Source organism: Lacticaseibacillus sp. 30, from assembly GCF_053819265.1.
On the sequence record NZ_JBSOQX010000001.1, the window covers coordinates 57,672 to 115,342 of the forward strand.

Consider the following 57,671-nt stretch of genomic DNA (forward strand, 5'->3'; position numbering starts at 1 on the left):
ACTTTTTGCTAGTAAGCATGCGATTAAGTTGCTGGAAAATGCCATTCCAATGGAAGAACCTTATTTTTCAGATTATTTTTGATCGTCATGTTCAATCACAGAAAAAGCGCTGCACCTACCAGAAGAAAACTGGCGGTACAGCGCTTTTTGATCGGTTTAAATACTGCGATCAATCCAAAATTTTTGTTTGGCCATTGAGAAGTCGATTTCAAACGGCCGTGTTCCCATTTCCTCGCCATCCATCTGACCAAACTCGAGCGAACTGGTCTCAACTGTTAACTTGTCTGCGTGGAAAATGTGAGTAGCCCGACTTGTCGGTTTTTTACCACGCATGAGTTGAATCATCGCCAACGCCCATGAGACGATATTAAACCATTCAACAATCACGAGATCAAGTTTCCCGTCGGTTGGGTTAGCCGGTTTGTAAAGACGAATGCCACCGCCAAAATAAGGAATGTTGGTGGTGGTGCAGATATAGGCGCGATGAAAAAAATGGCGAACGCCTTTTTCATAGACGGCAACCGGGAAGGGACGGCGAGTCATCAGCATACCGACAACATGAAATAAGTAGGTGAGTTTACCAAGATGCAGCCTATTGAGCAATTGCTTACTATCACTGCGGTTAGCAGCATTAACAACGGCAGCGTCAAAGCCAATACCGATATTATTCACGAAATAGCCACTTTCGCCGCGGGTGCGTTCATGAAATCGCCCGATATCAATCGTGACCGCTTCTGTAGCCTGTAATACTTGTTCCAGCGCATGCATCGGATCTTCAGACATACCGATACCGCGAGCGAAATCATTACCCGATCCGGCTGGTACGTAAGCAACAGGAATCTCTGACTGGCGTGTGCCAGCTAACCCATTGATCGCTTGATTCAAGGTGCCATCCCCGCCAATGACTAACAAAACCGGATGCTCACGTCGATTGAAATCACCAATTTGCTTTGTGATCACGTTGGTATGTCCGGGATAGCGGGAAGTTTTGATGGCATAAGCCAAATGACGCTGATCCAAAACGGCCTTCACTTGTTTATAAATTGGAATCGACGAACCACCGCCAGCCGCCGGATTATAGATAATATAATAAAAAACAGCCGTCATCAGCTTTCCTCCTAATAGACACGCACTCAATTATACCGAAAATAAGGCGAAAAACAATGGAACAGTGACGACCTTATTGTCATCAAACGAACATTTTTTGAAGAGGCAGATGACTACGAACCAGCAAAGTGTCGGTCCAGCACCTAGCAAGGCGGCAACAGGATTTTAATCATGATTTTTGGTAATAGATGCCAATAAAAAAGCCACGCGACAAGCACCTAAGTGGTTGTCGCGTGACTGTTAATCATTTTCAGTTAATGAGTGACGTTGCCAGCTATCTGACCGGAATTTAGAGCAAAATCAGCATCGGTAAAATAACCGGGTGTCGTTCTGTTTTGTCGAACAAAAATTCTTGCAAGTTGCTGGTGATTGCATCTTTTAAGCTAGCTTCCGTCACCTTTTCACTGCTTGAGAAGGTTGACTTAATGGTGCGATAGACGCGCCGCTGAGCCTGATTAATCAACTCGCCGGATTCACGCATATAGATGAAGCCGCGAGAAAGCAGATCAGGACCAGCTAAGACCGCTTGTTTTTGCATATTGATCGTGGCAACGACCACAACCAAGCCTTCCTCAGACAACATGCGCCGATCGTGAATGACAGCATTACCGATGTCGCCGACACCATTACCATCAATGTAAACATCGCCAGCAGGGAAGTGACCGGCAATTCGAGCACTATCTTGCGTAAGAGCTAATACATCGCCATTTTCCATAATGTAGCAATTCTTTTCAGGGACGCCGCATTGTTGGGCAAGTTCGCAATGAATCTTTTGCATCCGGTATTCACCATGGCAAGCCATAAAGAATTTTGGCTTGATTAGCCGCAACATAAGCTTCTGGTCTTCTTGACCGCCATGACCGGAAGTGTGGACGTTGTTGACCTTGCCATGGATGACCTCGGCACCAGCTTCACTTAGCTGATTGATCACGTGATTAACACTGACAGTATTGCCGGGAATCGGATTACTGGAGAAGATGACGGTATCCCCAGGTTGAATACTGATTTGTCGATGCGTGCCATTAGCAATTCGGCTCAGCGCTGCCATTGGTTCGCCTTGTGAACCGGTACAGAGGATCATCACTTTATCAGCTGGCATCGAATTAAGTTGATGGGCATCAATCAAGACGTCATCAGGGATGTTAAGGTAGCCAAGTTCGCGGCCATTGACCATCGCAGTTTCCATTGAACGGCCAAAAACAGCAATTTTACGACCGTGTGCCATTGCCGCATCAGCTGCTTGGGCGATCCGTGAAATGTTTGACGCAAAGGTGGCAAATATGATGCGACCATCAATTCGATCAAAAATGTGGCGAATTGACTTGCCAACAAATCGTTCTGACTTAGTAAATGTCGGTACTTCCGCGTTGGTCGAATCCGACATCAGTACCAGCACGCCTTCTTCGGCGAACCGGCACATTTTTTGGAAGTTAGGGGATGGCTGATCGCCAACTGGCGTGAGATCAAACTTGAAGTCCCCGGTTTGAATGACGATGCCTTGCGGTGTATGAACCGCGATCCCCAGCGTATCCGGAATACTGTGGGTCGTGCGGAAGAACTCAACACTAAGTTTTTTGAACTTCAACACGGTGTCTTCGTTAATTTCAGTTAATTTGGTAGTGCGTAACAAACCGTGTTCTTCAAGTTTGCCACGAATCAAAGCTGCTGCTAACGGACCAGCGTAAATTGGCACATTCGGTACCTGCTGTAAGAAGTAGGGAATACCACCAATATGATCTTCATGTCCGTGAGTAATAACCAGTGCTTTGATCTTGTCTTTGTTTTGAACCAAGTAGGAATAATCGGAAATGACATAATCAATCCCAAGCAGATCATCTTCAGGGAACTTGATCCCTGCATCAATCACGATGATTTCATCTTGGAATTGAACCCCGTACATGTTCTTCCCAATTTCACCTAAACCGCCGACAGCAAAGACGGCGGTTTCGTTATTCTTAATATTTAATTTCATATAATTAGAAAGTTGTCAGCTTAAAGTTGGCTGACTTTTCCTCGTATTCCAGGAAGTTTCCGGATAATTCCTGGATGAATTCAATATTATAAGGCGTGTTCTTTTCAACAAGCGCACGCGCTTCAACCGCAGATGGCGCCTCGAGGTAAAGCGTCTGGGTTGTTTCCCGTCGTGGATTTTGAATCTTGTCTTTCTGATATAAGACTTTGTAGATCATGATGGACTCCTTCCGTGGTACAAAAAGAAAGGAAGTGCAACAAAACGGCTTCCGAAAAAAAGGACATACCATCAAGATGGAAAACCACAACAGACATGGTCTATCTTATTGGGATGGCCGATATTTCTCGTCGTTCGAACCCGAAAACAGGCATACCTGCGCTATTTCGTCGTTCTATTTCTGTCACAACTCCTAAATACTTTATGACCGATCGATTTGTTGTGAAAACAACAGCTAGCAACAGTCTATCATATTTGAAACGGTGTGAACAGACCAGAGCGTGAACCAGCCCGGTTAGAAAAACCGGAGTGTAAGTGCTACTCAACGTGATGTCCGGAGTGAGGCTATTGCGTTCAAGGTTGTTATACGTAGGTTTCTGAACTGGCGACCGCGGTTATGCGGCAATTGTAAGGTCTATCCTTGTGGTGCTAATGCGGCTGGCACACTGATCCTAGTACTCTCTTAGGAATCAAACCAGATGATGCCCACGAGTTTATGACCAGCTATTATTGTCAAGCTAACCTCCGATTGCAAGAATCACATTGGCGATAGCATGGTTGTTCTGGGTATAATAAAGGTAAGAATCAATAACATATTGGCTTTTGAAGGGAGTGGACGTTGTGGTCTGGCTTATCGTTGTTCTAGTTCTGATCGTGCTCATCGTTTTGTGGGTGCTCAGGAAGCGCTGGCGGCGTAATAAAGCAATCCAAATTCTGCTTCATCATAGCCAGCGACTAAGTGATCAGGTCATGGATGCTGCTTTAACATCACTTAAAATCCCTGTCCAAGAACCTTTGACTTCAAAACCAATTACGGACATTTGGGGTCATGGTGTGATGGCGTTCTCCTATATTTTCCCCAAGAGCTTTTCCACCATTGATCAGCATCAATTAGCCGACGCTTTGCAAAAAGCGGCTGAAGAATTGGATATTGCCAGTTCCGATCCGGCATTACCGCCTTTTGTGATCACGGATTACTTTGAACTAGAGGGGCAGCAACATGTTGATCTCGCTTTTATTGCTAATGAGGCTACCATAGAATATGTCCGCGATGTGAATCGCGTTGCTTAATTTTAGAAAGTGTCGAATGGAGGGGTTCAAGTGAACGATGATCAGGATTTATTGATGCGTCAGATCAAAAGTTTTGCCCAAGGATTAGGCGCTGTGATGAGTAAGAAAGATCGACGCCCAGATGATCCAGTCGTCGTTTTCCACGATGCGGAAGTCAGCTTGGCCAGCTATCAAGCAAAACTGATAACTGAAGTGAAGGAAAATGGCTTTTCGGCAGCTAAAGCACTTTTGACAACATGGCGGGACACCCGCTTATCACGACGACAGTACGAAGACTTAACGGCATGGTTGCAGGGACAACGATTTGTGTATAAAGAATCGTAAGTTGGGTGAAAAATAGTGTCAAAAAAAGAAGGCTTTAAGCCTTCTTTTTAGTACAAACGTATTTTACTTGATAATGACGGCATCCGGGTCGATGGTGAAAGGATGTTCCTTATTAATATGATCGTAAAACAGGACGCCATTTAAGTGATCGATTTCGTGCTGGCAAACGATAGCCGGATAGTTCTTCAGACGAATCTTTTTATGTTCACCGGCTTCATTTTGATAACTGATGGTAATCCGATCAGCCCGGACGACATATCCGGGAACATCCTTATCAACGGACAGGCAACCTTCGCCTTCAGCCAAAGCAGCATGTTGAACGCTGTTGCTGATGATCCGCGGATTAATCAAAACTTCTTTAAAGAGGATTTCATTATCGTCACCGGGAACCAAAACAGCAGCCATCGCCTTGCTTTGCCCAACTTGTGGCGCAGCTAGTCCAACGCCAGGACGCAAATGATACTTTTCGTTTTGTTCTTCATCTTGGCTGATGACCAAGTAAGCCATCATATCATGCGCCAGTTGCTTGTCCTCGTCAGAAAGTGGGAACGTGACTGGCTTTGCCGTTTCACGCAGGACCTTGGCCCCATCGCGCGTGATATCCTTCATCAAATACACAATCTGTACCTCCGTTCATTTCTTCTACTAGATTAGCACAGGACCAGAAGGCTGAAAAGCTTCGCGTGCAAGAGGTTTGCCTTAAATGCTGCAATAGCAGAAACTTTTTCTGTGTCTGGGTGATAAGCAAGAAAAAAACTATTTTTGAAGCTTTGCTCATTTTCAAGAAATTCACGCTATTTCGATTCATAAAGCTACAGAAAAAATAATAGCTCTGTATCACTTAGAAAGACAAATACAAAATGTTTTTTGTCTAATTGATGATTCGCAAGTTTTATGTTCTAACCAACAACCTTTTTGAATCGCCATGATTGTTCAGCTGTGCTCGATTCGGTGAAACATTTGACATTCGGTTTTTTTTACCCTACTATATAGAAGGTTAAACAAATACGGTGCTTTCCGTTAGGTGAGGCTCCTATACGAACAATGCTGCTGCTCAGAAACATCGAGAGATGCCAATTGAGTCAACTGCGTCTGCCCATTAAGGCTTACGCTAATGCAGCTGAAGCTCGCTTCTAGGCGTATAGTGCTAAAACTAAACGATTGGGATGCTTTTTCTGCACGCTCTCAATCGGCGTGCAATTTTTTTGCCTAATGAAAAGCTGAGGAAAAGGTGGTGAGCATAATGGAACAATCTTCAAAGAGTAGCGGTAGTAGTAGCGATTTAGCTGATCCCGGAAGGCCCATTGTGCTGCCGCTACGATCTCTTAAGTGAAATTAATGGATTTGGCAGCATCGCGGTCCTTCTCGGGAAACGGGAAGGAGTTTGTCGATGTTGATGATGGTTTCGAGTGGCCTGTCACGCTACGAAGCGCAAAAGGCCCAACAAACAGTTACACCACGTCCTAATACGATCAACAAGGCAAGTCTCTTCTTACCGTTGTTGATCATGACTGCCGGTGTCAGTGGCTTGATCAGTGTGATCACTCGCAACTGGCTTCTTACAGTTGTTATCGGCGTGTTGCTTAGTATGATGATGGCTGTGATCGTTTATCTGCTCACAGCTGCTACCCGACATCAGGGCGATCCCAAACAGACGGTTTTGGTTGTACGCGAGGGCTTGGTTCGCCAAGTGAGCGCAAATGACCTTGTCGTCGGTGACGTCCTGATGTTGACGACAGGAGAAAAACTGCCTGTTGACGTTGCGTTGGCTCCCGATGCACACGTTTCCTTGCCAAGTGATTTGGCCGGGCTGCTGGCTTTGATTGGTCGGCAGGTACCAGCGGGGGTAGGCATTGCTGGCGCTGTGATGGCGACCGATGCCCAAGCAACCGTCACGGCGGTTTTGCGTGATGGTCTTGTCGACCATGCCTTTGCACAATTGAACGGAAAGACGGAAAATCATGCGCCAGCTTCACTTGTAACGAGTGCGGCAGTTGGTTTTGTCCTTGCGCTAAAACAGATTTTTCGGGTATCCGGCATTGCTGTATCACTCCTGGCAAGTGAATTGTTAAGAAGTAAACAAGTAAATCGTGCACAGCAGGTTCGGTTACATGCCGACCTTGCCCAACACGCCACCTTGGTTGGCGCCATGAAACATCACAGTAAAACAAGTGATTTTCGGCACAACCAAGATCCGGTCTCGTGAAGCACGATGAATGAATCCATTAAAAGAGGCACGCGCTTGTGAAGCGACGTGCTCTTTTTGTGTCTTATTTTTTATAAGGTTCTGTTATAGTCCCATTCGTTAAAAAATGAGGCACAACAAGCTCGGAAAAGGATTCCCGCCAGTGCTGAAATAAAACGCTTGCAAGGATAAAACCGCAATGTTACGCTTGGTTTGTAAAGATTTTCATTAGTACAGTTTTCCTGCGTTAATGACAACAGGAATGGAAAGAGGTTCTGATTATGGCAAAACAGCATGCTGCAGTTGATTTCAAGAAACTGTTGGAAAATCAAGATGCCGATTTTAAGCCGACCATCCAAATTCTGGATGAAGCGGGCAAGGTCGTCAATCCTGATATCATGCCCGATCTGAGTGATGATCAGTTGGTCGACTTGATGTCCAAAATGGTTTGGCAGCGGGTTCTTGATCAACGAGCAACCGCGTTGAATCGGCAAGGACGATTAGGTTTTTATGCGCCAAGCGCTGGTGAAGAGGCCAGCATGATTGGCAGCCATTCGGCCATGAAAACAACGGACTGGTTGTTACCTGCTTACCGTGACTTGCCACAGTTGATTCAACATGGCTTGCCACTGGATAAAGCATTCTTATGGTCTCGTGGTCATGTTGCCGGTAATGAATACCCAGAAGATTTTCACGCGTTACCGCCTCAGATTATTATTGGTGCGCAGTACGTCCAAACAGCCGGCGTTGCACTCGGCTTAAAGAAGAATGGCAGTGATGAAGTGGCCTTCACGTATACCGGTGATGGCGGCACGTCACAAGGTGATTTCTACGAAGGTGTCAACTTTGCTGGTCATTTCAAAGCCCCAGCAATCTTTATTGTGCAAGATAACGGCTTTGCGATTTCTGTACCGCGGGCCAGTCAGACGGCTGCGAAGACTTTAGCGCAAAAAGCAGTTGCTGCTGGTATTCCAGGTGTGCAAGTTGACGGTATGGATGCCCTAGCTGTCTATGAAGTGACAAAAGAAGCGCGCGCATGGACCGCCGCTGGTAATGGCCCTGTCTTGATTGAGACGCTGACCTATCGTTATGGGCCACATACGTTATCTGGCGATGATCCGACGCGTTATCGTTCCAAGGAGACAGATGAGTTATGGCAAAAGCGCGATCCGTTAATTCGAATGCGGAACTACCTGACTGATAAGGGACTTTGGAACAAAGACAAGGAAGACGCCTTAATTGATCAAGTTAAGGATGAAATTAAGGACGCAATTAACAAAGCTGATAAGGCACCACAGCAGACGGTATCCCGCTTCCTAAAGGACACGTACGAGACCGCACCGCAAAATGTTGCTGAACAGCTGGCAGAATTTCAAGGAAAGGAGTCGAAGTAACCATGGCACAAAAAACAATGATCCAAGCCATCACGGATGCGCTTGATGTTGAGTTGGCGAACGACCCTAAGACCTTGGTATTCGGCGAAGATGTCGGGAAAAACGGTGGTGTTTTCCGTGCAACTGATGGTTTGCAAGCAAAATACGGTGAGGATCGGGTTTTCGATACCCCACTAGCGGAATCTGGCATCGGTGGTTTGTCGATTGGGTTGGCATTGACCGGTTGGCGGCCAATTCCTGAAATTCAGTTTTTCGGATTCGTTTTTGAAACGATGGACAGCATTGGTGGTCAGATGTCACGGATGCGTTACCGGATGGGCGGCACTCGCTCAATGCCGATCACGATTCGGGCGCCTTTTGGCGGTGGTGTTCACACCCCAGAAATGCACAGTGACAACTTTGAAGGGTTAATTGCGCAATTTCCTGGTATGCGTGTCGTTATTCCAAGCAATCCATATGATGCCAAAGGTTTGCTGATTAGTTCGATCCGGAGCAATGATCCGGTATTGTTCCTTGAGCATATGAAACTTTATCGTTCCTTCCGGCAAGATGTTCCAGAGGGCACGTACACGGTACCGTTGGACAAAGCGGCGGTGACCCGCGAAGGTTCAGATGTATCGATCATCACGTATGGTGCGATGGTTCGCGAAGCGCTGAAAGCTGCTGATAATTTAGCCAAAGATGGCATTCAGGCTGAAATTGTTGACTTGCGGACGATTGCGCCACTTGATGTCGAAACGATCATCAATTCGGTCAAAAAGACGCATAAGGTTGTTGTGGTGCAAGAAGCACAACGCATGGCCGGTGTTGCATCAACGGTGATCAGTGAGATTTCCGAACGGGCGATTCTGTCGCTTGAGGCACCGATTGGTCGGGTTGCCGCTCCGGATACCCCGTTCCCATTTGGCCAAGCTGAAAACATTTGGCTGCCAAATGCTAAGGATATTGAAGCTAAAGTCCGGGAAACCGTTAATTTCTAGAAAGAAGAGGTGCCAACATGGCTTTTGAATTCAAACTGCCAGAACTTGGCGAAGGCTTGGCAGAAGGCGAAATCGTTAAGTGGGACGTCAAACCTGGTGATGACATCAAGGAAGACGATACCTTACTTGAGGTTCAAAGTGATAAAAGTGTTGAAGAGATTCCATCCCCGGTCTCCGGCAAAATTTTAAAAATTCTTGTTCCAGAAGGGGAAACCGCGTCAGTTGGTGATCTATTGGTTGAAATCGATGATGGCTCCGGACCGGCAGCTGCACCGGCTGCACCTGCGACTGCAACAGCAGCCCCTGCGACACCCGCTCCAGCAACGCCTGCTGTGCAACCTGCACCTGCGCAATCGGTTTATCAGTTTAAGTTACCCGAACTAGGCGAGGGTTTGGCAGAAGGCGAAATTGTTAAATGGTCAGTCAAGCCTGGCGATCAAATCAAAGAGGACGACACGCTGTTAGAAGTTCAAAGCGACAAGAGTGTCGAAGAAATTCCTTCTCCAGTTGCCGGAACGGTTGTTAAGATTCTGGTACCAGAAGGCGAAACCGCGACAGTCGGTGAAGCGCTGGTTGATATTGATGCACCGGGTCATAATGACACATCGGTTGCTACTGAGGCTGGCGCTGCACCGCAGCCGGTTGCTGCAACACCGGCTGCGACGCCAGCTGCACCAGCAGCGGGTGGCGTGCCGGCCATCACCGATCCGAACCGGGAAATTTTAGCAATGCCATCTGTGCGTCAGTATGCACGCGAACAGGGCATTGACATCTCACAAGTGCCAGCAACCGGCAAACATGGCCGAATTACCAAGGCTGATGTCGATGCATTCAAGACGGGCGCATCAGCTGCATCTGCACAGCCAGCAGCCCCTGCTGCTCAGGCACAACCGCAACCAGCCACAGCAAAGCCAGCTGCACCGGCAGCACCAAAGCCACAAGCAGTTGCACCATACGTTTCGAGTGGTAATGAAGCTGAACTTGAAACCCGTGAAAAGATGACCCCAACTCGGAAAGCGATTGCTAAGGCGATGCTTGCTTCTAAGCAACGTAGCCCGCATGTGACGAGTTTTGATGACGTTGAAGTTTCTAAGTTAATGGCTCATCGCAAGAAGTACAAGCAATACGCAGCTGATAAGGGTATCAAGTTAACCTTCCTGCCGTATATCGTCAAAGCACTTGTGACGGTGTTGCGTGAATATCCAGAATTCAATGCGTCCATTGATGATACAACGGATGAAATTGTCTATAAGCATTACTTCAACATTGGGATTGCAACAAATACGGATCACGGCTTGTATGTGCCTGTGATCAAGAATGCCGATGCAAAGAGTATGTTTGAAATTGCTAAGGAAATTAGTGAAAATGCCCAGAAGGCTTATGACAGCAAACTAAAGCCGGATGAAATGCGCGGTGGCTCCATGACCATCAGTAACGTTGGGTCAATTGGCGGCGGCTGGTTCACCCCAGTGATCAATCAACCTGAAGTTGCGATTCTCGGAGTGGGCAAAATTGCTAAGGAGCCTTATGTCAACGAAGACAACGAAATTGTGGTTGGCAACATGTTGAAATTAAGTTTGAGCTATGACCATCGTTTGATTGACGGCGCGTTAGCACAAACCGCCTTGAATCTGATGGATAAATTGTTGGCAGATCCTGATCTGCTGTTGATGGAGGGATAAGCATGGTTGTAGGCGATTTTGCAATCGATTTGGATACCGTCGTCATTGGTTCCGGCCCCGGCGGTTATGTTGCTGCGATTCGCGCAGCTGAAATGGGTCAAAAGGTGACCGTGATTGAGAGCACGTTCATTGGCGGTGTTTGTTTGAATGTCGGCTGCATCCCATCAAAAGCTTTGATCAACGCAGGTCATCGCTATCAAGACGCCTTGGAAGCAAGTACGTTTGGCATTAATGCCAAAGGTGCTGACCTTGATTTCACGAAAACCCAGGAATGGAAGCAAAATAAGGTTGTGCATACGCTGACAAGCGGTGTGTCGATGCTATTCAAGAAACACAAGATTGACACGATTATGGGCACGGCGTTCTTAAAAGATGACCATAGCCTGCGCGTGATGCAAAAAGATTCAGCTCAGACCTATACGTTCAAGAATCTGATCATCGCGACTGGCAGCCGGCCAATCGAAATTAAAGGCTTTAAGTTTGGCAAGCGCATTTTAGATTCAACAGGGGGTCTGAATCTTCCTGAAGTACCAAAAGAATTTGTCGTCATTGGCGGCGGCTATATCGGCTCCGAGTTGGCGAGTGCGTATGCTAATCTTGGCGCGCATGTCACGATTCTTGAAGGCACAAGTTCGATTCTGCCAAACTTTGAGAAGGATATGGTTCAGCTAGTTCTGAATTCCTTCAAAAAACGTGGCGTAACAGTTATTACCAATGCGATGGCTAAAGAAGCTGAAGACACTGGCAAAGGTGTCAAAGTGACGTACACGGCCGATGGTAAGGAACAGACGATTGCAGCTGATTATGTTATGGTGACGGTCGGACGGCGGCCAAATACTGACGATCTTGGTCTCGATATTGTCGGGGTCGAAACAACTGATCGCGGTTTAATCAAGGTCGATTCTCAAGGCCGGACCAACAAACCGAATATCTATGCGATTGGCGACATTGTGCCAGGTGCAGCATTGGCGCATAAGGCTAGCTATGAAGGTAAAGTCGCTGCCGAGGCCATCAGCGGCAAAGCCAGTGCGGTTGACTACAAAGCGATGCCTGCCGTTTGCTTCACGGACCCTGAACTTGCAACAACTGGGATGACAGTTGCCGAGGCGAAGGATAAAGGGATCAAGGCTAAAGCCAGCAAGTTCCCATTTGCTGCCAATGGTCGTGCCCTCAGTCTTGCCCAGACAGAAGGGTTTGTCCGCTTGGTCACTAATGAAAACGGTACGGTTATCGGCGGCCAAGTTGCTGGCGCCGGTGCTAGTGATTTGATTTCCGAACTGACCGTTGTTGTTGAAGGCGGTTTGAACGTTGAGGATCTTGCCTTGACCATTCATCCGCACCCAACACTGAGTGAAGTTATCATGGATGACGCTGAAGTTGCATTGGGACTCCCAATCAATATTTAGTATCTGATAGAGATGTCATGAAGCAGTCTGATCTTCTTGATCAGGCTGTTTTTGTGTCATTTGGTTATCGCTAATGGCGAATGCTGTGAGCATGGCAACAGCTAATTTTTACAAGAAGATGAGAAACGGCTAATATTTCAGTTAGTTAACAATTGCGTCTAAACCCCTTTTTAATTTTGTCTTAAGATTCTGCTTCCGTTAAAATGTAACTAATGGAGTGGAGGGGAAGGGTTTTCATGCAAAGAGTCGTGGTGAGCGGTGCCAGTATCGGGACCCAAGGGCTTTTAGAAACATTAATTGCATCACAGTTGCTGTTGACGGTGGGTTGTTATGAACCAGATGAATCATTGATTGATATGGTTGGGTTGACAGCTTTAAGTCAAATATGTCAAAACACATTTGCAAAAGTCACGCCGAAAGTTTTAAAAGCGGCGGATATTTTAATCTTGACCGATACGGGATCACCTGATGCCGATGATTTTATTGAGACGAATATTGCGGCAATTCGCAAAGTTCTCAATTCAGCGATGGCGGCAGGCTTCACAGGTAGAATCATTGTTGCGATGACACGTGATGAACTTTTCACGTATTTTGCGCAACGTTTTTCCGGAGTGAATAAAAGTCAGGTTGTTGGACTTGGTACGTTTGGTGCAACGTGGCGATTTGAACAATTTCTGGCTGCTAGGTTGGCAGTACCGGCGAAACATGTGACGGCTTATGTGGTAGGTACGCGACAAGCCCCAGTGTTGATTTGGAGCCGAGCTTACGTTGGTGCAACGCCGGTTTTGCGCTTATTAAATGATCAGACGATTTTTACTGATGGCTTGGATGCAGTTCGAAGCTTTTTGAGGAGTCCCTTGACCGTCTTGCTTGGGAGGTTGGTGATTCCGATTATTGCGGCGTATAGTGGCGATAGTTTGATTGGCACGCTGACGCATCTGATGGATGTAGAGGATGACACAGGTCAGGTTTATAGTTCGCCAGTCCTCTTGAATGATAGTGGTGTTGTGACGCTCGCCACAGTTGCTGGTTCGGATGATGAGGAAGCTGCGTTGAGTCAAACGAAACAAACTGTACAGGATCAAATTAAGGCGATAGAACAAGGAGCTAGTAAACATGAAACCTAATTATGCCTATCCACTCGACATTGACTGGACAACTGCCGAAAAAGTAAAAGTCACGACCTTTTATACCTTAGTCGAAGATGCATATGAACACGGTGTTGATCGTGATAATCTGCTTGCAGCGTACCGTGGATTTAAGGAAGTTGTGCCAGATAAAGGAACCGAGCGCAAATTGGATCGGGAGTTTGAAGCACTGTCCGGTTATTCCATGTATACTGTTATACAGATGGCCCGCAAAGGCGTGAGCCAAAAGATTAGGGTAAGGGTGAGTTAACCATGACACAAGATCCAGAAATGTTGCGGCAAACGATTATTAGCTGGTTTGCTGCTAGTCGCAAACAAATTCTAACCGCAATGGCCGCCCCATTAGATGTTGCCACCAAAAGTAATCGCAACGATTTGGTCACCAATGTCGACAAGGCGAATCAACAATTTTTGATTGGCAAAATCAGAGAGGCGTATCCTGAAGCCGGTATCATTGGTGAAGAAGGACATGAGCACGATGACACTGATTTAGCTGGTCTCGTCTTCTTTGTCGATCCAATAGACGGCACCATGAATTTCGTCAAACAACAAGCACATTTTGCCATTATGATTGGTGTTTATCAGGACGGTGAACCTGTTGTCGGCGCGATTATGGACGTCATGCGAAATGAAGTGCTTAGCGGGGGCCCAATGATTCCCGTCACCCATGCTGGACAACAAGTGAAGGTTTTGCCAGACTTGCCGCTTAAGGATGGCTTGTTAGGTGTCAATGGCCCGATGACGATTAAGAATCGGTTGCATCTAGGCGATATCGCGTTGACCAGTTCTGGCGCTAGAATGAGCGGCAGTGCAGGAATGGAGTTCATCGAAATTGCGCTGGGTCGACAGATCGGGTATGTGTCTTACTTACAGCCGTGGGACGTAGCGGCTGGAATGGCGATTACTAAGGGTCTTGGCGTTGTTTTCAGCCGTGAAGATGGCGCACCAATCAACTTGCAGCAACCAGGTGTTGTGGTTGCTGCTACACCAAAGGCACATCAAACGATTTTGACGATGATGGCGGATGGCGGCAAAGAGGCTTAAGCTAAACCAATAGACAAATCATGATTTCTGGCGCAAACTAAGTGGCGCCAGTTTTTTTCTTAATAAAAGGGTCGCGTGATAGCCCGCTTTATAAGAAAATGCAAGGTCTGTGATTGCGTGAAGCACTTCACTTTTCAGAAAATCCAGACAGACTTGTCATTGTGTGTTATAATTTCAAATCGTATAACTGTGTCAGTTGCTGGCACTTTTTTAATGCGGTAGGCGGCCAGTAGTGCCAGCAGAAAGGAAGTATAAATCGTGAAAACACGTGACGATATTCGCAACATTGCGATCATTGCCCACGTTGACCATGGTAAGACCACATTGGTTAACGAAATGCTTAAACAATCAGATACACTTGATCAACACATTCAATTACAGGATCGGGCAATGGATACCAACGCCATTGAAAAAGAACGTGGGATCACCATCCTGAGTAAAAACACGGCAGTTAAGTTCGGCGATACGACCATCAACATCCTCGATACCCCGGGGCATGCTGACTTTGGTGGTGAAGTGGAACGGGTTATGAAGATGGTTGACGGCGTTTTGCTTGTCGTTGACGCTTTTGAAGGCCCAATGCCGCAAACGCGGTTTGTCTTGAAAAAGGCGCTTGAACAGCATTTGACACCGATCGTTGTCATCAACAAGGTCGATCGTCCAGGTGCGCGTCCTGAAGAAGTCGTTGATGAAGTTCTCGAATTGTTCATTGAATTGGGCGCTGATGATGCACAACTGGAATTCCCGGTTGTCTATGCTTCCGCTGTCAATGGCACTTCCAGCATGGATTCCGATTTGTCAACGCAAAAGCACACCATGACCCCGTTGTTTGAGACCATCGTCAAAACCATTCCGGCACCCATCGACAACAGTGACGAACCTTTGCAGTTCCAAGTTGCGATGCTTGATTACAACGATTACGTTGGTCGAATTGGGATTGGTCGGATTTTCCGCGGCAAGATTAAAATCGGCGACAATGTTACCGTTATGAAGCTGGATGGTTCTCAAAAGAACTTCCGCGTGACAAAACTCTTTGGTTTCTTTGGCTTGACCCGAACCGAAATCAACTCTGCTAAAGCCGGCGATTTGATCGCGGTTTCTGGGATGGATGACATCTTCGTTGGTGAAACGGTGACGGCAGCTGATACGCCGGAAGCTTTGCCGATTTTGCGGATTGATGAACCAACTTTGCAGATGATGTTTGTTGCGAATGACAGTCCATTTGCCGGTCGTGAAGGTAAAAATGTGACTGCTCGTAAACTTGAGGAGCGTCTGAAGTCGCAATTGCAGACAGATGTGTCCCTGCGCGTTGACGACACTGATCAGGCAGGTGCCTGGATGGTTTCCGGTCGTGGCGAATTGCATCTTTCAATTTTGGTTGAAGAGATGCGGCGTGAAGGCTTTGAATTGCAATTAGGTCGTCCTGAAGTTATCTATCGTGACATTGATGGTGTCATGATGGAACCGTTCGAAAGCGTCCAAATTGACACTCCTGAACAATATACTGGGACAGTCATTGATGCGATGAGCCAACGTAAAGGCGAAATGCAGAACATGGAGAACGAAGGCAACGGTCAAACCCGTTTGACATTCTTGGCGCCTTCTCGTGGTCTGATCGGGTACTCAACCGAATTTCTCTCTGCTACTGGTGGTTACGGCATCATGAACCATACCTTCGAAAAATACGCTCCGGTTATCAAGAATTGGGAACCAGGCCGTACACAAGGTGCTTTGGTTTCCATCAACGCTGGTTCAGCAACGACGTACAGTCTGCAATCCGTTGAAGACCGTGGCCAGTTGTTCATCAATGCCGGCACCGAGGTTTATGAAGGCATGATTGTTGGTCAAAACTCGCGTGAAAATGACATTGCAGTCAATGTCACCAAAGGCAAGAACTTGACCAACACCCGTGCAGCCGGGAAAGACCACGCAGCAGCCATCAAGACGCCAAAAGATATGACGCTTGAAGAATCCATTGAATTCTTGAATGATGACGAATACTGCGAAGTTACCCCTAAGAACATTCGCTTGCGTAAGAAGATCCTTAACACAGGCGAACGTCAAAAAGCGGCTAAGCGCAAGAAAATTGCCGCATCCAAGTAAATAAGTTGGTCAAAAAGTCGTCTGTAAAAGGCGGCTTTTTTGATGTCTTGATCACAATAATTGTGATTGTTAGACAAGGCTTAACTTGTCGACTGAGCGGTTGTTAAATCAGCATGTGTTGGTGTGAATGACCGCCTGAAAAAACAGTTTTTAGTGATTACCGCAGAACACGGCTTGGAGCGTGAAGGCGATATGCTATAATTAGTCCATTAATTGCTTGAAAGGCCGCGTTTTCATTGATGAATAAATTACGGCACGTGGATTACTTCATATTAGTTCCGTACCTCGTTTTATGTGCGATCGGTATTGTCATGGTGTACTCTGCCAGCGCTTATTGGGTTCAACGGCAATATGGCGTTGCCGAAACGAAATACTTGATTCAACAGGCACTGTTTGTCCTGCTCGGTATCGCGACTGTGTTTTTCTTTTATAATATGTCCTTGAAGGTGGTCCACAATCGTTGGGTTCTGTTGACTTTAATGGCCGGACTAGTTGTGATGCTAATCTATCTCATTGTGCACGGCCGCGCCGTTAACGGGGCTGCTGCATGGATCACGATTGGCGGGTTTCGCTTACAGCCATCAGAATTTGCTAAAATGATTTTGATTTTTTATCTGGCGCACATGCTGACATCGCGCGAGGATCGCTTTCAACAAGAGGACTTTCGGCTAAGGCAGATGTGGCAGCCATTGTTTGTCGCTGGTATGATCATGCTTCTGGTTTTTGTCGAACCAGATACCGGTGGATTTGCCATTCTTTTCTTGATTACATTGGTCGTGGTTATGTCCAGCGGGATACCGATGCGTTACGGTTTTTTGTGGGTCTTGATGTTGATCGCGATCACAGCACTGGGCTACTACATCGTGTCGCATTATCATTTTCCCGGATTGGAGAAGAATTACGGCTATCAACGATTAGTGGCCGCCATTCATCCGTTTGCTAAAGCGAATACGGTTGGCAATCAGGTTGTTAACTCCTTGTATGCGATCAATCACGGTGGGCTGTTTGGTGTTGGACTAGGCATGGGCAGCCAAAAGTTAGGCTATCTGCCTGAGCCTTATACTGACTTTATTTTGGCCGTGATTGCCGAGGAACTTGGCTTGGTTGGGACATTTGTCGTATTGAGTTTGCTTTTTTTCCTGATCATGCGTTTTTATCTGATCGGAATTCGTTCCAAGAACACCTATCACACGCTGATCGCGTACGGCATTGCCACGATGATGCTGGTGCAAACCGTTTTCAACGTTGGTGCTGTGACTGGGGTTTTGCCAGTTACCGGGGTGACGCTGCCGTTTATCAGTTACGGCGGTTCGAGTATGATCGTGCTGTCAATGGCGATCGGCATTATGTTAAATATCAGTTATCATAGTGAACGTACGCAACGAAAGGTAGAGAAGACGCATGCATAAAGTTTTAGTCGCTAATCGTGGCGAAATCGCCATTCGGATTTTTCGTGCCTGTGAAGAGCTTGGTCTTAAAACAGTCGGTATTTTTGCTAAAGAGGACGCTTTGTCAATTCATCGATTCAAAGCGCAGGAAAGTTATCAGGTCGGAGCAGGAAAAGCGCCTATCGCTGCCTATTTGGATATGGACGATATTATCCGAATTGCCAAGCAAAGCGGCGCGGACGCGATTCACCCGGGCTATGGCCTGCTTTCAGAAAATGCTGAGTTTGCCCGGAAAGTTCGGGCAGCCGGCCTCATTTTTGTTGGCCCGCGTTCGGAATTACTCGATATTTTTGGCGATAAAGTTGCGGCCAAGGAAGCTGCTCACAAGGCAGGCTTGGCGACTATTCCCGGCACGCCGGAACCAACGCGCGATTTTAGCGAAATTCAGGATTTCACAGCCACACACGGTTTTCCGGTGATGCTTAAAGCAGCATCAGGCGGCGGCGGGAAAGGCATGCGAATCGTTCACTCTGAAGCTGAACTTGAGGCCGTGTATCAAAATGCGGTGAATGAAGCGAAAGCTAGTTTTGGCGATGATCGGATGTACGTTGAAAAGTACATTGCCTCCGCCAAACATATCGAAGTGCAAGTTCTTGGCGATGAGCATGGCCATTTGTTGCACCTCTTCGAACGTGATTGTTCAGTACAGCGCCGCCAACAAAAAGTGGTTGAAATTGCCCCAGCCGTGGCATTGCCAACAGCCTTGCGGGCGCGAATTTGCCAAAGCGCTGTTGATTTAATGCAAGGTTTGCACTATGAAAATGCCGGTACCGTTGAATTTTTGGTTGATGGCGATCAGTACTACTTCATTGAAGTTAATCCGCGGGTACAAGTGGAACACACGATCACCGAACTGATTACCGATGTGGATATTGTGCAGTCACAGTTAAAGATTGCAGCAGGCGCCGATCTTTTTGCTGATTTGCATTTGCCAAAGCAAGCAGATTTGCATGAAAATGGCGCGGCGATCCAGTGCCGGATTACGACTGAGGATCCTGAAAACAATTTCATGCCAGACACAGGCACCATTAATACTTATCGGTCACCAGGCGGCTTCGGCATCCGCCTTGATGTCGGGAATGCCTATGCTGGGGCAGTTGTCAGTCCTTATTTCGACTCCTTATTAGTAAAGGCCAGTGTTCACGCACCGAATTTCACCGCTGCCGTAGCCAAAATGCAACGCGCTTTACATGAATTTCAAATCACCGGCGTCAAAACCAATGTTGCTTTCCTTGAGCACTTATTAGCGACAGAAACTTTCCGGACAGGTGAAGCAGAAACCGCGTTTATTGATGCCCATCCAGAACTCTTGCAAGTTCAGGCAAAGCCCGACACGGCTTCGCGGTTACTGTGGTACATCAGTGATGTGACGGTTAATGGGTTCAAAGGTGTTGAACGACAGGCACAAAAATATTACCCTGAATTGCGCTATGATGTTCATTTTCCTGCTGCCAAGCCGCAAAAAGATTTAGTTGCCTTGCTGCATGCTGACGGTGCGCAAGGGGTTACTGATTGGATTAAGGCACAAAACCAGTTGCTGTTAACGGACACGACTTTCCGTGATGCCCATCAAAGTCTTTTTGCTACCCGGATGCGCACTCGAGACATGTTGACGGTCGCACAGGATATGGGCAATGGCTTGCCAAATCTTTTTTCCATGGAAGTATGGGGCGGCGCGACGTTCGATGTCGCTTATCGATTTTTGAACGAGGATCCGTGGACCCGTTTGAAAAAATTGCGGGCAGCCTTGCCGCATACCTTGTTACAGATGTTATTCCGTGGCAGTAACGCGGTCGGCTATCAAAACTATCCGGACAATGTGATTAAAGCTTTCATTCAAAAAGCAGCTGATGATGGCGTTGATGTTTTTCGAATTTTTGACAGTTTGAACTGGTTGCCACAGATGACGCTCAGTATTGATACCGTCAAACAAACAGGCAAGCTTGCTGAGGCGACGATGTGTTACACAGGCGACATTCTAAGCCATGCCCACCCTAAGTATGAGCTGGCTTATTATGTTGATCTGGCCAAACAATTAGTTGCAGCCGGTGCCGACATGCTTGCGATTAAAGACATGGCCGGCTTGTTGAAACCGCAAGCGGCGACAGAGTTAGTAACGGCGCTCAAAGATGCGGTCAGTGTGCCGATTCATTTGCACACACATGACACCACTGGTAACGGTATCGCGACTTATGTAGCCGCTGCTAATGCTGGGGTCGATATCGTTGATGTGGCGCAAAGCAGTTTTTCCGGAACGACCAGTCAGCCTAGTCTAGAAAGTCTTTACTATGCATTAAGTGGCAATCAGCGACAGCCAGATGTTGCCATTGAAAAGGCGCAGAAGTTGAATCGCTATTTTCAGGCAATCAGACCTTACTATGCCGATTTTAGTAATGGTGTGACGGGTCCGCTAACGGATATTTATACAGTCCAAATGCCAGGTGGCCAGTATAGTAACTTGCAGCAACAAGCACGTAGCATGGGGATAACGGATTTTGAGGCCGTTAAAACGATGTATGCTCAGGTAAATACCTTATTTGGCGATATCATCAAAGTAACGCCATCCTCAAAGGTGGTGGGTGATATGGCGTTGTTCATGCTGCAAAATCACTTGACACCCGATGAAGTGTTGGCGCATGGTGAGCAATATGATTTTCCGGCCTCGGTCGTGGCATTCTTTAAAGGCGATCTCGGGCAGCCGGTTGGTGGTTTTCCGAAAGCGCTCCAAGCAAAAATTCTGAAAGGGCAAAAACCGTTGACGGTACGTCCAGGGCAATTGGCGAAGCCGGCTGATCTGAAGGCCGTTCGCGCGGCGTTAGTACAAGCCGGAATGAATGAACCCAGCACAGAAGACGTTTTGAGTGCAATTCTGTATCCGGATGTCTTTAATGCATACGCCCGCAAGCAACGGCAGATTGGACCGGTGACGAAGTTGGATTCGCCATCGTATTTCCAAGGAATGCGGATAGGCGAAACCGTGTCTGTGCCGATTAAAGCAGGTAAGACAATGATTATCCAGCTCAACGCGATCGGCGAGGCGGATGCAAGTGGTATGAAGACGCTGTACTTTACTGTTGATGGTCAAAAGCAGGAAGTTCAAATCCGCGATGCGCATCAGAAGAGCGCGGGGTTGCGGCATCAGTTGGCGGAACCGACTGATCGTAATCAAATTGGTGCACCGATGGCAGGGAAAATTGTTTCAGTTGCCGTTAAGTCCGGTCAAGAAGTGGCACAAGGGGATGCCTTGTTTGTCATTGAAGCCATGAAGATGGAGACGACGGTTCATGCACCATTTGCAGGTACCGTCACTCATCTTTACGTGGAGGCAGGCGCCTTAATTAAGAGTCAGGAACTGCTGGCCAAGCTTCAACCCGGTGTGACCAAGCAGTGAGTTTGGAAGGTGAAAAAATGTTTGCTATCAAACAGCGGCAAGGACTTGTCGTTTGGGTGTATTCCCTCAAACAATTAAAAACGCTGCGTCGATATGGCACGATTATGTATGTCTCGCGCCGCATGAAGTATGTTTATCTTTATTTGGATCAAGACGAGTTGGCTCAGACAAGCGCCAAACTCAGTAAATTACGATTTGTTAAACGTGTTGAGCCCTCCCATCGGCCAGACTTGGCGACTGAATTCGGTAGCAACATCGGCCAATTTAAGCCGACTGAAGAGGATCTTGAGGTGAAAGCCAAGCCAAAACGTCGCTTGCGGCCAAGTTCGACTGGCGATGAGACATCAGTAGGTGATCACGATGCGCGTCATTAGTGGAGCATTTCGGGGATTGCGGCTGACGGCAGTGGCAGGTAACCAAACCCGGCCAACTGCAGATAAAGTCAAGGAATCCATGTTTAACATGCTGGGACCATACTTTGACGGCGGACAGGCACTCGACTTGTATGCTGGCACCGGTGCGTTGGGCATTGAAGCAGTCTCGCGTGGTATGGTTCACGCGACGTTGGTTGATCGGCAGTACGCCGCAATCAAAACGATCAAAACCAATCTTGCACTAACCAAACAGCCTGAGCACTTCACCGTTTTGAAGCAACCGGTCAATAAGGCTATCCGTCAGTTTGCGGAAGCTGGCCAACAGTTTGACTTAATCATGATGGATCCACCCTATGCGCAACAGCAAGTATTGGCACAACTTGCGGCGTTTATCAGTACTAATTTGCTGCGGCCAGGCGCACGTGTTTTAGTTGAAACCGGTATGGATGTGACTTATCCTGATGAGATCCCCGGCTACATCAAGCTACGGCGCCAAACCTATGGGGTGGCGCAGGTCTTAATTTTAGAGCGAAGCGAGGAAAACAATGACTAAAAAAATTGCAGTGTTTCCCGGTAGTTTTGATCCTTTCACGAACGGTCATCTTGATACCGTCAAAAGAGCTAGTCGGTTGTTTGATGAAGTGGTTGTAGCAGCCATGACCAACACGAGCAAAAAGCCGCTTTTTTCCAGTGAAGAGAAATTGGCGCTGATCAGTGAAAGCACCGCTGGGCTACCAAATGTTAAAGCCATGGCAGCGCCTGAACGATTAACAGTTGAATTTGCCCGGTCAATCGGTGCCCAGTTTATGATTCGTGGTATCCGCAATGTCGCGGACTTTGGTTACGAGGCTGATATTGCGACGGTGAATCATGATCTCGATCCTGAAATCGAAACAGTTTTCTTGCTGGCAGACAAGCAATATGATGCCTTATCTAGTACCATCATCAAAGAGGTCGCGGCCTTTGGCGGTGACGTTCATCGTTTTGTGCCTGCGCCTGTCGAAGCAGCTTTGTATGCGAAACTAGGTGACGCTCATCAAACCAAGTAATCAGAAACGTCGGCGCTGGCTTTGGCTTATCGGACTGTTAATAGCAGTCGTTTTGTTGGCTGTCTTCTTTTTGATCCCAACCAATTACTATCTAGAAGTGCCCGGTTCAGCGGAATCTTTGAAGCCGTACGTTAAAGTCAGTGGCAATAAAGATGATGCCAAGGGTGCCTATATGTTGACGACAGTGGGTGTCGTAGGGCCAGCATCTCCGGCATTACTTCTGCTCAGTAAGGTGCAGGCGCACACCGATATTGTGTCGAAACAGGATCTGATGGGCAATGATAGTAGCGCTGAGTATGATCAGCTGCAAGCCTACTATATGAAAAGTGCCGCTAATAACGCGGTTGCGGCAGCATTCAAAGCGGCCAAAATGCCAGTGAAAACGGAACATTTGGGTATTTATGTCATGTCCGTGCTGCCGCAGTCGCCATTCAAAGGTAAGCTGGCGTTAGGAGACACGATTACCGAATTGAATGGCCAGCACTATACAACCGCTGATGCCTATGTCAATGCGATCAAATCTAAAAAGGTCGGATCAAGTCTGACACTGACATACCAGCACAAGGGAAAGACCAAACAAGCAACTGGCAAGCTGATGCGGTTACCGCAAACAAAACGGGCGGGTATTGGTATCACACTGACGGAGAACACGGCGGTCACAAGTGAACCGAAAGTGACTATTGATGCCGGTAACATCGGCGGACCGAGTGCCGGTACGATGTTTGCCTTACAGATTTACACGCAAATTACACACCAGAATCTGCGGCGGGGAGCAGTGATTGCCGGTACCGGGACGATCGATAGCGATGGTAATGTGGGGCAAATTGGCGGGATTGATAAGAAGGTGGTTGCTGCCGATGCCAAAGGCGCAAAACTCTTTTTTGCCCCCAATCAGCCAGCTACAAAAAAGCTAAAACATTATGATCCCAATTACGTCAACAACTACGCTGAAGCCGTCGAAACAGCGAAGCAGATTAAGACCAAGATGAAGATTGTCCCGGTCAAAACATTGCAAGATGTCATTCGTTACATGGAAACTTATGCAAAATCAGCATCATAAGCGCTTGCCAGTTGATCGAACATTGGCATGAAGAGATGGTGATGATGAAGAACTGCCAACCAAGGCAGTTCTTTTTTTCTTGGCCTGCGTAATGTGTTGGTGAGGTGAGAGAGATGACGACACTTATGTTTTGGTTGAAAACTTATTGGTATGTACCGCTGGTGGTGCTTGTCGGCGGGTTCTTTTTCTGGCAGCAAACTAAGGCAGCCCCAGCACAATCCCAGCTGGCCGTTAGTGTTCACACCACTCGCAGTCATGCATCTAATGTTCATGGTCAGTCGACCACTATAGCGTCCAGTAGGCAAACAAGAAGCAGTACCAGCCGACCAACCCGCGGATTTGTGCATATCAAAGGAGCAGTCCAAAAGCCTGGGCTATATCCGGTTCGTGCTGATACGCGTTGGGATGCGGTGGTTAAAGCCGCTGGTGGGCTCACAGACAAAGCTGATATCAGTCAGGTGAATTTAGCCAAGCTAGCGGTGGATCAAGAAAGTCTTCAGATTCCAGAGAAAGGTGGCGCTGTTGCCACCGCGCCAGCTTCAGGGACTGCCAGCACTGGCGGCACTGCTGGCCAAACAAATGAGGCGGCTGGTAGTCGTGCAGTTGTGAATCTAAACACAGCTGATGTTAGCCAACTCCAGACAATCAGCGGCATCGGTCCGAAAAAAGCCGCTGACATTATCAGTTATCGCGATAGTCATGGTGGATTTAAGGATGTGGCCGAATTAAAAGAGGTTCACGGCATTGGCGATAAAACGTTTGAGACTTTAGCACCTCAGCTAACGGTTGGCCCATGAGTGGTCGGTTTATTTTAATGGCAGCAGGTTTGCTTGCTGGTATCTTGATTGGCATTGGGGGATGGTTGCCAGCTTGTTTATTGTTGCTTTGGCTACTCGTTAAAACGACTCGCAATCTGGTCATAGTCGTAAGTTTGGCCATTCTCGTTGGGTTAGGACGTGGCTTGATTGATGCCCAGCAGTGGCGGCAACCGCCTGTTCCCCAAGGATCAATTGTGATCCCTGCGACAGCACTCAAGCTTAAAGAAGGTTACGCAAGTTTTACTGGTCGAGCAGCTAATGGGGTGATTGTTAGTGGTCGCGGCAGCGTCAATCAGGCCGTCGCTGCCCGACTAAAATCAAATAATCAACCACTCGTGCTGCACGGTCAGCATCAAATAAAACGTCTAGCGCCAGCAAGAAATCAGTTTGAGTTTGATTACGCGACTTATGTTTGGCAAACACAGCAGTTAGCCTACGAGTTAGTGAAACCGCAATTGAATTTCGAGTCAAGGTCGCCACAAAATATAGCAGAGTTAGTTGATGGTTGGCGGGTTCATTTATTTGACTATTTTGAGCAATTGCCAACAAAAGTTCGTCAATATGCAAAAGGCCTATTTCTAGGCCAACTTGATGAAGACTTTTTGACTCAGCGGCAAGCTTTCGTTGACTTAGGGATCTTTCACGTTTTCTCTGTTTCAGGGATGCATCTTTTTGCAATTATTGCCGGTTTATACTGGTTTGCGGCGCGCTTGCGAGTGCCTCAAGGGTTAGTTGATCTGAGTCTAATCGTCCTGCTGCCGTTGTTGTTACTCCTATTGCCACTTGGTGCTGGATTGTGGCGCGCAGTTTGGATGCGATTGGCCGGTATTGTGAATGATCATTTGCAACTTGGCTTCAGCGGGCTTGACTTATTTAGCTTCGTTTTAATGGTTAATTTATTTTGGCAACCGCGGGTTTTGTTAACCATGGGTGGTCAACTAACTTACCTGTTAACCGGTTTATTAGTGGCGCTTCCTGCCATGCGTTCGTGGCAGCTCAACTGGCGACTAGTACTTGCCAGTATGCCAGTGATTGCTTGGCACACGTTCAGCTTCAATATATTGACGGTTCTTTTTAACTGGCTGTTAATGCCGATCTTTGAACTTGGGGTCATGCCAGGGCTTGTGATCGCGTTGCTTTTGCCACACGCCACCTTGACAGCCACTTTTGACGACGGTTTGCAATTGTTGGAAAATGGCTTAGTTAGTTTAAGCCGTGTACCTGGCCAAATAGTCACTGGCGCTTTTCCAAGTTGGTTAGCACTTATCGGTATTGTCGTGATGCTGACGGTGATTGTTGCTAAACACTGGTTGGCGGCGGCTTGCTGGTTCGTGACTGTCTTTGGCTGGTGTTGGTATCAGCCAAATTATCGGGTGGTCATGTTTGACGTTGGACAAGGGGACGCAATTTTGATTGAAACCCCTTTTCATCAAGGTGCTTTGTTGATTGATACTGGTGGGCGAATTTTCGGGAAGACGACCAATCCACCTGTCCGACGAGCCATTGTGCCATATTTGCATGCTCGCGGCTATGCTCGGCTGGATACCTTATTACTGACGCATCCGGACATGGACCATGTTGGCGATGCCCCGTTGCTATCTCAGCTAATGCCAGTCGGTCGACTGATCACCACAGCGACAAGCGTTCAGCATCAAATGATTCAAAAAGTTGCCAAGCAAGTGCAACATGTGCAGCTCGTGGCGGCTGATGACTGGTTGTGCATTGGACCCGCTAAATTTCAGGTCGTATCACCGAAAGCGCAGACATCCGGCGATCCTACCAAGACAAACGCCGATTCAATTGTGCTCTATGGTAAAATAGGCAACAGCAGTTGGTTGTTAACTGGCGACGCCGAAAAAGAAGCGGAAGAAAAGAATATCATGCCGCGTCAGCTAACGGCCGATTATTTAAAAGTCGGCCATCATGGTTCGAAAACATCAAGTACCCCGGCATTGATCAATAGCTTGCATTTAAAAGCAGCACTTATTTCCGCCGGTGTCGATAATCGGTATGGTCATCCCCATCCAGAAACCCTTGCAACGTTGGCTGCGGCCAACGTTCCATGGGCTAGCACTAGCGAGCGAGGAATGCTGTGGGTTGAGCCGGGGCAAAACAAACAGGAAGATCAGCTTTTTGGCTGGTTACCAACAAAGGAGCAAAGCAGCAATGCAGGTCCGTGATTTTATCAAACATCTTAAGAATGGCGAACGACCGCCGCTGACATTGATTCTCGGTGAAGAATCCGCATTGCGTCAGCAGGCACAACACGCGATAGCCAGCATGATTCCGGAAGATCAACAGGCCATGAACTTTGGCCGCTATGATATGCAGCAAACGCCTGTTGGTGCAGCCTTGAATGATGCGACCTCGATGCCCTTTTTTGGGGATTATCGGGAAGTCGTTATTGACGATCCGTATTTTTTGACAGGCGAAAAAAATGCCGACAAAGTCGATCATGATCTTGCTGGTTTGCAGGCTTATTTTGAGAACCCAGTACCGTCAACGATGATGGTCATCATCGCGCCTTATAAGAAACTTGATGAACGGAAAAGGTTGACCAAGGCATTGAAAAAGGCGGCGCTCATTGTGAATGCAGCACCGCTTGATGAACGGGAGGCGCGTGCTGCTTTAGCCCAAACATTTAAGAAGCACCAAGTGACCATTGATGCACCGGCATTGGATACCCTTGTGCAGCGCACTAACGGCCAGTATTCGATCATGATGGGTGAGGTTCGCAAACTGCTGACCTATGCCAGTGATGGCAGCCCGCTGACCGTTGCAGCGGTCGAAGCCCTAGTACCTAAGCAGCTCAATGATCGGGTGTTTGATTTGGTGACTGATGTTTTGCGCAAAAATGCTGCGGCCGCTTTGGCGCTGTATCGTGATTTATTGGCTCAGCGTGAACAACCCATTCGTTTGAACGCATTGATGCTAGGCCAGTTTCGACTATTGCTGCAGGTGAAATTATTAGCAAAAAAAGGGTATAGTCAAGGCGATATTGCTGGCACCCTCAAGGCCCATCCATATCGGGTTAAATTAGCCATGCGGCAAGTGGATCGCTTACCTTATCAGCAGCTCGCGACTGCCTACAGTGGCTTGGTTGATACTGAAACAGCAATGAAAACGGGAACTATCGATAAGGCGTTGGCTTTTGAACTATTTATGCTAAAGTACACAGGACAGCAGTCTGGCAAGCATGTGCGCGGTTAAGCAACATCGTGCGGATTGCAAATGATCGTTAGAAGCAAAAATCCCCTCGGATAGAAACCCGAGGGGATTTTATTTGGCATGACGCCTTAATTACTTGTTAAGTAGTGCAGAAAGACGACTCTTGTCGCGGCCGGCCTTGTTCTTCTTGATCAGGCCTTTGCTGTTTGCCATATCGATAGCACGGGCAGCAGCCTTGTAAAGATCCTGACTGTTGTCAGCATTTTGTTCGGTTGCGGTCTTGAACTTCTTAACAGCGGTACGCATTGCGTTCATTTGCGCAATGTTACGTACACGAGCAGCTTCTTGCGTCTTAACGCGCTTGATTGCAGATTTGATTTGTGGCATGAGATGTTCACCTCCAACAGTGGATTATGATAAAACTGCATAAGTTTCAACAGTCGCTATTATACAGAAGGCTTGGGGGCAATGCAATAAAAAGTTGTAAAGGGAAAATGCTTGATAGGCAAAAAGACTTGCAATCATTGGGCAGCTCCGGTAAAGTAAGTAAGTACTTTTGAACCTGATACTTAGTTTAGCGAACCACCGACGCTTTACTCAGTTTCAGGCAATACTCAGAAAGGTGGTACACACAATGGCAATTGAACAAACACAAAAAGATGAAATCATCAAGCAGTATGCACGGCATGATGGGGATACGGGTTCACCCGAAGTCCAAATCGCAGTTTTAACTGCAGAAATTTTGGCCTTGAATGACCATTTGTCCGTTCATAAGAAGGATCATCATAGTTACGTTGGTTTGATGAAGAAGATCGGTCATCGTCGTAACTTGCTTGCATATCTACGTAACAAAGATATTACGCGTTACCGTGATCTGATTAAAGCATTGGGTCTGCGTCGTTAATTTAACTTTGAAAGGTCGCCTTGGCGGCCTTTTTTTGATGGTTACAAACTAGTCTGATTAGAAAGCGGCGTGTGAAAGGCTTTTAAATGTAGTCTGGGAAACGCCATTGTGTTCAAGCCTTTTAGGTGTAGACTATTTGCGACTACGAGCGCGTTATGAAAACCGGAATGCCAGACAAAGGAGTAAGCATCATGGGAGCGGAATACCGTCAACGTTATGAGGATCATTTGTTGAGAATCACGGTTTTAGCAGCGACACATCAGATAACGGTTGTCTTTGCAGCAATGGCTGCTGATCAGTGGGCTGCTGCGGGGATCACTAAAAAAGGAGCAGTGCAGACCGCCTCAGAGGGCATTGCGCTGCCTCTTCAGCAATTAGTGCAGGCGATTGCGATTGGCTTAATTGGTAAAACACCAACCTTATCGTTGTTGCCGTCAGAGTTGCAAAAAACGGTAACCACTATTTTACAAAATCGTGAACTGCTAATGACAGCAACACCAACAGGACTGACGATCATGCCTCAAGTGGCTGGTACAACGGTGGACTTTTGGCTTGCTGGTGATGCCGCGTTTTTAACTGTACCGGATGATCGCTTGCAACCGATAGATTTGAAAGCGTGGGTGCAAAATATCCTACCACAAGCTCATGGCATGGGCTTCGGCCCAGTAACCGGGCAAGCAGCGTTGGCGATCCTAGCTAACGACCGTGGCAAACATCTAGCAGCTGGTTGCTCATCAGAAGTTGCAGTCGTTTTAATGGCGGATCATGAAGTAGCCGCCTATCATCTTGACGCGGCACAGACGAGTGATGCTGGCTATCAGACAGCCGTTGCAGCGGCCAAACAAAATCACCACGTTGTGCAACGTTTCTTTGAGAATCACGTTTAGAAAGAAACATCTGTACTTAGGCTCATTTGGCATGAAGTCTTTGAAATGCATCCAATTGCGCTCTATAGGTTTTCCTTCCGTCATGTGGTACACTTGTATAAGAATTTATTCGGCGGAAGCGGGTTTGAGTGATCATCATTGCCGCGCTTCCATAAATTAACCACGAGGTGAAACCATGACGAAGATCAATCTGGTCGCTCTTGGTGGGGTACGTGAAAACGGAAAAAACATGTACGCCGTCGAAGTTGACGACCAAATTTTTGTATGCGATTTTGGGTTAAAATACCCTGATAATGAGTTACTTGGCATTGATGTTGTAATCCCTGATTTTAGTTATTTAACTGAAAATGCTGATCGGATTGCCGGGATTTTTCTGAGCCACGGACATGCGGATGCGGTTGGTGCCTTACCATATTTTTTGGTGGAACATCCTGTGCCAGTTTTTGGCTCGGAATTGACGATCGCGATGGCCAAGGTATTCATGCAACATGATGCTCAGGCTAAAAAGTTCAAAGACTTTCATGTGATTGATGAGAAGTCGGTCATTGATTTTGGCGATGTGTCTGTCTCCTTCTTTAGGACAACACATAGTATTCCCGGATCGTTGGGGATCGATATTGAAACCAGCGAAGGTCAGATTGTTTATACCGGTGATTTCAAATTTGATCCCAGTGCCACACCGATGTATCAAACTGATTGGGCGCGCTTGGCACAGATTGGGAATAAAAAGGTATTGGCCTTGCTTTCGGATTCGGCCAATGCGGAATCTCCTTATCCAAATGCTAATGAACATGAAATTTATGATCACATTAAAGAAACATTCGAGTATCAGGATGGCCGGATCATTGTTGCCGGTGTTGCCAGCAACATTCAGCGCATTCAGCAGGTTATTAATGCGGCCGCTTCGCTCGGACGACGCGTCGTTTTGACCGGCCGAGATGTTGAAAAAGTAGTCAAAACTGCGATTCGCATGGACTACATCAAGCTGCCGAATGAGGACGTCCTTGCTAAAACCAAGGAACTCAAAGCGCTTGCCCCAGAAAAAACGGTTATTTTGGAAACTGGTCGTATGGGTGAACCGATGAAGTCCTTGCAACGCATGGCGACTTCTCGGCATCGTTTGATTCACATTCATGAAGGTGATTTAGTCTTTATTACGACCACCATCGCCCATGCCATGGAAACCATGGCAGCACGTACGAAAGACATGATTTATCGTGCTGGCGGAGATGTGAAAGTGCTTGGGGATGATATTCATTCATCTGGCCATGCCTACAAAAACGATCTTCAGCTCATGATCGACTTGTTAAAACCTCAATATCTTGTGCCAGTGCAAGGCGAATACCGTCTGATGGCTGCTCACGCGGAGATTGCGCATGAAGCCGGTATCCCAACTGCCAATATCTTTATTGTTGGAATGGGCGACATTTTACGTTATGAGAAAGGTAAAATGACCGCATCGGGTCATGTCAATGCAGGTAACACCATGATTGACGGGATCGGTGTCGGTGATATTGGCAATATCGTTTTACGAGATCGTAAAATGCTTGCGGAAGACGGCATTTTCATTGCAGTTGTGACGATTGATCGCAAGAAAAAACGCGTCGTATCAAAGCCGAAAGTCACGAGTCGCGGATTCGTTTATCTGAAGACCAGTCGTGATCTGCTTGCCGAAAGCGGCACACTAGTGACTGATACGGTCCAAAAGAACTTGGACAACAAAGAATTCGACTGGACACATTTGAAGCAGGATGTCCGCGATAAACTTAGTCGTTTTCTGTTTGAACAGACGAAACGCCGCCCAGTTATCCTGCCGGTCATTATGGAAGTTAATCAAAATAGCGCCAAGCGCCAATAATCAAAAAGAAAATTCGGATCACCATTTCCGGATTTTTTATTTTTGCAGTGATGACACGCTTTCTACAGCACGACAGGAGGGTTCTTATGGCAAAAATGGTTTCATTACCGGATAATGAAAAACGTCATTTTGACATCGGCGAGCAGGCTTTGCAGAAAGGCAATTATGCTTCGGCAGCGGCTCATTTTGAAAAGGCCTATGAAGCAGATCAATCTTATGCAATTGCCCAACCGTTGGCCGCAAGTTTGAATGGCTTGAAGCAGTTTCACGAAAGCTTAAATGTGATGTTGCCACACTATCAAGCTTTCATGCAGACAGACGCAGACGTTCAGTTAATGTTGGATGCTTGGTTAGGGACACTCAATTTTGTCATGGCACGTGGCATGTTGCGCCATTTTGATGCGGTGCGGCGCGCTACTTTTGACCGACAAATTGACGCTGCCGAGGCACTTGCTTTAAGTAGCCATGGTGAACAGATTGCTTCATTGGTGCGAAAAATCAGCCATCTCGGCGGCTTTTCGCGGCAGGAGCAGCAAGATTTGTTCAGCCAAATTGGCATTTTGCCAAAAGCGGCGTTAGTTGAAGCAGCTGTGCCTAATTTGGCCGATCAAACGGTTCCTGTTGCGATGCGCGTGTCTTTGCTAGATTTGTTGACAAGTATCAGTTATAACCAACCTGTCAGATATCAGGCATATGACCGCATTGAAACCCTTGTGCCAAATGAGTTGCCTGGAATGGCGGAGGAAAAAAGCGGACCGGCCATTTTGACGCAGTTGCAAGCTGCCTTGGGCGATGATGATCAGGAACTAGGGACGGCATTGGTTCAGATGGCGCGGGTGCAAATTGCCTTTCTCTATCCCGATATTGACCGTCTGATTCCAGATCCAGCTGCATTCGTCCAAGCTTATTTGGATCATCATCAAGGCAAAAGCACGGTATTTGATCAACTTTTTGCATGGCAGACCGCCGAAACGGCAAAATTGTCGGAACAGGCGTAACGATACGTTTTCACTGTAAATGAAAGAAACTTGACGCTATCTGTTTACAAAGTGAAATTGACCATGTATACTCATTGCTGGAATTCATTTCCAGCGTAGATATTTGTTTTGGTATTTACGCTCAAATGTAGTACACTTAAACGTAAAGGATTATCAGGGTACACAAGGTATCCTGTATTCTTACGAAAAATACAGGAGGTTCGTTTTTTCATGGCTGAAAAAGAACACTATGAACGCACAAAGCCCCACGTAAACATTGGTACGATCGGGCACGTTGACCACGGTAAGACTACTTTGACCGCGGCTATCACTAAGGTATTGTCAGAAAAGGGCCTTGCCAAAGCGCAAGACTACGCTTCTATCGATGCTGCTCCAGAAGAAAAGGAACGTGGCATCACAATCAACACCGCCCACGTTGAATATGAAACCGAAAAGCGCCACTACGCACATATTGATGCGCCAGGGCATGCTGACTACGTTAAGAACATGATCACCGGTGCTGCACAGATGGATGGTGCGATCTTGGTTGTTGCGGCAACTGATGGCCCAATGCCACAGACCCGTGAGCATATCTTGTTGGCTCGTCAGGTCGGCGTTGATTACATCGTTGTTTTCCTGAACAAGACAGACTTGGTTGACGATCCAGAATTGATCGACTTGGTTGAAATGGAAGTCCGGGAACTGCTCAGCGAATACGATTATCCTGGTGATGATATTCCTGTTATCCGTGGTTCTGCTCTGAAGGCCCTTGAAGGCGATCCAGAACAGGAAAAGGTTATCATGGAATTGATGGATACCATCGATGAATATATCCCAACACCTGTTCGTGAAACAGACAAGCCTTTCTTGATGCCTGTTGAAGATGTCTTCACCATCACTGGTCGTGGTACAGTTGCTTCTGGCCGTATCGATCGTGGGACGGTTAAGATTGGTGACGAAGTTGAAATCATCGGCTTGAAGCCAGATGTTATCAAGTCTACCGTTACTGGTCTTGAAATGTTCCGTAAGACCTTGGATCTTGGTGAAGCCGGCGATAACGTTGGTGTCTTGCTTCGTGGTGTTAACCGCGAACAAGTTGAACGTGGCCAAGTTTTGGCAAAGCCAGGTTCAATCCAATTGCACAACAAGTTCAAGGGTGAAGTTTATATCTTGACAAAAGAAGAAGGTGGCCGTCATACGCCATTCTTCTCAAACTATCGTCCGCAGTTCTACTTCCACACCACTGATGTTACCGGTGTGATTGAATTGCCAGATGGCGTTGAAATGGTTATGCCTGGCGATAACGTTACTTTCGAAGTTGACCTGATTGCTCCGGTTGCTATCGAAAAAGGTACCAAGTTCACCGTCCGTGAAGGCGGCCGTACTGTTGGTGCCGGCGTTGTTTCCGAAATCCTTGACTAATTTCTGAATATACGCATGAACCCGCAAGCTTGCTTGCGGGTTTTTTCGTGGTGTGGAGAGAGTGGACAATAATTTCCTCGTAATATTTTTTGATTCATTAAACGCCGAATAGTCGTAGGAAGGTGCTGGGTTAAGAACTACTTGCCGTGCCAAACTCCGCAATCTCCGGCCAGCTGGGGCTGGAACGCTGTGACGGCGCTTCGAGCCCGCAAAGCCCGCGGTCTCGAAGTCGCCTAACAACATCAGCTCCAAGGACCGTCGCTGTGTTGTTTGCACGGCTGAGCCCCATCTGGCCTACGATTGCTCCGCCTTGGCACTACGGTCTTTAAAATCGAAATAAATAATCCATGAGAAGGCAAAAGCGAACAATTTCCCAATAAGCGGAAGATTGTTCGCTTTTAATAGCTGACTAAGAATTATGACCCAGCCACTTTTAACACTATCAATGATCAAAGAGACCATATAAGCAAAGCAAGGATCTTTACGCTTCTTTGCTCACACTTTGAACCTGAAAGCAGAAGTTAAAATTTTTATGCAGAAACTTTAATTTCGCTTGGCTGTGCTAATAAGATCTGCGTTTTATCCGGCTCGATTTTATCAGCTCCCAGAATGGTTTTGCCAATAGACTGCGCTCGGATGCGGCCGCTGCTAGGATTCTTGATGCTGACGATATCGGAGCAAATGTCTGCATCAATATTGTTGCTGTATTCAAAAACCAAATCTGAATGAAGCAGCGCATAGTTCTTCATCGTTAAATGATCGATATAACACAGTCCCTGATTGCTTTCGATTGTACAGTTGATGAGCGTCAGGTTTTTAGCGTTCCAACCAAGGTAATTACCACTGATAGTTGAGTCGTATATGGTGACATTTTCACAGTTCCAAAATGCATCTTTAGCAACAAGGGTAGAATGATGGATCTCAACATTTTTGGCACCATCAAAGGCTTAATCACCAATCAGATCGAGATAGTCGGCGACGATATTCGTGCTGTTCATGCCGAAATAGTTGCCGCTTGCTTGCACATGATCGAGGCTTATGTGATCACAGTTCCACAAACTCTCACTTGCGTCGGAGAAGTGAACGTTTTTTAGGCGGATATCTTGATTGCGGCGAAAAGTTTTCGGCGCCTGGATCGCACTGTCCGAAATAGCGATGTCAACCGTATACCAGATACCTGACCGTGCCATGGTTTCAAAGATGGTGTTAGACACTGCAATGTGCTGGCTGAACCAAAGGGGATATTTGCACTGGAAAGTTGACTGATTTAACTTGATGTGTCGGCATTTTTTCAGAGGAGACTCGCCTTTTCCAAAAGCTGTACCAATGATGGTCGCATGTTTCTGACCAAATAAGGGACGTTCACCGTGGAAAAATCGGTTGTTGTAAGTCACCATTATAGGTTGCTTCTTTCTTTGTATTTCCAAAAAATGATATTGCGCATTCAACATATTACCGAGCCGCCAATGCATTGACCTAAATTTTCACGCTATGATGCTGCTGAGAAGTTCAGTAGCCTCACCAGATAAATAAACGGTATTTGATTCGGCCAAATTTTCCATAGAAACTTGGGACGCATTGATGACGATCTTGGGGCAGCTTACCTGAAAACTGGTGGCGGGGTAACGCGTGCCAATGATTAATAACAGGTCGGCTTTTGCTAGCATTTGCTGCCCATGCCGAATTTCGTCTGGATAAGTTGCCAAGTGTCTTAAAACAAAATCGGGTAAAATCAATCCTCCGCAGTTAGGACATGTCGGGACGGCAGAAGTTGACGTTTTTTGCCAGTCACAGGGGCGATGACAAATCGTGCAGTGATTACGTCGGACATCGCCCCAGTATTCCGCAAGATTGCGGGTTCCGGCTTTTTGATGTAGATAGTCAACATTCATTGTCACTACACCAAGCAGTTTCTTAGCCTGTTCGAGTTTAACTAACGCTTCATGGGCCTTATTGGGACGTGCCTTGGGTTGACAGAAAGTCTGTCTGTATAGCTGGTAAAAAGTGTGCGGATCGGCGATTGCTTCTGTTGGATCAAGAAAACGAAATACGTCACCAGCAAACTTGTGTGATTTGTGTAAGATTTGATCAATACCATCTAAATCAGGAATCCCTGATTCAGTCGAGATACCGGCACCAGTAAATGCAACGATTTGGTGATGTTGGCGTATAAGAGTTGCTGCCTGTTGCAAACGTTGCTTTTGTTTCATGACACTCATCTGGTTTCAAAAACGCGACGCGCATCAGTTAAACCATTTAGTACCCGGGGAAAACCAATATAAGGAATGCATTGAATCATGGTTTCGACAATCTCAGTTTTGGTCAAACCGACATTGAGTGCGCCATTGAGATGGACCTGCAGTTGGTCGGCGGTATCACCTTGGATGAGCAGCGCGGTCACAGTAATCATTTCCCGCTGCTTTAGATCCAACCCGGGACGATTGTAAATGTCGCTAAAAGCAAACTCCAAAATATACTTACCGACATCAGGCGCAATGTCTGCTAGCGAATGCATGACGTTAGCAGCGGCAGCACCATCAACCTTGGCAAGCGTCTCCTGACCATTTTCTAATCGTGTTTTGTCTGACATATTCATGACCTCTTTCATTTAGGATACCTTCACCCTAAATGCTGGAGTTAACTCCATGTCAATCACTTTTTTAAATTTTCTGCCATCAATTTGGTTTTTAGCTGATAGTAGGTGGCAATTTTATTTTCCAAAAAAGCGATATGTGCATCAATCTCCTGTCGTTGTGCCGTTAATCGGTTTTTTTGCGTGAAGAGCAACTGAAGACGTTCGTCAATCGTGCTATTGCCTTGATACCGTAAGCGGGCATATGTTTTGATTTCCTTAATTGGCATGCCAGTTGCTTTTAGCCGCTTGATGAATGCAATCCAGCGTTGATCGGCTTCTGAGTATGTCCGGCGATTATTTTGATCGCGAGCGGGAATAATTAGACGCTCCTTTTCGTAGTATCTTAACGTGTCAATTGATAGTGAAACCATTTTTGAAAACTTGCCAATCGGGTACCCCATCAATGAAGCCTTCTTTCTTTGATCATGTTGGGTTGTATGATGAGACTTTCTGTATAATTAGTCAACACTTATAAAAAGCCCGAGCGTTTTAATCGCCAAATTAAAATTATTGTTATATGATAAAATTTCGAAAAGGGGGCCATTCATTTGGCAAAATCTACAACTTGGCGGATGATCGCATTTTTCTGGCACCAACTCGCGGATATGAAGCGCAAATTATTACGTATTATTGTGGCCTTGGTTGGTGTGGCCGTGGCTTCATACCTGGTTCCGCGCTTAACGCAGTATGTGATTGATCAAGTTATTCCAAAACGCGCCATGGGATCGCTGATTGGGACGATCGCATTAGCGTTATTGCTGACGGCGGTGGCGGGTTTGCTAAGTGGACTCAGCACATATTGGATCGGACAGGTTAGTTTAAGCGCGATCGCCCGTATGCGTGACGCTTTATTTCGGCATACGTTGGGACTTGACATGCATTATTTTGAAACAAGTAAAACCGGGGATTTAATGGTGGTTTTAACCAGTGATGTCAACACCTTGCAGCGTTTAATCTCAAGCAACACCTTGGGCCTGTTCGGAAGTATGCTGAGCTTTTTTGTCGTGCTGGTGTTGATGCTGATTCAAAACTGGCAGCTCACGGCGCTGATTTTGCTTACGTTTCCTGTTTTGTTCGTTTTGAATAATATTTTTGTGCGCCGAATTCGCGCTGCTTATCGGCGGGTGCGGACCAGTTCGGGTGTGATGAATAACCAAATTCAACAAGCTTTGACGAGCATTGGGCTTATCAAGAGTTTCACAACTGAAAAAGCAACCGCGAATACCTTTGAAAACGTTAATGAGCAGAACCGCGATAATCAACTGACAGCAACACGTCTTGGAGCAACTTTTTCGCCGATCACTGATTTCGTTAACTATCTTGGTACGGCGATCATTTTAGGATTTGGTGCATTTCAGGTAATGCATGGGCAATTCACAGTCGGGCTAATTGTCGCCTATACAGCTTATCTGGGTATTCTTCAAGCACCGATTCGCCAAGTGACCGGCTTGATTCAACAATTGCAGCAAGCAACGGTTTCTTTTGAGCGGATTGAAACACTGCAGGCGGCGGTGCCGCGGGTGGTATCTCCGCCAAATGCGATCAAGTTAGCGCGTTTTCATGACCGCATTCAATTCGATCGCGTCGGCTTTAGCTATGATCCGTCAGTACCTGTGCTTAAGAATATTGATTTTTCACTTGCTAAAGAACAGGTGATTGCATTGGTCGGATCTTCAGGTGCAGGGAAGACGACCATTACGAACTTGCTGGATCGATTTTATGATCCGACAGAAGGAAAAATTACGCTTGATGGGGTCGATCTTCGCCAAGCTGACTTAGAGAGCTTGCGGCAACAGATTGTGATTGTTTCGCAAGATGTGATTCTATTAGATGGTACGATCAAGGAGAATCTTGAATACGGTACACCAAATGCTAGTGAAGCGGCTATTTGGCAAGCCGCCGAAGCCGCCAACATTGCAACGTTTATTCGCGAATTGCCTGATGGTCTTGCCACTCAAGTTGGTGAACGGGGGATTCGTTTATCAGGCGGTCAAAAGCAGCGAATTGCCATTGCTAGAGTCTTTTTGAAAAATGCGCCAATTGTTATTTTGGATGAAGCCACGGCTGCCCTAGACAATGAGTCAGAGCGATTTGTGCAGGCTAGTTTTGATCGGTTGATGGCGGATCGTACGTCATTAGTGATCGCCCACCGTCTGTCAACCGTCCGGCATGCGGACAATATTCTCGTACTGGAACATGGCGAGATTGTCGAATCTGGTACGCATGACCAACTGATGGCGCAAAACGGTCGTTATAAAGAACTTTATGATTTGCAATTTACTTGATAATTGCAGTTAGCTGGAAAGCTTAAAAATCGGAATCTATCGCTTCAAAGCTCTCAGGGCGGGGGAATGTGAAAAAAAGCGACGCTGATGTCGCCTTTTTTGGCCACAACATTTACATTCAAGTGGGTTTCGGGTATCATACATTAAGTATGCAATGTGAAATTGCGAGACTAATTGTCGGAGGTACAGCATGTCTGCAAAATGGGAAAAAAAGGGCACCAATGATGGTGAGCTCACCTTTGAAATCGATTTACCACAAATTCAACAAGGTTTAGACCAAGCGTTTCAACGTGTTCGCAAGAACTTGACGGTTCCTGGGTTCCGTAAAGGCAAAGTTAGCCGCACCGTGTTCAAACGGATGTATGGCGACGCTGCACTTTATGAAGATGCTTTGAACATCTTGCTGCCAGACGCTTATGAAGCAGCCGTTAAGGAATCCGGTATTGATCCGGTTGACCAGCCGCAAATCAACGTTGATTCTATGGACGAAGGCAAACCTTGGGTCATCAAGGCAACCGTTACGGTTAAGCCAGAAGTCACACTTGGCCAGTATAAGGGTCTTGAAGTGCCAAAGCAGGACGTTGAAGTTTCTGCAAAGGATATTGACGCTGAATTGGAAAAGCGTCGCGAACAGCAGGCTGAACTCGTTGTTAAAGACGACAAAGCAGCTGAAAATGGCGATACCGTTGTGATCGACTATGTCGGGACAATTGACGGGACGGAATTTGACGGCGGCTCTTCCAAGAACTATAGCTTGGAATTAGGGTCAAACTCATTCATTCCTGGCTTTGAAGAACAACTTGTTGGTCACAAATCTGGTGATGAAGTGACCGTTAATGTCACCTTCCCAGAAGACTACAAGGCAGCTGATTTAGCTGGTAAAGCAGCCGAATTCAAGACCACGATCCATGAAGTCAAAGTTAAGGAATTGCCTGCATTGGATGACGACTTTGCGAAGGATCTTGATGATGATGTTGATACCCTTGATGAATTGAAAGCAAAAATCAAGAAGGAATTGACCGATCAGCGTGAGGAAGCTGCAAAGAATGCCGTTCAGGAAGCTGCCATCAAGGAAGCTACTGACAATGCGACGATCAAAGAAGTGCCAAATGCGATGATCGAGCAAGAAGTGCATAATCAGATGGATCAATATCTTGGCAACATGCAACGCCAAGGGATCTCACCAAAAATGTACTATCAATTAACTGGTACATCAGAGGATGATTTGCACAAGCAGTTTGAGGCTGATGCAGCTACGCGTGTTCGGACAAACTTAGTCCTTGAAGCCATCGTGAAGGCCGAAGATATTCAGCCAACCGAAGACCAAGTGAACGAAGAAGTCAAAAACTTGGCTTCTGAATACAACATGGACGAAAAGGCCGTTCGTAAGGCTTTGAGTGAAGATATGCTCAAACATGATATTGGTGTCAAACAAGCCATTGATATCATCACGGACAGTGCAAAAGAAGTCGAATCAGCTAAAGATGATGCTGACAAAGAAGCTTCTGACGCCAAGGCTGACAAATAGTTTGCCGTTTCCACGTAAAAGAGACGATCCCCGATCGTCTCTTTTGTTGTATGAACGCGTTTTTAGCGTATACTTGACGTTATTCTTTTAGCAGAAAGAAAGGCAAGTTATTTGACAAAACGGTGGGTGTGCTTCCGCTAGTCGGCACTTGACGCTTCTGTTAGAATGAAGGTATCAAGAAAGGGTTGAATCAGATGTTTGACAACGTCGAAACGAGGGGTCCAGTTACTTGTTCTTTTTGTGGCAAGTCACAGGATCAAGTGAAGAAAATCGTTGCTGGCCCTGGGGTTTATATTTGTAATGAATGCATTGACCTCTGCAAAGAGATCATTGATGAAGAATTTAAAGAAGAAGCCTATCAGAATCTGCTTGAAGTGCCTAAGCCAGTCGAGATCATGAAGACGCTCAATGAGTATGTCATTGGTCAAGATGCCGCGAAGAAAGCTTTGTCGGTTGCGGTTTATAATCATTATAAGCGAGTTAACCAAATGCAGACTGCAACGAAAGATGACACCGAACTGCAGAAAAGTAATATTGCGTTGATCGGGCCGACCGGTTCCGGTAAGACTTTCCTTGCCCAGACATTGGCCAAAATTTTGAACGTGCCATTTGCAATTGCCGATGCCACCACACTGACCGAGGCTGGTTATGTGGGGGAAGATGTTGAAAACATCTTGCTTAAATTGCTTCAAAATGCAGACTATGATGTTGAGCGTGCTGAAAAAGGGATCGTCTATATTGACGAAATCGATAAGATCGCTAAGAAGGCAGAAAATGTTTCCATTACCCGTGATGTTTCGGGTGAAGGGGTTCAGCAAGCCTTATTGAAGATCTTAGAAGGCACGATTGCCAACGTACCGCCGCAGGGTGGCCGAAAGCATCCGCAGCAAGAGTTCATCCAGATCGATACCACTAACATTCTCTTTATTGTTGGCGGTGCTTTTGATGGTATCGAAAATATCGTCAAGAACCGGATTGGTGAAAAGACGATCGGGTTTGGAACGGATTCAAACGAGCAAGTTGATCCGGATAAGTCACTGATGCAGCAAATTATTCCAGAAGATTTGATGCAATTTGGGATTATTCCTGAATTCATTGGCCGTATTCCGATTTTAGCCGCGCTTGAGAAGCTGAATGAAGACGATCTGGTACGGATTTTGACCGAGCCGAAGAACGCCTTGGTCAAGCAGTATCAAAAGCTGCTGAGCTTGGATGATACCGACTTGGAATTCACCCCGAATGCTTTAAAGGCGATTGCCCATCAGGCAATTGTGCGCGACACTGGCGCCCGTGGTTTGCGGTCCATTATGGAAGCCATCATGCAGGATACCATGTTTGACTTACCAAGCCGCAGTGATGTTGACAAAGTTGTCGTGACCAAGTCAGCTGTTGAAGGTAAGGCTAAGCCACAACTGGTCTTAACCAAGGGCCGTGAAGCTTCTTAAAACGCAACTGTCATGAAAGCATCAAGCGAAAAGCTTGGTGCTTTTTTTGACTATTGAAAAATTCTTTTGAGGTTAGCCACGGCCGTGTTTGCGGATAAGGTGTCACCCGAATCACGACCGGTTTCTCCGGCGAGGCTGCGTAAAATATGCTAAACTATTTGAAGCGGTGTTGTGTTTAGACATCACGTTGAGGTAAAGCCAAGAGGAGGCCGTTTGAGATGGACGTGCATGACGTCAAATTAACTATTAGTGCGGTTGCGGCCGCTCAGTATCCCGAGGACGGTCATCCAGAGATCGCTTTTTTGGGCCGCAGTAATGTCGGCAAGTCATCACTGATCAATAAACTGATTCAGCGCAAGGCCATGGCACGCACTTCTGGTGTGCCAGGTAAAACGCAGACATTGAATTTCTATGATCTTGATAGTCGACTCTTTTTTGTTGATGTACCCGGATATGGATATGCTAAGGTCAGCAAAACCGCACGAGCGAAGTTCGCCGCCATGATTGAGACTTATCTGACGACGCGGCAACCATTGCGCGGTGTTGTTTTGCTGGTCGACAGTCGGCATGAGCCTACTGCTGATGACATCAGTATGTATCAGTATTTAAAATATTATCAGCTCAGAACACTGGTGGTGGCCACCAAAATTGATAAGACGCCAAAAAGTAAACGGCTGCATGTGTCCAAACAGATCAAACAGCGACTTGATTTGAATCAGACCGACGATGTGATTCTATTTTCGGCAACAACTGGTGAAGGTTATGAGGCTGTCTGGTCTTGGCTTGAACAAACGGCTGGCTTGGAGGAAAGATAAAGCATGAATTTCAATGACTATCAGCAAAAAGCAAATCGCACCTTAGCTGGCAATGAACACGTTTTGACTAACCTGTCATTAGGGTTGGCAAGTGAAAGCGGCGAAGCGATCGATTTAATCAAGAAATATACATTTCAGGGACAGGATCTTGATAAAGTCAAGCTGCAACATGAGCTAGGCGATGTGTTGTGGTATTTATCACAGATTGCTTTGTGGGCAGACATTGATTTTGATGATGTTGCAACAAGTAACCTTCAGGAATTGGCGAAACGCTACCCACAAGCCAAAAAATAATCGGTTTCTAGGTATGAAAAAAGCGAAGTGCGTGGGCACTTCGCTATTTCTTTGCTTCTTTTTCTGTTTTTTCTTTGGCTTTCTTGGCCAACTTGTCGTGGTGTTTTGGATCTGGCCCGGTTGCGTTCTCCTTATCACCAGGCAGACTGGCAAACTTATCGAACATGTCATTCAGGTTGGTTTGTGTGTTGATTTTCAGTGCCATGCACGCCACCCCTTTCCTTGCTGAAAGTATAGCATCAACACTGGGGCGCGTCTAGGTAAGTCGCCCGAACAAAAAAATCTGGAAAAATATGAATGCATATTGCATAAAAATCAATTTGAGTGTATAGTACACTCTTGTAATCAAGGAGGGTATTATGAAGCATTTGAGACGCTGGTTGATCGCTTTAGTCGCTGTTTTTGCGGCTGTTGTGACATTGAATATGCAAACGGTCCATGCTGATGACAGCTTGGCCAAGGTTCAACAAAAAGGTACGTTGGTGATGGGCACGAGCCCTGATTATGCGCCGTATGAATTTTTAGTCAACAAGAATGGCAAGAATCAAGTTGTTGGCATGGATGTTGAAGTTGCGCGTAAGATTGCCAAGGATCTGGGTGTCAAGCTGGTCATTAAACAGATGAACTTTAACTCACTTCTGGTCGCCTTGCAAACGGGTAAGGTCGACATGGTGTTGGCGGCGATGTCACCGACGAATGCCCGACGGAAGTCAGTTGACTTTTCAAATACGTACTACAAGTCTGGACAAGACATTTTGGTCAACAAAACGGATGCTAAGATCTACAAAGATCATAAAAGTTTTGCGAACAAGAAAGTCGGCGTCCAGAATGGCAGCTTGCAAGAGACGTTAGCGAAAACACAGATGAAGACGAGTTCCACATTGGGCTTGACTAAGGTCACCGACCTGATTTTGGCGTTGAAGACACATAAGGTAGCTGGTGTTGTCGCTGAAGGTGCGGTAGCGAAGGCTTACACGTCAAATGATGATTCGTTAGTTGAGATTCCCGGTCACTTCAACTTATCAAGCGACACAGTCGGTACGGCGATAGGGTTTGCTAAGAACTCTGATTCATTAGTGGCAGCCGCCAACAAGAGCTTGGCAGAGATTAAGCAAAAAGGTTTAATTAACCAGTATCTCAAAACTGCTGGCAGTTACATGAAAACCAATACTGAAGATACCAGTATGATCCATTACTGGACCTACTTCCTAAAAGGGGTCGAGTATACGCTGTTGATTAGTGCTATCGGTGCTTTCTTCGGGGTTCTACTCGGCACGATCTTCGCCTTGCTGCGGTTGAGCAAGAATAAACTGTCACATTTAATAGGTGTGTCATACATTGAGTTCGTTCGTGGCACTCCGCTGATGATTCAAGTCATGTTTGTCTATTTCGGCATAGGGATCTTCATTGATATTCCTGCGCTAATAGCAGGGTTGATTGCTGTTTCCTTGAACTCGGCGGCGTATGTGGCTGAAATTATCCGTAGCGGGATCGATAGCATTCCAGTGGGGCAAACAGAAGCTGCCCGTTCGCTCGGTCTGTCAGAGCGGCAGACGATGATAAGCGTTGTTTTACCACAAGCAATCAAGAATATTTGGCCAGCGCTTGGTAACGAATTTATCTCCTTGATTAAGGAAAGCTCGATTGTTTCCATTATCGGGGTTACCGATCTGATTTATCAGTTAACGGTTGTCCAAACCGCGACATACAAGGGAGTTCAACCAATCCTTGTCGCGATGGTCCTCTACTTTGTTCTGACATTCGGGCTGTCCAAGCTCTTGAGTCATTTTGAAAGGAAGATGAATCATGCAGCATAAACCTTTAATCCAAATCAATCACCTCACCAAAAAGTTTGGCGACAATGTTGTTTTGAACGATATCACCGAAACCATTGACAAAGGCGATGTGATCGTTGTTATCGGTGCTTCCGGTGGTGGGAAAAGTACCTTCCTGCGTAGCCTGAATTTACTGAATCGACCAACAAAAGGGGAAATTCTTTTTGAAGGTACTGATTTAGTTGGTTTGAGCGAGAAAGAGCTGGATAATGTCCGAGAAAAAATGGGAATGGTGTTCCAAAGTTTTAATTTGTTCCCCAATATGACAGTTTTGGAAAACATTAAACTCGCACCACTTAAAGTCAAAGCTGTGACCGATGAAGAAGCAACCAAAACAGCCAAAGAAATCTTGGATCAAGTTGGCTTAGCCGAAAAGGCGGATGCTTATCCATCCAGTCTTTCCGGTGGTCAGCAACAGCGTGTCGCCATTGCTCGTGCATTAGCGATGCATCCTGATGTCATGCTGTTTGATGAACCAACCAGTGCCTTGGATCCTGAAATGGTTGGCGAAGTTCTGAAAGTTATGCAGGATTTGGCTAAAACCGGGATGACCATGGTTGTTGTGACCCACGAAATGGGCTTCGCCCGTAGTGTGGCCGATGAAGTATGGTTTATGGATGGCGGCAAAATCCTTGAAAAGGGGACGCCAGAACAACTGTTCGAACACCCGCAAGAAGAACGGACACAAGACTTCCTATCCAAGATTCTTGCCCAATAAGCAAAAACACCTCACCCAGCAGCTGGTAAGCGGCACTGGTTGAGGTGTTTTTGGTGTGAAGTGACCATTGCTAAATGGGGGCAGTCATGCCATCACAGATCAAAGCCGCTTGCTTGCAATCTATTTTTAGAATCTTTATAATGTTAGGCGAACATTTGTTTTATAAGGAGATTACGATGGCCTCAGCACACATTGAACACAAGTTATCGTTGCTGCCAGATCTGCCTGGCAGTTATCAAATGAAGGATATCAACGGCAAAATTATTTATGTCGGCAAGGCCAAAAACCTGAAAAATCGGGTGCGGTCTTATTTCAAGAGTTCACACGACGGTAAAGTTGCGGCGATGGTGTCACAGGTAGCGGATTTTGATTTCATTGTGACTTCAACTGACAAAGAAGCCTTTTTGCTCGAAATTACGCTGATTCAAAAATATCAGCCGTATTACAACATTAAGTTGAAAAAAGGGACTGGCTATCCGTACATTAAAATTACTCATGAACGCGATCCGAAGATTGAAATCACTGGTACTATCCGTAAAGATGGCGGTTATTACTTTGGGCCATACCCAAATGTCTATGCAGCGCAAGAAACCATGCATTTTATCCAGAAGGTTTATCCATTGCGGCGCTGTAACGGCTATCAAGGCAGACCGTGCTTGTATTATCACATGGGTCAGTGTCTGGGTGCCTGCTTCCGGACTGTTCCGGAAAAGGAATACACGGACCAAATTGAACGTATTAAGCGCTTCTTGAATGGGAACGTTGGCAAGGCTAAAGCCAGTTTGACGGCTAAAATGGAGCGGGCTGCGAAAAATCTTCAATTTGAGCGAGCCGCAGAAATTCGGGATCAACTGCATTATATTGAACAGACGGTGGAGAAGCAAAAAATTATTTCACACGACAATACAACGCGTGATTTGTTCAATTTTTATATGGATAAGGGCTGGATCAGTATCCAGGTCTTCTTTATTCGTCAAGCACGTTTAATGAAACGTGAGTCACGACTTTTTCCAGTGGTGAATACTGCCAAAGAAGAATTCGAATCATTTATTTTACAGTTTTACAGCCGCAAGAATAATGTGAAACCACGCGAAGTTCTCGTACCTGCTGGGCTTGATAATAAAGTACTGGCAGATATCCTAGAGATTCCAGTTAGAACGCCACAGCGCGGTGAAAAACGGGACTTGATGGCCTTGGCTGCTAAGAACAGTCAAATTAAGCTTGAAGACAAATTCCGTCTGATGGAATTGGATAATCGTACCACGATTGGCGCGATGAAAGAGCTGATGGCCGCTTTGAACTTGCCAATGGGGCATGTGGCTGAGGCATTCGACCACAGTCACATTCAAGGAGCTGATCCGGTGTCGGCGATGGTGCAGTTTGTGGATGGCCAGCCAGCTAAGAACAATTATCGAAAGTACAAGTTGGATGCTGACAAGACGCATAATGGCGCAGATGAGGCGGCTAATACGCGCGAAGTCATTCGCCGGCGCTATACCCGGTTGTTAAAGGAGCGTGCACCGTTACCGGATTTGATCTTGATGGATGGCGGCGAGATTGAAATGAACGCAGCCAAGGATGTTTTGGAAAACGAACTCAACCTTGATATTCCCGTGGCAGGGATGGTCAAAAATAATAAGCATAAAACGGCAGCATTGTTATTTGGCAATGCTGATCAGCTGATTAATCTTGATCCTAAGTCGCAAGGCTTTTACCTGCTTGAACGGATTCAGGATGAGGTGCATCGTTTTGCGATTACCTTCCATCGGCAGCTGCACGCCAAGAACTCGTTAGCCTCTCGATTAGAAGGTATCAAGGGGGTCGGACCCAAGACTCGGCTGAAGCTGTTACGGAAATTCAAGACGATCAATAAGATTAAAGAAGCTCCCCTTGAAGATATTCAGGAGCTGGGTATTTCTAAAAAAGTTGCGCAGGCATTGAAGCTGTCGCTGACGGCAGAGCCGACACCGGCGCGGCGGGTTTAATCAAATCGTAGGAGCGTTTAGGACATCGTTCATAACCATTAGTAAGAACAAACAATCTTGAGATTTAAAGATCTAGTGCCAAGGCGAAGCAATCGTAGGCCAGATGGGGCTCAGCCGTGCAAACAACACAGCGACGGGCTCTGGAGCTGATGTTGTTAGGCGACTTCGAGACCGCGGGTTTTGCGGGCTCGAAGCGCCGTCTCCGCTCTAGCTACGCGTCGCCACCCCATCTGGCCGGAGATTGCGGAGTTTGGCACGGCAAGCGAATTTTTTGGCTAGGAATCTAACGCACCACAAGCTCTTATGTGGAATTCCGGTTCGGTCTCACGGCACAAAAAAGCTTGGCGACATTGATCGCCAAGCTTTTTGCTTACTTATTTGTTTTCTTTTGCGACTGGCCGCCAGAAGCCGAGGATTAAGGCGGCAATGATGGTCCCAATCAGAAGCGACATGATGAAGCCAAGTTTCTGGTTGGTTAGCAGCAAGGCAACAACGCCACCATGAGGAGCAGGGACGTTGACGTGCCATAACTGGGTCAAACCGCCAGCAATAGCTGAGCCGATGACTGAGCTGCCAATGATATGCAGCGGGTCAGTAGCAGCAAATGGGATCGCGCCTTCAGTGATGAAGGTCAGGCCAAGTGCATAGTTAGAAAGACCAGCGTTGCGTTCTTGCAAGGTGAATTTTTTCGGGAAGAAGGTTGAAGCAACCGCAATGGCCAAAGGTGGAATCATGCCACCAATCATAACCGCGGCCATCCACCGACCATCTTTAAAGCCGGATGCTTGATAGACACCGATGGCAAATGTATAAGCGGCTTTGTTGAAAGGACCGCCCATATCGATACTCATCATGGCGGCTAGAATGACGCCAATCAGAATCGCATTACCAGTACCCATGCCTTCAAGGAAGCTGATCAATGCGCCATTGATAGCGGCGAAAATCGGGTTGATGATGAAGAACATCAGCAGACCCATGATGGCAAGGCCGATGACTGGATAGAGCAGGATCGTGCGCATACCGTCAAGTGAATGTGGCATTTTGCTGAGCAGCTTCTTCAAGCCAACGATCATCCAACCAGCTGCGAACCCGGCAACCAGACCGCCTAAGAAGCCAGCTGGGTTTTGAGCCTTCACAACGGAGGCCGTTGCAACGGTGGCCATATAACCACCGACGAACCCAGGCATCAACGCAGGCCGATCGCCAATTGATTCAGCAATGTAGGCCGCTAAAACGGGTACTAAGAAGCTAAAGGCAAAGGTTCCCAAGTTGTTGGTGAAGGTGAACCACATCGATGTCTTGCCCAGCCATTGTTCGAGGATGAACGAGATCGCCATGATAATCCCACCGCCGACAACAAATGGCAACATGTTTGAAACACCATTCATCAGGTCTTTGTAGATGCGATTCCATAAAGTGCCGCCAGAAGCTTCTTCACTGGCCGCATCACTGTTATCGGTGCCTGCAGCATGAAAGACTTGGCCTTTGCCTTGAAGCGTTTCTTCAATCAATTCTTCAGGCTTTTTAATGCCGTCAATCACCGGCCGATTGAGCAACTTTTTGCCGTTAAATCGATCCATTGCTACCTTTTTGTCGGCAGCGACAATGACACCAGCTGCTCGATTGATATCGGAATCGGTCAGTTTGTGCTTAATACCTTCAGAGCCATTTGTTTCGACTTTGATATCGACACCGAGCTTTTCCGCTGTTTCTTTCAAGGCTGCCTCAGCCATGTAGGTGTGGGCAATCCCTGTTGGGCAAGCAGTGACCGCTACGATAAATGGCCGTTCCTGGCGCTTTTCTGCCTTGAACTCCGCTTGCTTGTCAGCTTTTTCTTGTTCTTCCTGAGCCTTTTCCTTGGCTTCTTCAGCTTTATCTTTAGCCTCTTTTTCAGCTTGCGCCTTACCAAACAAGGCTAAAACATCATCCGGTGTCTTCGCTTGTTTAAGATCTGCCACGAGCTTCGGGTTGATGAGCAGGGAAGATAATGCTGCAAGTGCTGCCAGATGTTCATTGTTCGCACCTTCAGGGGCAGCAATCATGAAGAATAAGTGAACCGGCTGGCCGTCTAAGGCGTTAAAGTCAACGCCCTGATCGCTTTTGGCGAAAAGAACGGTTGCTCGAGTAACCGCACTGTCTTTAGCATGCGGCATTGCAATGCCTTCGCCAATCCCAGTCGTTGATTCGGCTTCACGCTTCAGAATATCTTGGCGATACTCGTTTTCGTCGGTCACAATACCTTCTGCATGGTATTTAGCGACCATTTCATCAATCACAGCCTCTTTGGACGTTCCTTTGAGGTCCATGATCATGACATTTTTTAGTAGTAAATCACGAATGTCCATTTTGTCCTCCTAAACTTCAGTTATACTAATTGTTTGTTTCACTTCAGCGATTTTGTCAGCGGTGGCAAGATCTTCAGAAAAAGCGGTCGCGGAACCGCAGGCAATGCCGACTTTAAAGCTTTCCAACGTGTCATGTGTCTGCGCAAATGTGCCGGTAAAACCAGCTAACATACTATCGCCTGCGCCGACGGAATTAACCGCTGGCTGCTTAGGAACGGTGCCATGCCAAGCGTGATCTTGGTCGATCATTAAGGCCCCGGCCCCCGCCATGGAGATCAAGACATGCTGAGCGCCAAGACCAAGTAGGCGGCGACCAGCTTTGATGATGGCATCTGTGCTTGTATATTCTGGATCGCCGAACAATGCTGCTAATTCATGGTGATTAGGTTTGACGACAAGGGGATGGTCAGGCAATGTGTCGAGTAACGCTTGACCAGTGGTGTCGATGACAAAATCAGCCTTGTGGGCATGAATCACCGGAATCAGATCCCGATAGAAAGTGTTAGGCAAGCCTTTTGGTAAACTGCCGGACATGACGACGACATCGCCGGCTTCAAGTTTGTCTAATTTGTTTTTGAAGGCGGCAATTTCAGCAGCGTCAATGGTAGGACCGCTTGCATTGAGTTCAGTTTCGGATGCTGCTTTAAGTTTGACGTTGATTCGTGTATCACCAGCAGTTTTTGTGAAGTCACAAGGCATGTCAATCGCATCGAGCCGATCTTGGATAAAGGTACCGGTAAAACCGCCCAAAAAGCCCCAAGCAGTTGTTGGCAGGCCTAATGTTTGCAAAATTCGACTCACATTGATGCCTTTGCCGCCTGGTAATTTAACGGCGTGCGTAAGTCGATTGACAGCGCCAAGTTCAAGTTCCGGTAACTCGATCACATAATCAATCGAAGGGTTGAGCGTTACTGAATAGATCAAGAATGAACCTCCTTAATATTTTCAAATCGCTGATAACTGGTTGGGAGTCCTTGTAATGAACTTGTCAGGATCGTGGCATCGGAGATATCAGCAAAGCGGACGAAACTGACTTGCTCAAATTTACTTGGATCCGCCAGAATGACAGGTTTACTGGCTTGGTGAATGGCCAATCGCTTGATCACAGCTTCTTCTGGATCAGGCGTAGTAAGACCAAACTCAGGATGAACGCCGTTAGTTCCAATAAAGGCAACATCAAACCGATAATGGTTCAAGGCTTCAGCCGTCGTGGCGCCAATCAACGCTTTGGTTGTGGGCTTGACCATGCCGCCCAGCATGAGTGTAGAGATTTGATAATCAGCTAACAAAGAAGCGTTATCAACTCCCGTTGTAATGACTGTGACACCAATGTCGGCCAAAAAAGGAATTAATTGTGCTGTTGTGGTTCCAGCATCTAAAAAGATCAGATCATCGGGCTCAATCTGACGAACGGCTGCCTGCGCGATCGTTTGCTTGGCGCGCAAATTCTGCGCAGATTTGCTCGCGACATCCGGTTCATCGCCGAGGCCATTGATGCGCTTGGCGCCGCCGTGAATGCGTTTGAGCTCACCTGCTGCCTCTAGCTCGTCCAAGTCGCGGCGAATCGTGGATTCAGAAGCATCAAGAGCAGCCATAAGTGCCTTAGATTTGATGACGGTATGCTGTTGCAATTGGGCAAGAATATATTGCCGACGTTCTTCTGTAAGCACTTTCGTTTCACCTCGTTCTTCATTATACTGATGAAACCGTCAAAAGCAACCTAAAACGTGCAAAAACATTCAACAACTGTCAGTACCCCGACTGACGCGGCATATTGGCAATGTTTTCTAATTCTTGTGCATGAAGGGTGAGTACCGGCTTGGGACGTGTTAAAATAGTTGAGGTATGCGTTACGCTGTACTGAAATATAAACATCGCGTATAATCAAATGACATGTTTTTCTGAAAGGAGATCGCCAATGTTTGTCGATCAGGTTCAAGTAGAGGTTCAGGCGGGCAAAGGCGGCGACGGTATGGTCGCGTTCCGGCGCGAAAAATTTGTACCGTTTGGCGGCCCGGCCGGCGGTGACGGCGGTCATGGCGGCAGCATCATCTTATACGTTGATGAAGGTTTGCGCACGTTAATGGATTTCCGTTATCAACGGCATTTTAAAGCGTCAGCTGGTGGCAATGGCCAAGGCAAGCAAATGTATGGCCGCGCTGCTGAAGATCGGCGGATTGCAGTGCCGGCTGGTACGACAGTTACCGATGCTGACACAGGCGAGGTTTTAGGCGATTTAACTGAGCCGGGTCAAACTTTGGTTGTTGCTAAAGGTGGCCGCGGTGGTCGCGGTAATATGCACTTTGTTTCGCCCAAAAATACGGCGCCGGAAATTTCCGAAAATGGCGAACCGGGCGAGCATCGTTTCATCAAATTGGAACTGAAGGTGCTTGCGGATGTTGGGTTGGTTGGTTTTCCTTCTGTCGGTAAATCGACACTGTTATCAGTTGTAACCCAAGCCAAGCCAAAAATTGCGGCTTATCAATTTACGACGTTAGTACCCAATCTTGGTATGGTTCAATTAGATGATGGTACCGATTTTGTGATGGCTGATTTGCCCGGTTTGATTGAAGGGGCTTCACAAGGTGTCGGTCTTGGCATCCAATTCTTGCGGCATGTTGAACGCACTCGTGTGCTACTGCACCTAGTTGAGATGGATCCTGATAATGGACGCGAGCCGCTTGATGATTACGATCAAATTCGTAAAGAATTAGGGGCTTATGACGATAACATTTTGAAGCGGCCTGAACTCGTGGTCGCGACCAAGATGGACTTGCCCGGCGCGGCTGAACGATTTGCTGATTTTAAGGCAGCGTTACTTGCTCGTGGCGTCGCGGCGGATCATATCTTTGAAATTTCTAGTCTGACGCATCGTGGCGTGACGCCACTCATGCACAAGACAGCCGAAGTACTCAAAACAGCACCGCATTTTGAGCCGAAACAAGCGGCGGTTAAAACGGCTGATTATAAGTATCAACCAGAGCCGGCTTTGAAAGTAACCCGCGATAGTGACGGGACGTTTGTGCTCACTGGTGACAAGATTGAGCGGGCGTTTAAAATGGCCAATCTTGATCATGAAGATGGCGCGATGCGCTTTGCTCGGCAATTACGCAGCATGGGGGTTGATGATGCTTTGCGTGATGCTGGTGCTGAAAGCGGCGATTTAGTCGCCATTGATGATTTTACATTTGAGTTCGTTGAATGATCTTCGGCTGAACGGCTGGGGAAGTTATTTTTAGACAGAATGGTGGGGCCGCAATTGAAACAGACGCGTGGACGAAAGCGCCGGTACATTCATGGATTTGATGGTTTAAGAACAATCGGGGTTATTGGTGTTATTTTGTATCATTTACGCCCCGAGTTGTTTCGGGGCGGATATTTAGGCGTACCGATCTTCATGGTCGTGTCCGGCTATTTGATAACGGATGGGTTGTTGATCGAATTTGACCGCAATCATCGGATTGATTTTAAAAGTTTTTTTATTCGACGATTTAAACGCCTATATCCTGGGTTAATTACCGTCCTCTTTGGGACAGCAGCCTATATCACGTTATTCTCGCAAAACTTGCTGCATAATTTGCACATGATGGTATTGACCAATTTACTTTATGTGTACAATTGGTGGCAGATTTTGAACGGGCAATCCTATTTTGCTAGATATGCAAATGGGGAATCCCCATTTACGCATTTGTGGACGTTGTCGATTGAAGGTCAGTATTATCTCATTTGGCCTTTTCTTGTGTTGGCGCTGTTACTATTGGTTAAGAGCCGGCATCAGATTGCGAACATTGTGCTGATTCTTGCGGCTGCCAGTGGCGCTTGGATGGCAATCTTGTATATGATGACCATTGCCCATGTACAGCCAGCAGCGTTTGATCCAAGTCGGCTTTATTACGGTACTGATACCCGTGCCTTCTCAATCCTATTCGGAGCAGCGCTGGCCTTTATTTGGCCAAGTGGCCGGCTTTCGCAACACTTAGGTAAAAAATGGGTGATTGGGCTTGATCTTCTCGGTACTGCCAGCTTTCTCGGCTTACTAGTCATGGTCTTCACAATTGATGCCCAGAGCAGCTTTCTTTATGAAGGCGGAATGGTATTGTTCTCAATCGTGACAACGATTTTGGTGGCAGTGGTAGCGCATCCGGCAGCTCATTTTGACCGATTGTTAAGTAATCCGTTGTTCAGCTATATCGGCAGCCGTAGTTATGGCTTGTATTTGTATCAGTTTCCCGTCATGATCTTTTGGGAGAATCGTTTTCGTAACATTGCGGATCACCCAGTATTATATCCGGTGATTGAAGTGGTGCTAATTGTTGTTATCACCGAACTTTCTTACCGCTTCATTGAACAACCGGCGGCACATTTTAATTATCACAAGACTTGGGCATTCCTAAAGGGCTTAGCTAATCCTAAAGTTCGTATGGGGAAAACGCGCTGGGTTAGTTATGTGGCGCTGATTATCTTAGCTATTGGTAGTGTTGGATTAGCCAAAGCGCCTTCTGTTAAAGCAGAAGGTGACAACTCGCCTTTAGCACAGCAGTTAAAGAAGCGTGGTGTTTCCACTAAAGAGAAAGAAAAGCGGTTGGCAGCAATGCGTTCCAGTATTGCTGCACAAAAGAAGGCTGACAAGAATAAAGCGGCCGAAGAATCAAGTTCCAAGGCGCTAGAAGCCAAGTATGCTTCTCAAGCTAAAACGCATCCAGTCAATCGTGAGTATGAACAATACGGCTTGACCCAGATTCAATTGCAACAGGCACAAGACATTGGACTCACTGCTATTGGCGACTCTGTCATGCTTGACGGTGAAAATGGGCTTCAACAGCTGTTCCCTAAAGCTGTGATTGACGCTGCTGTTTCTCGGCAAATGATCAATAGTATTGATTTGGTCCGCAGTTACGCTGACCGCGGTGTGCTGGGCAATATCGTTCTGATTGGGTTAGGAACTAACGGCCCATTTTCAGATGATCAGCTAGCGCAAATGATGCAAGCCATCGGACCTGATCGGCAAGTCTTCTGGATTAATGTACGCGTACCAACGCGCGCTTGGCAGAATGATGTTAATAGCAAATTAGCCGCAGCCCAGAAGCAGTATAAGAATCTGACGGTGATTGATTGGTATGACAAGTCTAATGGTCATCCTGATTGGTTCTACAACGACATGGTTCATATGAATCCGAATGGCAATCCACAATATGCGGCATTAGTTGCGAAAACGATTCTGGACAAGGTGAAAAATTAAGCTTCCGACAGATGATTGATTGCGTTGATGAGACAAATATGTCGGTTGATTTCATGAGGCTGAGCGGCATCAAGTCGCTCAGTTTTTTTATTAGCGGTTGCAGTTAGCCGTCCACCTTCGTCTTTTTTAAACCTTGCAAATCTCGGCTTACCAACATTGAAACCGCGAAAATGGCGAGGAACTTGTGGTAGACTACAAAGTGAAGTTCGACAGAATAGGAAGTATGGTATGGAAATTCAATTTTTGGGCACAGGCGCAGGGTCGCCTTCCAAGTCCCGGAATGTTAGCAGTTTAGCCTTAAAATTACTTGATGAGCGTAATGAGGTTTGGTTGTTTGATGCCGGGGAAGGCACACAACATCAGATTTTACAAACCGCTATTCGACCACGAAAAATTGCCAAAGTATTTATTACTCACTTGCATGGGGATCATATTTTTGGCTTGCCAGGGTTTTTGGCCAGTCGCTCCAACCAAGGCGGCACAGATCCGTTGACGATTTACGGGCCTTCTGGCATTGAGGATTTTGTAAAAACCAGTTTGAAGGTTTCTCAAAGTCATCTCAGTTACCCATTAAAATTTGTTTTATTACAGCATCCAGGCGTGGCTTTTGAAGATCAAACTTTCAAAGTCACTTTTGATCGCTTGGATCATCGAATTACGAGCTTTGGTTTTCGGATCGAAGAAAAACCGCATCCTGGCGAGTTGTTGATTGATAAGGTACGTGCCGCTAAAATTCCTTCTGGACCGGTTTATGCGGCTTTGAAGGCCGGCGAAACTGTAACCTTGCCAGATGGCCGGATTTTTGACGGCCACGATTTCATTGGCCCTGCGCAACCTGGCAGAACGGTTGCCATTTTCGGGGATACCCGCATGTGCAATCGCGCGCTGCCTTTAGCAGCAGGCGCTGATGTGTTGGTTCACGAAAGTACCTTTGGACCGGATGAAAGCCAATTAGCTAAGCAGTATTATCATGCGACCAATGTACAAGCAGCGGCGTTGGCTAAACGTGCAGGTGTCGGGCGGCTCTTGCTGAACCATATTTCGGCACGATATCTGAGTCCCGGGGTAGCGATGTTGGAAAAAACGGCGCGGCAGATTTTTCCAAATACGCATGTTGTCAAAGACTTCGAGGAAATTAACATTCCATTTCGGAGTAAACAATCGGAACCTGCTGTCACAGTTAAATCATAAAGCTCAGCGGTAGCAAGTGAATATCAAAACAGAGGAGGAAATCATGATGAACCAACATCCGACGGTGGTTATTTCTGGAGGATCGTCAGGCTTAGGCAAGGCGATTGGACTTGAGGCAGCAAGGCAAGGCGCAACCGTTGTCTTTTTGGCGCGGCGGCGGGAGAAATTACGTCAAGCACAGGCAGAGGCCAGCACGCTTTCCGGCCGACCAGCTTATGCTTTCCCTGTTGATGTTGCTGACCCAGTTGCAATTGAAGCGACCGTTGATCAAATTCACGAAACGGTTGGGCCAGTTGATATTCTGGTGAATGCCGCTGGGTTTGGTCATTTTGAAACAGCCTTCGATACCGATATGCAGGTAGTAGAGCGCATGTTTCGGGTGAATGTGCTGGGGATGATGTATCTGACGAAGTTGCTGGGTCGCGATATGGTCACGCGTCAGCAAGGACAAATCATTAACATTGCTTCAATGGCTGGAAAAATGGCGACGCCTAAGTCAGCTATCTACTCAGCAACCAAATTTGCGGTGCTTGGGTATAGTAATGGCTTACGTCTTGAATTGAAGCCATTCGGTGTTAAGGTGACCACGGTTAATCCGGGACCAATTGCCACGAATTTCTTTAGCGAAGCCAATGCGTTAGACTATTTGGCTAGCGTTTCTTGGCTGGTTTTGGATCCAGATAAATTAGCGCGGCGAATTGTAGCGACATTTGGTCGACCAGTTCGGGAAATCAATGCACCGTGGTTTATGAATCTTGGCGCAGATTTTTATACCTTGTTCCCGCATTTGGGCGATTGGTTAGCTGCTGGTATGTTTAATAAGAAGTAAAGGGGTAGGTCGTATGAAGGGTCAACAACGTTTTATTATTGGGTTAGTTCTGGCATTGATTTTAATTGTTTTTGCCTTGTTGAATGGGCAAGACGTTTCGGTTAATTTCTTCGGTATTCAGCTAAAGTGGCCGTTGATAGTGATTATTGCGGTTTCCGTGTTGATAGGTGCCGTTGTGACCTGGTTGATCTCAACCAGTGCCGTTTCGAGTGCTAAAAAACAGATTCGTGAGTTGCAACAACGGATCACGGAGCTGACAAAATCCAATAAAACTGACAAGCCAGCCCCTAAGCCAGTTCAAGCACCAAAAGAGGAACCGTCAACGGATGCGACGGATACCAAAAAATAGACCTTTGAGGATTGAACTGTCGTACCTAGCTGTCAATAGAGGAGCCCGTGACAAAATTCTCAGTCAGACAAATAAACAAATAAAAGGAACAATTTTTCGATTGTACGATTGGAAAATTGTTCCTTTTTGCCTTCACATAGATTATTTAATGCGATTTTAAAGACCGTAGTGCCAAAACGGAGCAATCTAG

51 protein-coding genes, 1 pseudogene and 1 riboswitch (1 of these 53 only partly in view) are annotated in these 57,671 nt (G+C 46.7%); of the genes and pseudogenes, 39 read left to right on the plus strand and 13 right to left on the minus strand.

Annotated features, from left to right (window positions below; all coding sequences use genetic code 11):
• Positions 1 to 82 carry the end of a GNAT family N-acetyltransferase gene (locus ACWPAB_RS00260; RefSeq protein WP_003584336.1) on the plus strand. Its footprint begins 1,136 nt before the window's first position, so the window shows 82 of its 1,218 coding nt (coding positions 1,137-1,218); the start codon falls outside the window, past its left edge; the stop codon is at positions 80 to 82.
• A 74-nt stretch (positions 83 to 156) separates the two neighbouring features.
• Here the strand turns inward: ACWPAB_RS00260 and ACWPAB_RS00265 are convergent, their stop codons facing one another.
• From ACWPAB_RS00265 to ACWPAB_RS00275, 3 genes are all read right to left on the minus strand, one after another.
• Positions 157 to 1,107 carry a diacylglycerol/lipid kinase family protein gene (locus ACWPAB_RS00265; RefSeq protein WP_003570166.1) on the minus strand — a complete coding sequence of 317 codons (951 nt, stop codon included), beginning with the start codon at positions 1,105 to 1,107 and terminating at the stop codon, positions 157 to 159.
• Between the two features lie 289 nt (positions 1,108 to 1,396).
• Complete coding sequence (gene rnjA / locus ACWPAB_RS00270; protein WP_016381927.1) at positions 1,397 to 3,079, minus strand: ribonuclease J1; 1,683 nt, start codon at positions 3,077 to 3,079, stop codon at positions 1,397 to 1,399.
• Between the two features lie 4 nt (positions 3,080 to 3,083).
• A complete protein-coding gene (locus ACWPAB_RS00275) occupies positions 3,084 to 3,296 on the minus strand; it encodes a DNA-dependent RNA polymerase subunit epsilon (protein WP_003565214.1) in 213 nt (70 codons plus the stop codon).
• A 620-nt stretch (positions 3,297 to 3,916) separates the two neighbouring features.
• Here ACWPAB_RS00275 and ACWPAB_RS00280 point away from each other — a divergent pair.
• Positions 3,917 to 4,366 carry a hypothetical protein gene (locus ACWPAB_RS00280; RefSeq protein WP_003565216.1) on the plus strand — a complete coding sequence of 150 codons (450 nt, stop codon included), beginning with the start codon at positions 3,917 to 3,919 and terminating at the stop codon, positions 4,364 to 4,366.
• Positions 4,367 to 4,396: 30 nt separating this feature from the next.
• Positions 4,397 to 4,690, plus strand: coding sequence for a hypothetical protein (locus ACWPAB_RS00285; RefSeq protein ID WP_003570169.1), 294 nt, complete (start codon positions 4,397 to 4,399; stop codon positions 4,688 to 4,690).
• Positions 4,691 to 4,753: 63 nt separating this feature from the next.
• Here the strand turns inward: ACWPAB_RS00285 and def are convergent, their stop codons facing one another.
• Positions 4,754 to 5,308, minus strand: a complete 555-nt coding sequence (def, locus tag ACWPAB_RS00290; RefSeq protein ID WP_003565220.1) for a peptide deformylase — start codon at positions 5,306 to 5,308, stop codon at positions 4,754 to 4,756.
• 391 nt (positions 5,309 to 5,699) lie between these two features.
• Positions 5,700 to 5,863, plus strand: a riboswitch (M-box (ykoK) riboswitch).
• 217 nt (positions 5,864 to 6,080) lie between these two features.
• Between def and ACWPAB_RS00295 the strand changes: the two genes are divergently transcribed.
• The 18 genes from ACWPAB_RS00295 to holA all read left to right on the plus strand — a co-directional run bounded on the left by ACWPAB_RS00295 (position 6,081) and on the right by holA (position 27,982).
• Entirely contained in the window at positions 6,081 to 6,896 is an 816-nt protein-coding gene (locus ACWPAB_RS00295; RefSeq protein ID WP_003565222.1) for an ATPase, read from the plus strand.
• Positions 6,897 to 7,156: 260 nt separating this feature from the next.
• Positions 7,157 to 8,269 carry a pyruvate dehydrogenase (acetyl-transferring) E1 component subunit alpha gene (pdhA, locus tag ACWPAB_RS00300; RefSeq protein WP_003565223.1) on the plus strand — a complete coding sequence of 371 codons (1,113 nt, stop codon included), beginning with the start codon at positions 7,157 to 7,159 and terminating at the stop codon, positions 8,267 to 8,269.
• A 2-nt stretch (positions 8,270 to 8,271) separates the two neighbouring features.
• Entirely contained in the window at positions 8,272 to 9,249 is a 978-nt protein-coding gene (locus ACWPAB_RS00305) for an alpha-ketoacid dehydrogenase subunit beta (RefSeq protein WP_003565225.1), read from the plus strand.
• Positions 9,250 to 9,266: 17 nt separating this feature from the next.
• Positions 9,267 to 10,931 carry a dihydrolipoyllysine-residue acetyltransferase gene (locus ACWPAB_RS00310; protein ID WP_003570173.1) on the plus strand — a complete coding sequence of 555 codons (1,665 nt, stop codon included), beginning with the start codon at positions 9,267 to 9,269 and terminating at the stop codon, positions 10,929 to 10,931.
• A gap of 2 nt (positions 10,932 to 10,933) precedes the next feature.
• Positions 10,934 to 12,337, plus strand: a complete 1,404-nt coding sequence (lpdA, locus tag ACWPAB_RS00315; protein WP_016381926.1) for a dihydrolipoyl dehydrogenase — start codon at positions 10,934 to 10,936, stop codon at positions 12,335 to 12,337.
• Positions 12,338 to 12,573: 236 nt separating this feature from the next.
• On the plus strand, positions 12,574 to 13,464 hold the full coding sequence (locus ACWPAB_RS00320) for a Rossmann-fold NAD(P)-binding domain-containing protein (RefSeq protein WP_003565232.1): 891 nt from the start codon (positions 12,574 to 12,576) through the stop codon (positions 13,462 to 13,464).
• A complete protein-coding gene (locus ACWPAB_RS00325) occupies positions 13,454 to 13,735 on the plus strand; it encodes a UPF0223 family protein (protein WP_003565234.1) in 282 nt (93 codons plus the stop codon). The genes ACWPAB_RS00320 and ACWPAB_RS00325 overlap by 11 nt, the downstream gene beginning before the upstream one ends.
• 2 nt (positions 13,736 to 13,737) lie before the next feature.
• The gene (locus tag ACWPAB_RS00330) at positions 13,738 to 14,529 is read left to right on the plus strand and encodes an inositol monophosphatase family protein (protein WP_003565236.1); all 792 of its coding nucleotides are present in this window, start codon (positions 13,738 to 13,740) and stop codon (positions 14,527 to 14,529) included.
• 258 nt (positions 14,530 to 14,787) lie between these two features.
• Entirely contained in the window at positions 14,788 to 16,632 is a 1,845-nt protein-coding gene (typA, locus tag ACWPAB_RS00335) for a translational GTPase TypA (protein WP_003570179.1), read from the plus strand.
• Between the two features lie 239 nt (positions 16,633 to 16,871).
• Complete coding sequence (locus tag ACWPAB_RS00340; protein ID WP_011674463.1) at positions 16,872 to 18,041, plus strand: FtsW/RodA/SpoVE family cell cycle protein; 1,170 nt, start codon at positions 16,872 to 16,874, stop codon at positions 18,039 to 18,041.
• The gene (locus ACWPAB_RS00345) at positions 18,034 to 21,471 is read left to right on the plus strand and encodes a pyruvate carboxylase (RefSeq protein WP_003570181.1); all 3,438 of its coding nucleotides are present in this window, start codon (positions 18,034 to 18,036) and stop codon (positions 21,469 to 21,471) included. The genes ACWPAB_RS00340 and ACWPAB_RS00345 overlap by 8 nt, the downstream gene beginning before the upstream one ends.
• A 17-nt stretch (positions 21,472 to 21,488) precedes the next feature.
• The gene (locus ACWPAB_RS00350) at positions 21,489 to 21,845 is read left to right on the plus strand and encodes a YlbG family protein (protein WP_016381925.1); all 357 of its coding nucleotides are present in this window, start codon (positions 21,489 to 21,491) and stop codon (positions 21,843 to 21,845) included.
• Positions 21,832 to 22,398 carry a 16S rRNA (guanine(966)-N(2))-methyltransferase RsmD gene (rsmD, locus tag ACWPAB_RS00355; protein WP_003565250.1) on the plus strand — a complete coding sequence of 189 codons (567 nt, stop codon included), beginning with the start codon at positions 21,832 to 21,834 and terminating at the stop codon, positions 22,396 to 22,398. The genes ACWPAB_RS00350 and rsmD overlap by 14 nt, the downstream gene beginning before the upstream one ends.
• Positions 22,391 to 22,894 (plus strand): pantetheine-phosphate adenylyltransferase, encoded by a 504-nt coding sequence (gene coaD, locus ACWPAB_RS00360; RefSeq protein WP_003570185.1) that lies wholly within the window; start codon positions 22,391 to 22,393, stop codon positions 22,892 to 22,894. Before rsmD ends, coaD begins: the two co-directional genes overlap by 8 nt.
• The gene (locus ACWPAB_RS00365) at positions 22,872 to 23,954 is read left to right on the plus strand and encodes a SepM family pheromone-processing serine protease (RefSeq protein ID WP_003570187.1); all 1,083 of its coding nucleotides are present in this window, start codon (positions 22,872 to 22,874) and stop codon (positions 23,952 to 23,954) included. Before coaD ends, ACWPAB_RS00365 begins: the two co-directional genes overlap by 23 nt.
• A 113-nt stretch (positions 23,955 to 24,067) precedes the next feature.
• Positions 24,068 to 24,751 (plus strand): helix-hairpin-helix domain-containing protein, encoded by a 684-nt coding sequence (locus tag ACWPAB_RS00370; protein WP_016363294.1) that lies wholly within the window; start codon positions 24,068 to 24,070, stop codon positions 24,749 to 24,751.
• Positions 24,748 to 26,952, plus strand: a complete 2,205-nt coding sequence (locus ACWPAB_RS00375; protein ID WP_003570189.1) for a ComEC/Rec2 family competence protein — start codon at positions 24,748 to 24,750, stop codon at positions 26,950 to 26,952. Before ACWPAB_RS00370 ends, ACWPAB_RS00375 begins: the two co-directional genes overlap by 4 nt.
• Positions 26,939 to 27,982 (plus strand): DNA polymerase III subunit delta, encoded by a 1,044-nt coding sequence (holA, locus tag ACWPAB_RS00380; protein ID WP_016381924.1) that lies wholly within the window; start codon positions 26,939 to 26,941, stop codon positions 27,980 to 27,982. Before ACWPAB_RS00375 ends, holA begins: the two co-directional genes overlap by 14 nt.
• 90 nt (positions 27,983 to 28,072) lie before the next feature.
• Here the strand turns inward: holA and rpsT are convergent, their stop codons facing one another.
• Entirely contained in the window at positions 28,073 to 28,327 is a 255-nt protein-coding gene (rpsT, locus tag ACWPAB_RS00385) for a 30S ribosomal protein S20 (RefSeq protein WP_003565265.1), read from the minus strand.
• A 247-nt stretch (positions 28,328 to 28,574) separates the two neighbouring features.
• Here rpsT and rpsO point away from each other — a divergent pair, with 247 nt between their 5' ends.
• The 5 genes from rpsO to tuf all read left to right on the plus strand — a co-directional run bounded on the left by rpsO (position 28,575) and on the right by tuf (position 33,988).
• Complete coding sequence (rpsO, locus tag ACWPAB_RS00390; protein ID WP_003565267.1) at positions 28,575 to 28,844, plus strand: 30S ribosomal protein S15; 270 nt, start codon at positions 28,575 to 28,577, stop codon at positions 28,842 to 28,844.
• 191 nt (positions 28,845 to 29,035) lie between these two features.
• A complete protein-coding gene (locus tag ACWPAB_RS00395; protein WP_003584350.1) occupies positions 29,036 to 29,731 on the plus strand; it encodes a hypothetical protein in 696 nt (231 codons plus the stop codon).
• A 175-nt stretch (positions 29,732 to 29,906) separates the two neighbouring features.
• Positions 29,907 to 31,589 (plus strand): ribonuclease J, encoded by a 1,683-nt coding sequence (locus ACWPAB_RS00400; protein ID WP_003565271.1) that lies wholly within the window; start codon positions 29,907 to 29,909, stop codon positions 31,587 to 31,589.
• A gap of 86 nt (positions 31,590 to 31,675) precedes the next feature.
• The gene (locus tag ACWPAB_RS00405) at positions 31,676 to 32,587 is read left to right on the plus strand and encodes a hypothetical protein (RefSeq protein WP_003579029.1); all 912 of its coding nucleotides are present in this window, start codon (positions 31,676 to 31,678) and stop codon (positions 32,585 to 32,587) included.
• 210 nt (positions 32,588 to 32,797) lie between these two features.
• Positions 32,798 to 33,988, plus strand: a complete 1,191-nt coding sequence (gene tuf / locus ACWPAB_RS00410; protein WP_003565275.1) for an elongation factor Tu — start codon at positions 32,798 to 32,800, stop codon at positions 33,986 to 33,988.
• A 530-nt stretch (positions 33,989 to 34,518) separates the two neighbouring features.
• Here the strand turns inward: tuf and ACWPAB_RS00415 are convergent.
• The 4 genes and pseudogenes from ACWPAB_RS00415 to ACWPAB_RS00430 form a co-directional block, all read right to left on the minus strand.
• Positions 34,519 to 35,385: pseudogene (locus ACWPAB_RS00415) on the minus strand (DUF3737 family protein).
• Between the two features lie 87 nt (positions 35,386 to 35,472).
• Positions 35,473 to 36,198, minus strand: coding sequence for an SIR2 family NAD-dependent protein deacylase (locus ACWPAB_RS00420; RefSeq protein ID WP_003570209.1), 726 nt, complete (start codon positions 36,196 to 36,198; stop codon positions 35,473 to 35,475).
• Between the two features lie 5 nt (positions 36,199 to 36,203).
• Entirely contained in the window at positions 36,204 to 36,578 is a 375-nt protein-coding gene (locus ACWPAB_RS00425) for a carboxymuconolactone decarboxylase family protein (protein WP_016382325.1), read from the minus strand.
• 62 nt (positions 36,579 to 36,640) lie between these two features.
• Positions 36,641 to 37,024 (minus strand): MerR family transcriptional regulator, encoded by a 384-nt coding sequence (locus tag ACWPAB_RS00430; protein WP_003570213.1) that lies wholly within the window; start codon positions 37,022 to 37,024, stop codon positions 36,641 to 36,643.
• A 147-nt stretch (positions 37,025 to 37,171) separates the two neighbouring features.
• Between ACWPAB_RS00430 and ACWPAB_RS00435 the strand changes: the two genes are divergently transcribed.
• The 5 genes from ACWPAB_RS00435 to ACWPAB_RS00455 all read left to right on the plus strand — a co-directional run bounded on the left by ACWPAB_RS00435 (position 37,172) and on the right by ACWPAB_RS00455 (position 42,990).
• Complete coding sequence (locus tag ACWPAB_RS00435) at positions 37,172 to 38,908, plus strand: ABC transporter ATP-binding protein (protein ID WP_003584354.1); 1,737 nt, start codon at positions 37,172 to 37,174, stop codon at positions 38,906 to 38,908.
• 190 nt (positions 38,909 to 39,098) lie between these two features.
• A complete protein-coding gene (gene tig, locus ACWPAB_RS00440) occupies positions 39,099 to 40,436 on the plus strand; it encodes a trigger factor (protein ID WP_003565279.1) in 1,338 nt (445 codons plus the stop codon).
• A gap of 194 nt (positions 40,437 to 40,630) precedes the next feature.
• A complete protein-coding gene (clpX, locus tag ACWPAB_RS00445; protein ID WP_016382046.1) occupies positions 40,631 to 41,881 on the plus strand; it encodes an ATP-dependent Clp protease ATP-binding subunit ClpX in 1,251 nt (416 codons plus the stop codon).
• Between the two features lie 218 nt (positions 41,882 to 42,099).
• Entirely contained in the window at positions 42,100 to 42,696 is a 597-nt protein-coding gene (yihA, locus tag ACWPAB_RS00450; RefSeq protein WP_003570217.1) for a ribosome biogenesis GTP-binding protein YihA/YsxC, read from the plus strand.
• A gap of 3 nt (positions 42,697 to 42,699) precedes the next feature.
• Positions 42,700 to 42,990 (plus strand): nucleoside triphosphate pyrophosphohydrolase family protein, encoded by a 291-nt coding sequence (locus ACWPAB_RS00455; RefSeq protein ID WP_003565285.1) that lies wholly within the window; start codon positions 42,700 to 42,702, stop codon positions 42,988 to 42,990.
• Between the two features lie 43 nt (positions 42,991 to 43,033).
• Here ACWPAB_RS00455 and ACWPAB_RS00460 read toward each other — a convergent pair whose 3' ends face one another.
• On the minus strand, positions 43,034 to 43,195 hold the full coding sequence (locus ACWPAB_RS00460) for an SPJ_0845 family protein (protein WP_003565287.1): 162 nt from the start codon (positions 43,193 to 43,195) through the stop codon (positions 43,034 to 43,036).
• 154 nt (positions 43,196 to 43,349) lie between these two features.
• Between ACWPAB_RS00460 and ACWPAB_RS00465 the strand changes: the two genes are divergently transcribed.
• The 3 genes from ACWPAB_RS00465 (at position 43,350) to uvrC (ending at position 47,528) form a co-directional block, all read left to right on the plus strand.
• Positions 43,350 to 44,807, plus strand: a complete 1,458-nt coding sequence (locus ACWPAB_RS00465; RefSeq protein WP_003565289.1) for an ABC transporter substrate-binding protein/permease — start codon at positions 43,350 to 43,352, stop codon at positions 44,805 to 44,807.
• Complete coding sequence (locus ACWPAB_RS00470; RefSeq protein ID WP_003565291.1) at positions 44,797 to 45,543, plus strand: amino acid ABC transporter ATP-binding protein; 747 nt, start codon at positions 44,797 to 44,799, stop codon at positions 45,541 to 45,543. Before ACWPAB_RS00465 ends, ACWPAB_RS00470 begins: the two co-directional genes overlap by 11 nt.
• 176 nt (positions 45,544 to 45,719) lie before the next feature.
• Entirely contained in the window at positions 45,720 to 47,528 is a 1,809-nt protein-coding gene (uvrC, locus tag ACWPAB_RS00475; RefSeq protein WP_003565294.1) for an excinuclease ABC subunit UvrC, read from the plus strand.
• 374 nt (positions 47,529 to 47,902) lie between these two features.
• On the opposite strand, the gene ACWPAB_RS00480 is transcribed toward uvrC, so the two are convergent.
• Genes ACWPAB_RS00480 through ACWPAB_RS00490 form a run of 3 tightly spaced genes read right to left on the minus strand, consistent with a single transcriptional unit; the run spans position 47,903 to position 51,543 of the window.
• Positions 47,903 to 49,873: a PTS fructose transporter subunit IIABC gene (locus ACWPAB_RS00480; RefSeq protein WP_003579050.1), complete on the minus strand. Its 1,971-nt coding sequence runs from the start codon at positions 49,871 to 49,873 to the stop codon at positions 47,903 to 47,905.
• Positions 49,874 to 49,882: 9 nt separating this feature from the next.
• Positions 49,883 to 50,797 (minus strand): 1-phosphofructokinase, encoded by a 915-nt coding sequence (gene pfkB / locus ACWPAB_RS00485; protein WP_003565298.1) that lies wholly within the window; start codon positions 50,795 to 50,797, stop codon positions 49,883 to 49,885.
• On the minus strand, positions 50,794 to 51,543 hold the full coding sequence (locus ACWPAB_RS00490) for a DeoR/GlpR family DNA-binding transcription regulator (protein ID WP_003565300.1): 750 nt from the start codon (positions 51,541 to 51,543) through the stop codon (positions 50,794 to 50,796). The genes pfkB and ACWPAB_RS00490 overlap by 4 nt, the downstream gene beginning before the upstream one ends.
• Positions 51,544 to 51,791: 248 nt before the next feature.
• Between ACWPAB_RS00490 and obgE the strand changes: the two genes are divergently transcribed.
• The 5 genes from obgE (at position 51,792) to ACWPAB_RS00515 (ending at position 57,481) form a co-directional block, all read left to right on the plus strand.
• Positions 51,792 to 53,078, plus strand: a complete 1,287-nt coding sequence (obgE, locus tag ACWPAB_RS00495; protein WP_003565302.1) for a GTPase ObgE — start codon at positions 51,792 to 51,794, stop codon at positions 53,076 to 53,078.
• Positions 53,079 to 53,117: 39 nt separating this feature from the next.
• Complete coding sequence (locus tag ACWPAB_RS00500; protein ID WP_003570229.1) at positions 53,118 to 55,112, plus strand: acyltransferase family protein; 1,995 nt, start codon at positions 53,118 to 53,120, stop codon at positions 55,110 to 55,112.
• A gap of 228 nt (positions 55,113 to 55,340) precedes the next feature.
• Positions 55,341 to 56,303 carry a ribonuclease Z gene (rnz, locus tag ACWPAB_RS00505; RefSeq protein ID WP_003570230.1) on the plus strand — a complete coding sequence of 321 codons (963 nt, stop codon included), beginning with the start codon at positions 55,341 to 55,343 and terminating at the stop codon, positions 56,301 to 56,303.
• A gap of 43 nt (positions 56,304 to 56,346) precedes the next feature.
• Positions 56,347 to 57,132 (plus strand): SDR family NAD(P)-dependent oxidoreductase, encoded by a 786-nt coding sequence (locus ACWPAB_RS00510; protein ID WP_032793429.1) that lies wholly within the window; start codon positions 56,347 to 56,349, stop codon positions 57,130 to 57,132.
• Between the two features lie 13 nt (positions 57,133 to 57,145).
• Positions 57,146 to 57,481: a LapA family protein gene (locus ACWPAB_RS00515; protein WP_003565311.1), complete on the plus strand. Its 336-nt coding sequence runs from the start codon at positions 57,146 to 57,148 to the stop codon at positions 57,479 to 57,481.
• Positions 57,482 to 57,671 lie beyond the last annotated feature (190 nt).

Excerpts from the sequence above, each read along its gene's own strand:
- ACWPAB_RS00265 (WP_003570166.1), bottom strand. The coding sequence starts at position 1,107 with ATGACGGCTGTTTTTTATTATATTATCTATAATCCGGCGGCTGGCGGT.
- rnjA (WP_016381927.1), bottom strand. The coding sequence starts at position 3,079 with ATGAAATTAAATATTAAGAATAACGAAACCGCCGTCTTTGCTGTCGGC.
- ACWPAB_RS00275 (WP_003565214.1), bottom strand. The coding sequence starts at position 3,296 with ATGATCTACAAAGTCTTATATCAGAAAGACAAGATTCAAAATCCACGA.
- ACWPAB_RS00295 (WP_003565222.1), top strand. The coding sequence starts at position 6,081 with ATGTTGATGATGGTTTCGAGTGGCCTGTCACGCTACGAAGCGCAAAAG.
- pdhA (WP_003565223.1), top strand. The coding sequence starts at position 7,157 with ATGGCAAAACAGCATGCTGCAGTTGATTTCAAGAAACTGTTGGAAAAT.
- ACWPAB_RS00305 (WP_003565225.1), top strand. The coding sequence starts at position 8,272 with ATGGCACAAAAAACAATGATCCAAGCCATCACGGATGCGCTTGATGTT.
- ACWPAB_RS00310 (WP_003570173.1), top strand. The coding sequence starts at position 9,267 with ATGGCTTTTGAATTCAAACTGCCAGAACTTGGCGAAGGCTTGGCAGAA.
- lpdA (WP_016381926.1), top strand. The coding sequence starts at position 10,934 with ATGGTTGTAGGCGATTTTGCAATCGATTTGGATACCGTCGTCATTGGT.
- ACWPAB_RS00320 (WP_003565232.1), top strand. The coding sequence starts at position 12,574 with ATGCAAAGAGTCGTGGTGAGCGGTGCCAGTATCGGGACCCAAGGGCTT.
- ACWPAB_RS00325 (WP_003565234.1), top strand. The coding sequence starts at position 13,454 with ATGAAACCTAATTATGCCTATCCACTCGACATTGACTGGACAACTGCC.
- ACWPAB_RS00330 (WP_003565236.1), top strand. The coding sequence starts at position 13,738 with ATGACACAAGATCCAGAAATGTTGCGGCAAACGATTATTAGCTGGTTT.
- ACWPAB_RS00340 (WP_011674463.1), top strand. The coding sequence starts at position 16,872 with ATGAATAAATTACGGCACGTGGATTACTTCATATTAGTTCCGTACCTC.
- ACWPAB_RS00345 (WP_003570181.1), top strand. The coding sequence starts at position 18,034 with ATGCATAAAGTTTTAGTCGCTAATCGTGGCGAAATCGCCATTCGGATT.
- ACWPAB_RS00350 (WP_016381925.1), top strand. The coding sequence starts at position 21,489 with ATGTTTGCTATCAAACAGCGGCAAGGACTTGTCGTTTGGGTGTATTCC.
- rsmD (WP_003565250.1), top strand. The coding sequence starts at position 21,832 with ATGCGCGTCATTAGTGGAGCATTTCGGGGATTGCGGCTGACGGCAGTG.
- coaD (WP_003570185.1), top strand. The coding sequence starts at position 22,391 with ATGACTAAAAAAATTGCAGTGTTTCCCGGTAGTTTTGATCCTTTCACG.
- ACWPAB_RS00370 (WP_016363294.1), top strand. The coding sequence starts at position 24,068 with ATGACGACACTTATGTTTTGGTTGAAAACTTATTGGTATGTACCGCTG.
- ACWPAB_RS00375 (WP_003570189.1), top strand. The coding sequence starts at position 24,748 with ATGAGTGGTCGGTTTATTTTAATGGCAGCAGGTTTGCTTGCTGGTATC.
- holA (WP_016381924.1), top strand. The coding sequence starts at position 26,939 with ATGCAGGTCCGTGATTTTATCAAACATCTTAAGAATGGCGAACGACCG.
- rpsT (WP_003565265.1), bottom strand. The coding sequence starts at position 28,327 with ATGCCACAAATCAAATCTGCAATCAAGCGCGTTAAGACGCAAGAAGCT.
- rpsO (WP_003565267.1), top strand. The coding sequence starts at position 28,575 with ATGGCAATTGAACAAACACAAAAAGATGAAATCATCAAGCAGTATGCA.
- ACWPAB_RS00395 (WP_003584350.1), top strand. The coding sequence starts at position 29,036 with ATGGGAGCGGAATACCGTCAACGTTATGAGGATCATTTGTTGAGAATC.
- ACWPAB_RS00400 (WP_003565271.1), top strand. The coding sequence starts at position 29,907 with ATGACGAAGATCAATCTGGTCGCTCTTGGTGGGGTACGTGAAAACGGA.
- ACWPAB_RS00405 (WP_003579029.1), top strand. The coding sequence starts at position 31,676 with ATGGCAAAAATGGTTTCATTACCGGATAATGAAAAACGTCATTTTGAC.
- tuf (WP_003565275.1), top strand. The coding sequence starts at position 32,798 with ATGGCTGAAAAAGAACACTATGAACGCACAAAGCCCCACGTAAACATT.
- ACWPAB_RS00420 (WP_003570209.1), bottom strand. The coding sequence starts at position 36,198 with ATGAAACAAAAGCAACGTTTGCAACAGGCAGCAACTCTTATACGCCAA.
- ACWPAB_RS00425 (WP_016382325.1), bottom strand. The coding sequence starts at position 36,578 with ATGTCAGACAAAACACGATTAGAAAATGGTCAGGAGACGCTTGCCAAG.
- ACWPAB_RS00430 (WP_003570213.1), bottom strand. The coding sequence starts at position 37,024 with ATGGGGTACCCGATTGGCAAGTTTTCAAAAATGGTTTCACTATCAATT.
- tig (WP_003565279.1), top strand. The coding sequence starts at position 39,099 with ATGTCTGCAAAATGGGAAAAAAAGGGCACCAATGATGGTGAGCTCACC.
- clpX (WP_016382046.1), top strand. The coding sequence starts at position 40,631 with ATGTTTGACAACGTCGAAACGAGGGGTCCAGTTACTTGTTCTTTTTGT.
- yihA (WP_003570217.1), top strand. The coding sequence starts at position 42,100 with ATGGACGTGCATGACGTCAAATTAACTATTAGTGCGGTTGCGGCCGCT.
- ACWPAB_RS00455 (WP_003565285.1), top strand. The coding sequence starts at position 42,700 with ATGAATTTCAATGACTATCAGCAAAAAGCAAATCGCACCTTAGCTGGC.
- ACWPAB_RS00460 (WP_003565287.1), bottom strand. The coding sequence starts at position 43,195 with ATGGCACTGAAAATCAACACACAAACCAACCTGAATGACATGTTCGAT.
- ACWPAB_RS00465 (WP_003565289.1), top strand. The coding sequence starts at position 43,350 with ATGAAGCATTTGAGACGCTGGTTGATCGCTTTAGTCGCTGTTTTTGCG.
- ACWPAB_RS00470 (WP_003565291.1), top strand. The coding sequence starts at position 44,797 with ATGCAGCATAAACCTTTAATCCAAATCAATCACCTCACCAAAAAGTTT.
- uvrC (WP_003565294.1), top strand. The coding sequence starts at position 45,720 with ATGGCCTCAGCACACATTGAACACAAGTTATCGTTGCTGCCAGATCTG.
- ACWPAB_RS00480 (WP_003579050.1), bottom strand. The coding sequence starts at position 49,873 with ATGGACATTCGTGATTTACTACTAAAAAATGTCATGATCATGGACCTC.
- obgE (WP_003565302.1), top strand. The coding sequence starts at position 51,792 with ATGTTTGTCGATCAGGTTCAAGTAGAGGTTCAGGCGGGCAAAGGCGGC.
- ACWPAB_RS00500 (WP_003570229.1), top strand. The coding sequence starts at position 53,118 with ATGGTGGGGCCGCAATTGAAACAGACGCGTGGACGAAAGCGCCGGTAC.
- rnz (WP_003570230.1), top strand. The coding sequence starts at position 55,341 with ATGGAAATTCAATTTTTGGGCACAGGCGCAGGGTCGCCTTCCAAGTCC.
- ACWPAB_RS00510 (WP_032793429.1), top strand. The coding sequence starts at position 56,347 with ATGATGAACCAACATCCGACGGTGGTTATTTCTGGAGGATCGTCAGGC.
- ACWPAB_RS00515 (WP_003565311.1), top strand. The coding sequence starts at position 57,146 with ATGAAGGGTCAACAACGTTTTATTATTGGGTTAGTTCTGGCATTGATT.